This window comes from Basfia succiniciproducens (assembly GCF_011455875.1).
Taxonomy (GTDB): Bacteria; Pseudomonadota; Gammaproteobacteria; order Enterobacterales; family Pasteurellaceae; genus Basfia; species Basfia succiniciproducens.
On the sequence record NZ_CP015031.1, the window covers coordinates 2131092 to 2188762 of the forward strand.

Sequence of the window (57671 nt, forward strand, 5' to 3'; positions counted from 1 at the left end):
CTTTTCCGATGCGGCGGATAGTTTTGCCTATTTAGGTACCGGTTATTTATTTGGTATTCCAGTACCGATTTGGTTAATGGCAATTGTGTTTGCCGTGGCTTGGTATGTACTTAAGCACATGCGTATCGGGCGTTATATTTATGCCTTGGGCGGCAATGAGTCGGCGACTCAACTTTCAGGTATTAACGTTAATAAAATTAAAATCTTTGTTTTTGCGGTAAGCGGTTTTTTATCCGCACTTGCAGGCTTAATTGTGACTTCTCGCCTTTCTTCCGCACAACCTACCGCCGGTGTTTCTTATGAATTGGATGCAATTGCTGCGGTTGTTGTGGGCGGAACCAGCTTAATGGGCGGTAAAGGTCGCGTTATGGGAACTCTAATTGGTGCGTTAATTATCGGCTTCTTAAATAACGCATTAAATTTATTAGATATTTCATCTTACTATCAGATGATTGCTAAAGCGTTAGTTATCCTTGTTGCTGTTCTTGCAGATAACTATTTAGGTAGTAAAAAAGCGTAGTTAATTATTTTGGGTATAGTGATATACCTATCAAATCAATTTAAACAACTAGGAGAAACCCTATGAAAACATTTAAAAAATTAGCTTCAACTCTTGCACTGACAGCACTTTTCAGCAGTGCGGCAATAGCACAGGATACTATCGCGTTAACCGTATCTACCTTAGATAATCCGTTCTTTGTTTCTTTAAAAGACGGCGCCCAAAAGAAAGCGAATGAATTGGGTTACAAATTAGTGATATTAGACTCACAAAACGACCCGGCAAAAGAACTTTCTAATGTAGAAGATTTAACGGTTCGCGGTGCAAAAGTATTGCTGATCAATCCGACTGATAGTGAAGCGGTGAGCAATGCCGTTGCTATCGCCAACCGTAATAACATTCCGGTTATTACTTTAGACCGCGGCGCCGCCAAAGGTAAAGTTGTTAGCCATATCGCCTCTGATAACGTAGCCGGCGGTAAAATGGCGGGTGATTTCATCGCCCAAAAATTAGGCGAAGGTGCAAAAGTTATTCAATTGGAAGGATTAGCTGGTACTTCGGCGGCGCGCGAACGCGGCGAAGGTTTTAAACAAGCCATTGAAACCCATAAATTTGACGTATTGGCGAGTCAGCCGGCTGACTTTGATCGCACTAAAGGATTGAACGTAACTGAAAACTTATTGACAAGCAAAGGTGCGGTGCAAGCGATTTTTGCACAAAATGATGAAATGGCATTAGGTGCGTTACGTGCAATCAGCGCAGCAAATAAAAAAGTGTTAGTCGTCGGTTTTGACGGTACAGATGACGGCGTTAAAGCAGTGAAAAGCGGTAAACTTGCGGCAACGGTTGCACAACAACCTGAATTAATCGGTAGTCTTGGGGTGGAAACCGCCGATAAAATTTTAAAAGGTGAAAAAGTGGAAGCAAGTATTCCGGTTCCGCTAAAAGTGGTAACCGAATAAGCCATTCTTTTTTATAATAACGGACGCTGTTTATGCGTCCTTTATAAAGGTGTTTAAATTATGAAAAAGCTAACTGTTCTCGGTAGTATTAATGCAGATCATGTGATTTCCGTACCGCACTTTGTGAAACCCGGTGAAACCCTGACCGGTTCGAATTATCATATTGCTTATGGCGGGAAAGGGGCAAATCAAGCGGTTGCCGCCGCACGATTGGGGGCTGATGTGGATTTTATCGCCTGTATAGGTGATGACGATATCGGTAAAGCCATGAAAGCCGCTTTTGAACGGGACGGTATCCATACCCATACGATTTCCACTATTCCTCATCAAACTACCGGGATCGCAATGATTCAAGTAGCGGAAAGCGGGGAGAATAGCATTGTGATTTCGGCGGGAGCGAATGCGCATTTAACCGAAGAACTGTTAGCTCAACATCAAGAGAGTATTGCACATGCGGACTGCCTGCTTATGCAGTTGGAAACGCCTATAAGTGCGGTAGAAAAAGCGGCTGTTTTTGCTAAACAGAACGGGACAAAAGTTGTACTCAATCCCGCACCGGCGCAGCCTTTGTCTGATCATTTACTTGCCCATATCGATATGATTACGCCGAATGAAACCGAAGCGGAGATTCTCACCGGCGTGCAAGTAACGGATGAACAAAGTGCGGCGGAAGCAGCGCAGGTTTTTCATCACAAAGGTATTGAAACGGTGCTGATTACGCTGGGATCAAAAGGCGTATTTTTCAGCAGCCGGGGCGTTCAACGGATTATTCCGGGGTTTCGGGTAAAAGCCGTTGATACCACGGCGGCGGGCGATACCTTTAACGGTGCATTGATTACCGCATTGCTGGAGGATAAATCCATGGAGGAAGCTATCCGTTTTGCTCACGGTGCGGCGGCTATCAGCGTTACCCGCAAAGGGGCGCAACCTTCAATTCCAAGTAGAGAAGAAACATTAGCCTTTCTTAATGAACAACATTAAAAGGGCGTTTTTAAGCAAGTTCAAAAAAGGTGAGATTAGGAGTAATAGCTAATGGCTACCATGAAAGACATTGCCCGCCTTGCCAATGTTTCCACTTCAACGGTTTCTCATGTTATTAACAATGATCGTTTTGTAAGTGAAAAAATCCGCGAAAAAGTCATGGCTGTGGTAAAGGAGCTAAATTATCAGCCTTCCGGGCTTGCTCGAAGCTTCAAAACGAAAGAAACCAAAACCATCGGTATGCTGGTTACGGCAAGCGATAATCCGTTTTTTGCGGAAGTGGTTCATGCAGTAGAACGTTATTGCTGTCAACAGAACTATAATTTGATCTTGTCTAACACAGAGGGAAGTCCGCAACATTTGCAGCATAATTTGCAGATGTTGATAAACAAACAGGTGGACGGGTTATTGTTAATGTGTTCGGAAACCCATACCCAAGATAATATGCCGATCAATTTATCCATCCCCGCGGTGATTATGGACTGGTGGCCGAGCGAATTAACTGCGGATAAAATCTTTGAAAATTCGGAACTCGGCGCTTATCTTGCAACAAAGCACTTGATTCATCACCAGCATAAACGGATTGCCATTGTTAATGGCGATTTGCGTAAACCTATCGCTCAAAACCGCTTAATCGGCTACAAAAAGGCGTTAACGGAAGCCAATTTACCCATTGATGAGACATTGATTTTTGAAGGGAAATTTGATTTTCAAACGGGCTTTGACGCATTGGAACGGTTATTAAAAACCGATTGCCCGCCAAGCGCAATTTTCGCCTGTTGCGATGCCATTGCCTTAGGCATTTATCAGGCGGCATGGCGGCACAATCTGATTATTCCCCGACACCTTTCCGTGATTGGTTATGACGATACCATTCTTTCCCAATATATTGCGCCGCCTCTTTCAACCATTCATCAACCGAAAACCGAGCTGGGCAAATTAGCCGTACAGACGTTACTGGAGCGTATTAAAAATCCGCAAAAAACTTACCGCACTTTTGTGCTGGATCCCGTTTTAGTGGAGCGAGAGTCTGTTGCCACCCGAAAGGAAAGTTAATATTCCACCTATCTTGTTAAAAAAATTATGTAAAAAAACTAAAATTTGTCTAAAGATCATAGGTTTTACATTGCGCAGACTTTCCATTAACAGGTAAACTAAAGCGGTTATTATTTCGGGGGAAAGTGTGAAAATTTTTAGTGACAAGATAACTCACTTTGTATCAGTTTGGTTACTGAAAGCAGTAATGTTTTTAGCGCTGCTTATAAGTTCTCCGGCTATTGCCGAATCCGCTGTCGAACTTAAAGTGGAGGGCATAGCAAATGAGAAACTCAGAGAAAACGTACAGCTTTATTTGGCTACGCTGGATAAAGAAGATGCCGACGGTTCCGAACGTTATCAGAATAAAGTCAAAGAAAATATTGATAAAGCTCTCCGGGTTTACGGCTATTACGGTAGTACCGTCGCGTTTAATCAACAACCCCGCTCAAATGCTCCGGATCTTCTTATCGCCCGCGTGGATATCGGTAAGCCCACCTTAATTGAAGATACGGATATCGTCATTACCGGCGATGCACTTCATGACGAATATTTCAAACGGTTAGAGAAAAAGGTTCCCGCTAAAGGTACGGTGTTAGACCATGAAACCTATGAGGACTATAAAACCGAATTACAAAAACTCGCCGTCCAAAGAGGTTATTTTGATGCGGATTTTCCCGTACATCAACTTCAAGTAATGCCTTCAACCCGCCAAGCCTGGTGGCGTATGGATTTTAACAGCGGAAGCCGCTACCGCTACGGTGAAATCAGTTTTGAACATTCGCAAATCAGAGAAGATTATTTGCGCAATATGCTGGAAATTAAATCCGGTGACGAATATTTAATTAATGATGTGTCGAACATGACCAATAATTTTTCTTCCAGCGGTTGGTTCCAGTCGGTATTGGTTCGTCCTGAATTACACGAAGACAGTAAAACCATTGATCTTCACCTGTTAATGTATCCGAAAAAGAAAAATGCCATGGAAGTGGGGTTGGGTTATTCTTCCGACGTAGGAGCCCGTGCGCAAATCGGCTGGACTCGACCATGGATTAATAACCGAGGGCATAGTTTGCATTCGGATCTTTATGTTTCTTCACCGAAACAAACCTTTGAAATTACATATAAAATGCCGTTATTAAAGAACCCGATGCGTTATTATTATGAATTTTCTACCGGGATCGAAAACGAAGACGATACAAAAACCGATACCAAATCTCTGGCTGCGACCTTTGCCGCGTTACGCTATTGGAATAACGCAACCGGGTGGCAATATTCTTTGGGAACAAAGATTCGGTATGACGAATTTACCCAAGCGGATCAAGAACATAAAACTTTTTTATTATATCCTACTACATCAGTAAGTCGTTCGCGCATTTCCGGCGGCTTATTTCCTATTCGGGCGGATACCGTCAGTGCCACGGTGGATTTAGGCAGAAAACTTTGGCTGTCGGATGTGGATTTTTTCAGAGTACGTGCTAATGCGGGCTGGATTAAAACTTTTGCGCCTAATCATCGTTTTTTAACCCGGGGTGAAATCGGCTATTTGCATACCAATGAATTAGAACGAATTCCTCCCGCTTTACGGTTTTTCGCCGGCGGTGATCGCAGCGTACGCGGTTATGGTTATAAAAAAATATCGCCGAGAAACAGTAAAGGTAAATTAATCGGCGCTTCACGTTTGGCTACGGGTACGGTGGAATACCAATATCAATTCGTTCCGAATTGGTGGCTTGCCACCTTTGCCGATGCAGGGCTTGCGGCGAATTCTTACAGCACAAGCGAATTACGTTACGGTGCGGGGATGGGCATTCGTTGGGCATCGCCGGTCGGCGCTATTAAATTTGATATTGCGACCCCAATCCGCGATAAAGACGATAGTAAAAATATACAATTTTACATCGGATTAGGCACAGAATTATAAGCGGTAAATTTATACGGATTATTCCATGACAGATAAGATAGAAAAAGCAAAAAACAGCACTCGAGAGGCGACGCCTCAAAGTGCGGTTAAAAATAGCGAAAAAACACAAAAATGGTGTCGCAGAATTTTTTGTATTTTCTGCATAGTCGTTTTGGTTCCGCTTATCGGGTTGTTGGGTGCGCTTTCTTTTGAATCCGGTCAGCAGGGATTGCTGAAACTCACCGATAAAATGACGGATAGCCTTTCTTTTGAACAAATAAGCGGTAACTTACAAGACGGACTAGAGTTGCATAATATTCGTTATCAGTCGTCGGGTATTGATACTTTGGTGGAAAAAGCCAGATTTCAACTGGATTTTAGCTGTTTGTGGAGAAGAGAAATTTGCGTTGAAGATATCAGTCTGCAAAAAACCGATATTCACATTAACACGGCGCTTTTACCGCCCTCCGAACCGGAGCGGAAGACGGATTCCGGCGAGATGTCTCGTATTTATTTGCCTTTCGGTCTTACGGTGAAAAATGTGGCTGTAAGCGAGTTGGCGTTGTCAATTGATAATAATTACCTGAATCTGGGTGTTTTTAAAATGGCGGCGACTTTAAATAATAGAAGAGGGTTGACGCTTTTACCCACCATAATTAATGATTTTAGTTTCGTAAGCAAAACCTCCGCAGAACAGCAAGCGGAAGCGGAGAAAAAAGCGGAGGACGAAGCCAAGCAAGCTCAACCTGTGGATTGGGCGAAGATTGATGAAATCTTAACGCCTGCGTTGCTTGGTAATTTAAATCAAATTACTCTTCCTTTTGATATTCACGTAGAAGATATTCAAGGGCAAAACTGGCAATATGAAAGTTTTGTGGATGAACAATCTCAGCAACAGGTGATTGTGTCTCGTTTTCAATTGCAGGCGGACGCTACGAATTACGATGTCGAATTAAAAACTTTCGATATCGTCAGCAATTTAGCGGATTTACAGGCTCAAGGGCAGATTCGGTTAAATGAAGATTTTCCGTTAAATCTGGTTTTGCATGGTGATATTCATCAGGAAAAAACAAGCGTGTTGCCGATGAAGCGGCTTGATCTTGAGCTTTCCGGAAATTTGAAAAATCAGACCGCACTTTTGCTGACTACCCAAGGTGATGTTGATGCAACACTTAAAGGAACAGTGGAACTCGGTAAAGAGAAAATGCCGTTAGATTTACAGTTAACCAGCAAAAAAGCACAATACGATTTTGCGGTGGCAAACCTTAAACCGCTTAAATTACAGGATATTAATGCGAAAATTACGGGTAATTTGTTAGATTATCAAGCGGAAATCAGCGGGCAGGTGGAAGGTATGGGGGCGCCTAAAACCAAGGTGGATTTATTAGGTTCGGGCAAACTCTATCAGGCGGAAGTCAAACAACTCAAGCTGCACGGATTAGAAGGGCGGATCGATTTACAGGGTGACGTGGATTGGCAGGACGGCGCTAAATGGAATGCGGAGCTGGATCTTAATAAAATCAATATTGGCGCCTATGTGAAAGATTTCCCGGCGGTATTAACCGGTAAAGTATCTACCTCGGGGCTGGCAAACAGCAAAACCTGGCGAGTGTCCGTTCCTACTTTGGATTTAACCGGTTCGGTTAGCCAACGTCCGCTTGTGCTAAAAGGAGGAATTAATCTGGGGCAGGAAGCCTTACTGGATATTCCGAATCTGTTAATGACTTATGGCGAGAATAAACTTATCGCCAAAGGCCTGTTAAGCGATAAATCGGATTTTAATTTAGATATTAACGCACCTAATCTTAAAGGATTATTGCCTGATTTTTCCGCCTCATTAGTGGGTAAAGCCGTGTTAACCGGCGATATGGCAGAACCTAATTTAGATATTGATTTGAAAGGCGATCAGATTCAGTTTCAGGATTTTTATCTGGCAAAATTCAATGTGCAGGGGAAAATAAATTCCGTTCCTCAAATCGAGGGCAATTTAGCCCTTGATGTAAGCGGATTTAATTACGGTGATATTAACATTCATTCTGTAAAACTGACCGCTAAAGGCAATGAAAAAGCCCATGAATTACAATTGCGTTCGGAAGGTGATCCTATTGCGGCGCAGCTTAATTTATCGGGCGGTTTCGACCGCGCTTTGCAGCAATGGAAAGGCACGATTAGCCAAACGGACATTGAAACGCCGATCGGCGATGTAACAAATAATCAGTTTGCGGTGAATTATGAACATAAGTCGGCAAAGGCAACTATTTCCGCTCATTGTTGGCATAATCCGGATGTAGAACTTTGTTTCCCGCAGAGTTTTACTGTCGGTCAAAACGGTGAAATTCCTTTTGAAATGAAGAAGCTGGATCTTAATTTGGTCAATAAGCTGACCGAACAGGAAAATATGTTGGCGGGTATTTTAACCGGTAAAGGGAAATTTGCCTGGTTTGCGGATAAACCGGTAAAACTTGATGCATCAGTCACCAGCAACGCCATTTATTTTAGCCAAAAAGTCGACGGCAAAAACTTTAAACTTGATATGGCTAAACTAAATGTGAATGCTAATTTAGAGAATAATAATTTGGCGGTTACATCCGCAATTCATTTACAAAATCAAGGTAATGTTGCCGCGGATATTAAATTACTGGATATCGATCAGGTCGGAAAATTAAGCGGTTCCCTGAAGATGAGCGGAGTGAATCTGGATTTAATTAATCAGATTTTATCGAATAAAGAACGTATTTCCGGAGATGTCGGAGCCGCATTGACTTTTGCGGGGGATTTGAATAAACCGCTTATCAACGGTTCTTTGGATATTAAAAATATGAATGCGGTTGTACAAAATATGCCGTTTGATATTACCGACGGGAATCTGGCATTGCGTTTTTACGGAACCCGTTCTTCTTTGCAGGGGTATATCCAAACGCCGGATAGCCGTCTAAATATTGACGGCAATGCCGACTGGCAGGATGTCAATCATTGGCATACGGCGGTACGGGCAAAAGCCAATGAATTTAAGTTAGATATTCCGTCTATGGCGAAATTGAAAGTCAGCCCGAACGTAGAGATGAAAGCTTCGCCGACATTGCTTGAATTAACGGGGAATGTAGATATTCCGTGGGGGCGAATCGCCATTGAGAGCTTGCCTGATAGTGCGGTTTCCGTGAGTAGTGATGAAGTCATTCTGGACGAGCCGCCGCGTACCAGAATTGTGAAACTGGCGACGGAAACGGACGGTATGGCGATTCGTTCCGATTTAAAAATCAATATCGGTAATGATGTGAATTTAGAAGCCTATGGTTTGAAAACCAATTTAAACGGTCGTTTACTGGTCAAGCAGGAAAAAGGTCAGCTTGGGTTATACGGCATGATAAATTTAAGAAGAGGGCGTTACGCTTCGTTCGGGCAGGATTTATTGATTCGTAAAGGGCAAATTTCATTTAACGGGCTGCCTTCTCATCCAATGTTGAATATTGAGGCGATTCGAAACCCTGAAGCTATGGAAGATGCCAAAGTTATTGCCGGTGTCAAAGTAACGGGATTAGCCGACTCGCCGAGTGTGGACGTTTTCTCCGAGCCTGCTATGCCTCAAGATCAGGCGTTGTCTTATTTATTAACGGGGCGTTCGCTTGAAAACAGCGGTGAAGCGGGATCCGGCGGTTCTGTGGGAGCGGCTTTGCTTGGCATGGGCTTAGCCAAGAGCGGAAAAGCGGTGGGTTCCATCGGCGAAACTTTTGGTATTCAGGATTTGAACTTAGGAACCTCCGGTATCGGTGACAGTTCCAAGGTGGTTGTGAGCGGTAATTTAACGCCAAGATTACAAGTAAAATACGGCGTGGGTTTATTCAACGGCTTAGCCGAATTTACCTTACGTTACAGATTATTACCGCGTCTTTATCTGCAATCGGTCACGGGGGTAAACCAAGCCGTTGACTTGTTGTATCGTTTCGAATTTTAATTTCAGAGATTTTTATGAATAACGAAAATTTACGTGCAAAAGCAACCGCACTTAATAATGTGGCGAAACATGAAATGCGCGAAGTTCGGGAGATCGCGGCAATTGATCTTGGCTCTAACAGCTTTCACATGATAGTCGCTCGGATTGTGAACGGTTCTATCCAAGTGTTATCTCGTTTAAAACGTAAAGTCCGGCTTGCCGCCGGGCTTGATGAAAACGGCGTATTGGACCAGGCGGCGATTAGTCGCGGTGTTGATTGCCTTGCGTTATTTGCGGAGCGGTTGCAGGGTTTTAAAGCGGAAAACGTCAATGTAGTAGGTACCTATACTTTAAGAAGTGCGGTCAATAATCAGGAATTTTTACGTCAGGCTCAAGCGGTTTTTCCTTATCCGATTCGTATTATCAGCGGTGAAGCGGAAGCGGAAATGATCTATGCCGGCGTATCTCATACTCAGCCGGAACAAGCCCGTAAATTGGTTATCGATATCGGCGGCGGTTCTACGGAAATGATTATCGGCGAGGGGTTTACCCCTTTGCTGGTTAATAGCCGTAATATGGGGTGTGTCAGTTTTGCTAAACAGTTTTTTGTTAATGGTGAAATATCAGAACAGAATTTTAATCGGGCACGGCAAACGGCGTTAGAGAGAGTTCGGGATCTCAGCGAACAATACCGGCAACTTGGTTGGAAACACGTATTAGGCTCATCAGGTACTATTAAAACCGTTCATCAGGTGATTATGGCAAACATAGACAATGACGGCATTATTACCGCCGGCCGTTTAGATCATCTTATTGAACGGACTTTAAAGGCGACACATTTTGATAACTTAAAGTTATCGGGTTTAATAGAAGAACGTGCCGACGTATTTGTGCCGGGATTAGCGATTTTAAGCGCGGTATTTGATGCTTTTGATATTCAGCAAATGCGCTATTCCGACGGCGCGTTACGCGAAGGCGTGATGTATAGTTTGGAAACAAATTTTCAGGTAACCAACATACGTGAGCGTACCGCCGAAGGTTTGGCGGAGCAATTTAATATCGACAGAGAACAGGCTCATCGCGTTACCCAAACTGCGGTGCTGTTAGCTCAACAATTTACCGGCTGGCAATCGCCCGAACAGGCGGAAGAATTGCAGGAAATTTTGCTTTGGGCGGCACTGTTACACGAAGTGGGAATTGTGATTAACCATAAAAATCTTCAAAAACATTCCGCCTATATTTTGCAGAATATCGAATTGCCGGGCTTTGATAAAGAGCAGCAACGGCTACTTGCTACTTTGGTGCGCTACCATATCAATAATTTCCGCCTTGAAGATATCAGCGCCGGGCGCTATGAAATACAGGATGTATTATCGCTTATTCGTTTGTTACGCCTTGCTATCGCCTTGAATAAATCCCGTCAGGCAACGGAAAGTACGGAAGAGATTTCTTTAAAAACCGACCGCATTTCTTCATTATGGACATTAACTTTCGAGCCGAACTATCTGCGCGACAATCCGTTGGTAGAAAATGATTTAGCGGCGGAACAGTTACAGTTGAAAGATATTGGTATCAATTTTAAATTTGCCTAATAAAATTCTGCTAAAAAGCACCGCACTTTATCTCGCAAAGTGCGGTGCTTTTTTATGAATTTTTATTAGGAAATATTCAAGAAAAAACGCACATTTCTCAATGTGCGTTATAAACTTAAGTTATGCAACCCACAACAGGATTGCTAACAACTGAGGAGAAATTATTCGCAGGAACATCACCAGCGGATACACGGTGGCGTAAGATAAAGCGGCTGCACCGTTTTCTTCTTTAATCGCATTGGCAAAGGCTAATGCCGGCGGATCGGTCATGGAACCTGCGAGTAAACCGCAGATACTGAGATAATTCATCTTCGCATAGATCCGGGCGATAATGCCCACAGCCATTAACGGAACAAATGTAATCAGCACGCCGTATCCCATCCAGGTTACCCCATCACCTTGAGTTAAGGTATTGACGAAATTACCGCCGGATTTTAAGCCTACAACCGTAAGGAATAACACAATACCGATCTCACGTAACGCTAAGTTGGCGCTTGGCGGCATAAACCAATAAAGTTTGCCGATTGAACCGATACGGGAAAGAATTAATGCCACCACTAACGGACCGCCCGCAAGACCTAATTTGAGTGCAACGGGGAAACCGGGAATATGAATCGGTAATGAACCTAACAAAACCCCTAAACCAATCCCGATAAAAACCGGTAGCATTTGCACCTGTTGCAATTTCTGTTTGGCATTACCGATAATAGAAATGGCGGCATCCATGGTTTCGACGTTACCAACCATGTGAAGAACGTCCCCGAACTGTAAAATGCTGTCCGCAGTCGGCACAAGTTCAACCCCGGCACGGTTTAAGCGGGAAATCATAATGCCGTAACGCTGATGAATACCCAAAGTACGAATGCGTTTACCCAATACTTTTTCATTGGTTACCACAACCCGTTCGGAACGGATATTGCCAACCAGTTTGGACGGCTCAAGTTCGATTTTTTCACCGACAATTAAGCACATTCTTTGCAATGAATGCGAATCGCCTACAAGATGAAGAACATCGTTGAGGAATATTGTCGTATCGGCTTTCGGCACGCTGATGTTTTCTTCCCGTTTTAAGCGGGTACAAACCACGCCTCTTTCATCAAAGCCGGGAATATCGCGCAAACATAATCCGTCTAAATTCGGATTTGCCACCCGGATATTGATTTTCTGTAAAGATTCCGTTTGTTGACCGCTTTCCTGGGTAAATTTTTTCGCTTCGTCATCCACTTTGACTCTGAATATAAGACGGACTAACCACATACTTGCCAGAATACCGCAAATACCGAAAGGATAAGCAACCGCATAGGCCATACCCATGCTTTGGGTGATATTTTGCATACCTAGCTCGGTAAGAATTTGCTGACCTGCACCTAAAGACGGCGTATTGGTGACCCCGCCCGAATAGATACCTAAAATAATATCTAACGGCACATCAAAGGCTTTGTTGATAATTACAACAATTAATGAACCTAAAGCTACAATTAGCGTTGCTAACGCATTGAGTCTTAACCCGGATTTCCGCAATGAAGCGAAAAAACCCGGCCCTACTTGGATACCTATCGTATAAACGAATAAAATTAAACCGAATTCTTGCACAAAATGCAGCGTATGAGCATCAAGTTGAAGACCGTTTTGTTCGCTGAAATGCGAAACGATAATCCCCCCGAATAATACGCCCCCAATACCAAGACCCACTCCCTTAATTTTCCACTGGCCAATCCATAGGCCAAGAACAGCAGCAAGAGAAAGAATGCTGATCGTTATTGCTATGTCAGACATGACTACCTACCTTGAGTTAATATTTACTGGGGGCAATTATAGCAAATGAGAAATTTGTGGATTTGATAATGCTCAAACAAATTTAAAAAATGAAACATTCATCACATTTTTCCTTGCTAAATGTAACAATTTGCTCAAGAATATCCGCTTAAATTTTAACTTATCTATAGGAAGTGGAATGAATTATTCTCAGGAGCTGCTGACATCGTTACTTTGGATTTTTAAAGCAATCGGTATTACGGCCGTTCTTTTTTCATTGACTGTTTACGTTTTAGTCAAAACGACCCGTTGGGGCCGCCAGTTCTGGATGTTGGCAGCAGGCTATATTTCGCCTAAACGAAGTAAAAAACCTATCGGATATTTTGTAATTATCGTATTTTTTAATTTGCTTTCGGTACGTTTGGATATTTTATTTTCCGAATGGTATAAGGCAATGTATAACGCCTTACAGGAATCCAATGAAAAAATGTTCTGGATTCAAATGGTTGTTTTTTCCGTGTTAGCGACGATTCACATCGCAAATGTTTTGCTAACTTATTATTTGACTCAGCGTTTTACCATTCAATGGCGCACTTGGCTGAATAATGAAATGGTGAACAGATGGACGGAAAATCAAGCCTATTATAAAGCGCAGTACGTTTACAATAAACTGGATAACCCGGATCAACGTATTCAGCAAGATGTGCTTTCTTTTGTTTCCAATTCTATCGAATTTGCAACGGGCGTAATTTCTTCCGTGGTGTCAATTGTTGCCTTTACCGTTATTTTATGGGGATTGGCAGGTCCGATGACCGTCGCCGGTATTACTATTCCCCATGCTATGGTCTATCTGGTTTTTATTTATGTTTTAATTACCAGTATTTTTGCATTCCGAATCGGTCGACCGTTAATCAATTTGAATTTTACCAATGAGCGTTTAAACGCGAACTATCGTTATTCCTTAATCCGCTTAAAAGAATACGCGGAAAGCATCGCTTTTTTCCGTGGTGAGAAAATGGAAAAAAACGTGCTGTTTAAGCAGTTTAACCAGGTAATTGGTAACGTATGGAAAATGGTACATATGACCTTGAAATTATCCGGCTTTAACCTTGCGGTATCTCAAGTGTCTGTTATTTTTCCTTTTATTATTCAGGCGAGTCGTTATTTCAGCAAACAAATTCAGTTGGGCGATTTGATTCAAACGGCGCAATCTTTCGGGAGGGTGCAGACAGCGCTTTCCTTCTTCCGTAATTCCTATGACAGTTTTACCGGCTATCGTGCGGTGTTGGATCGTTTAACCGGTTTTTATTCTGCCGTTAATCAGGCGAACAGCGCTTCACACATTTCTATTGAAGACAGTGAAAGTGCGGTTGTTTTTGATAAATTAACGGTGAAAAAACCGACCGGTGAAGCCTTAATTAAAGATTTATCCCTGAATTTGCCGCAAGGCGCGTCGTTATTAATCAAAGGCCCTTCCGGTGCGGGAAAAACTACGCTATTGCGTACTATTGCGGGCCTATGGTCATATTCCGAAGGGATTGTACGTTGCCCGCAACATCATGCGTTATTTTTGTCGCAAAAACCTTATTTACCGCAGGGTCGCTTAATTGACGCTTTATTTTATCCGGAAGTTGCGCCGGAAAACCTGGATTTGGCTCAAGCGGCGGAAATAATGCGCAAAGTACAATTGGGGCATTTAACGGATCGTCTGGAGCAGGAAAACGATTGGACCCGCGTACTTTCATTAGGCGAACAGCAACGGCTTTCTTTTGCCCGCGTATTGATTTGTCGTCCTTTGGTGGCTTTTTTAGATGAAGCAACCGCAAGTATGGATGAAGGTTTAGAAGAATCAATGTATCGTTTATTAAAAACGGAATTGCCGGATACCACAATTATCAGTGTCGGTCACCGTTCTACCTTGCAGATTCATCATACTCAACATTTAGTGATTAATCCGCAGGATCAAAGCTGGGCCCTCAGCTAAATTTTCTTTATTAAAAATGTCTTTTAAGCCAAAATGACAAAAAGTGCGGTTTTTTTGACCGCACTTTTTGTTTTTTATTTTTTGGTAAATACCCGCAACTTTTAATTCTCATTAATAAAAGTCACCTTCTACCTGTTAAGAGGTAGCGTATTTCGATTGGATCAAGAAAATATCAAATAGTGAAAACTTACTCTTTTTGTCGGTTATTAAACATATTAGAATTTGCCTTAGTTAAAGTTGACTAAAATAGTCGGAAATTGATTTTCTTAATTTAGGAGTGATTTTATGTACTGCGTTCAATGCGAACAAACCATGGTGACGCCGAAAGGCAACGGCTGCAGCTTCTCTCAGGGAATGTGCGGTAAAACCGCCGAAACTTCGGACTTACAGGATTTACTTATCGCCACATTACACAGCTTATCCGCGTGGGCGTTAAAAGCCCGTGAGCACAATATCATTATTCATGAAGCGGACGCCTTTGCGCCGCGCGCATTCTTCGCCACCCTAACCAATGTAAACTTCGATTCCGCGCGTATCGCCGGCTATGCGCAACAAGCGTTAATTTATCGTAACCAATTAATTAAAGCGGTCAGTGAAGTCGAACCCAATCCGAATATCGATCACCCGTTGGCGAATATCGAATTAAACGGCATTTCCGTTGAGCAATTGGCGCAGCAGGCAAAACAATTCGCATTGGATACGGATCGTCAACAAATCGGCGAAGAAGCTCACGGCGTACGTTTGCTTTGTTTATATGGTTTAAAAGGCGCCGCGGCTTATATGGAACACGCCTATGTGCTGGATAAATTCGATAACGATATTTATGCGGAATATCACGGTTTCATGTCCTGGCTAGGTACGCAACCCGGCGATCTGAACGAATTACTGGAAAAAGCGCTGGCTATCGGCAGTATGAACTTTAAAGTGATGGCCATGCTGGATGCGGGGGAAACCGAACATTTCGGTAACCCGGTGCCTGCTATGGTTAACGTTCGACCGGTAAAAGGCAAATGTATCTTAATTTCCGGCCATGATTTGAAAGATTTAAAAGAATTATTGGAGCAAACGCAAGGCAAAGGCATCAATGTGTACACCCACGGTGAAATGCTGCCCGCTCACGGTTATCCGGAATTGAAGAAATATAAACACTTGGTGGGCAACTTCGGCTCGGGCTGGCAAAATCAGCAAAAAGAATTCGCCCGTTTCCCGGGTGCCATTGTGATGACGTCAAATTGTTTAATCGACCCGAATGTAGGCGATTACGCAGATCGCATTTTCACCCGTAATATTGTGGGCTGGCCGGGTGTAACCCATCTTGAAGATCATGATTTCTCACCGGTGATTGAAAAAGCATTGCAATGCGACGGTTTCCCGTATACGGAATTAGAACATTTAATCACCGTAGGTTTCGGCCGCAAAACCTTAATCGACGCCTCCGATGCGGTCATTGATTTGGTCAAAGCGGGCAAATTAAGTCATGTATTCGTTATCGGCGGTTGTGACGGCGATAAAGAAGAACGTCATTATTACACCGATTTAGCTTACGCATTACCGAAAGATACCGCCGTATTAACCCTGGGTTGCGGTAAATACCGTTTCAATAAGCTGGATTTCGGCACCATCGACGGCGGTCTGCCGCGGTTACTGGATGCGGGGCAATGTAACGATACTTATTCCGCCATCATGTTAGCGGTGACGCTTTCACAAAAATTAGGTATCGGCTTAAACGAATTGCCGTTATCCATCGTGCTTTCCTGGTTTGAACAAAAAGCCATTATCGTGTTATTAACGCTATTAGCCTTGGGTGTGAAAAATGTGTATTCCGGTCCGAGTAAACCGGCGTTCCTGAACGACAATGTGATGGCGTTATTACACGAGAAATTCGGTTTAAGCGGTTTAACCACCCCCGAACAGGATTTCGGCCACATTATCAATAAAAATCTATAACCATTTGTAGGGCGTATCGCATGCGTCCTGAATAATAGATGAATGTCATATCGGGCGTATGTGATACGCCCCAACCGGAAAGGAATAAAACAGATGGCTAAAACAAATAAAAATCCGTTATGCATTAATGAATTACAAGTTTACTCAATCGTACAGGAAGCGCCAAAGGTTAAAACCATTAACTTTATCGCACAGGATTTCTATCCTTATGAAGCGGGGCAATACGCCTTGGTCAGTATCCGAAACACGCCTCATATCACCCGCGCCTATTCACTCTCTTCCACGCCGGGCGAGAGCCGTTTCGTGTCGATCACCGTGCGTGAAATCGACGGCGGTGTGGGCTCCGGCTGGTTAAATAACGAAGTGAAAGTGGGCGACCAAGTATGGTTTTCAAACCCGATGGGAGATTTTTCCTGCCAAAAAGTGATTGCGGATAATTACCTATTAGTGGGTGCGGGCAGCGGCATAACGCCGATTATGTCCATGACCCGCTGGTTGTTGAAAAATCGTCCGCAAGCCAATGTCAGCGTCATTCACAGCGTTCATTCGCCGCAAGACGTAATTTTTAAATCCGAATGGGCGCAATTAAAAGCCGACAATCCGCGTTTAAATTTGGTTTTCAACGCCTCGGTGAATGCCACCGCAGGGTTTGAAAGCGGTCGGATCAGCAAAGAAATTCTGACCAAAGCGGTACCGAATCTCGCCGATTACACTGTCATGACCTGCGGTCCGCAAGCTTATATGGATGCGTTGAAAACCATGGTTTTAGAACTTGGCGGTTCGGAACAACGATTCTTCACCGAAGCGTTCTTCAACACCGCGCTTGCCGGCGATATCAGCTCGGACAAGAAAACCACGTTAAACGTCAGCGGTGCCAAACCGATGAAAACGGAAGTACCGGTGGGCATGACATTGCTTGCCGCGTTGGAAGCGCAGGAACAACCGGTGGTTTCGGGCTGCCGTACCGGTTTATGCGGATTGTGCAAAACCAAAGTTACCGGCGGCGAATATGAGGTCGTATCCAACGGCGACTTAACGCAAGAAGAAATCGCCCAGGGTTACGTACTGGCCTGCAGTTGTCGGGTGAAAGCGGATATGACGGTAGAAATCTGATTTTTGCTTTTTTAGCATAATAAACGGATCCTAAAAGTGCGGTAAAATTTTTCGGATTTTTGACCGCACTTTTTTATTTACTTATTTTTGAGTGTTTTTACATTTTTAATGTCTGATATAATCACTCAGGTATTTAGTCGATTAAAATACTAGGTTATTTTAATCGCTCCTAGATGCGAGGGACTTTTTAGTAATTCTGTTACAAGGAGCAATCCAATGGGAAAATATAAAAAACTATGGGCGGCATTAGTTGTCGTCCTTACGGTAACATTTACCATATTAGGTTACATCGGCGTGGAAGTTTACCGTCAAGCGCCGCCTGTGCCTCAAGCTTATGTGTCGCAAACCGGTGAAACGGTGATGACAAAAGACGATATTCTTGCCGGTCAAACCGCCTGGCAGACAACCGGCGGTATGGAAGTGGGGTCACTGCTGGGGCACGGTGCATATCAAGCGCCGGACTGGACGGCAGATTGGCTTCACCGTGAATTGACCGCATGGTTGGATATCAGAGCGCAAGCGACATTTAATAAAAGTTATACGGAATTGGACCCAGCTACCCAGGCGGCGTTACAAGCCGTATTGCGCGATGAATACCGCCATCAAAGCAGGGTGAATAAAGACGGTAATGTGGTGTTATCCGAAACCCGTTTACAGGCTATCCGTCAAACCGCCGATTACTACATTAAATTGTACGGCGACGACCCATCAATGATTTCCAGCCGCGAATCATTTGCCATGAAAAATAATACGTTGCCGGATCCTGAAGCCCGTCAAAAATTATCGGACTTTTTCTTCTGGACGGCATGGGTGGCGTCAACCAATCGTCCCGATGCGGAAGCCACTTATACCAATAACTGGCCGCACGAACCCTTAATTCAAAATGTGCCAACCACAGAAAACATTATGTGGTCGCTGATTTCCATCATATGTTTAATTGCGGGAATCGGTTTCTTAATTTGGGCCTATTCTTTCTTACGTGATCATAATGAAACGGCACCGCAGGCACCGGCTGCGGATCCCTTGTCAAAACTCAATTTAACACCGTCGCAAAAAGCATTGGGAAAATACGTTTTCCTTACCTTGGCGCTATTTGTCGTGCAAGTGGGATTGGGCGGCGTACTGGCGCATTATACGGTGGAAGGACAAAAATTCTACGGTGTGGATATTTCGCAGCTGTTTCCTTATTCCTTGATCCGGACCTGGCACATTCAGTCCGCATTATTCTGGATTGCCACCGGCTTTTTGACCGCAGGTTTGTTCCTGGCGCCGATTATTAACGGTGGAAAAGATCCTAAATATCAAAAATTCGGTGTAAATTTTCTGTTCTTAGCTTTATTGATCGTAGTGGTCGGATCCTACAGCGGTAATTTCTTTGCATTGAGCCATCAAATTCCTGCGGAATTTAATTTCTGGTTTGGCCATCAAGGTTATGAATATTTAGATTTGGGACGTTTCTGGCAATTATTGTTATTTGTGGGTTTCCTGCTTTGGCTATGGTTAATGTTACGCTGTACGAGCCATTCCTTTAAGCAAGGCGGCGATAAGAACCTGCTTGCCATCTTTATCGCCTCCATTATCGGAGTCGGCTTATTCTACGGACCCGGTTTGTTCTACGGCGAACATTCCAGTATCACCGTTATGGAATATTGGCGTTGGTGGGTGGTACATTTGTGGGTTGAAGGCTTCTTCGAAGTATTTGCAACCTGCGCATTGGCATTCATTTTCTATAACTTGGGATTAGTCAGCTATCACAGTGCGACGGTTGCCTCATTAATGGCAGGGAGCTTATTTCTGGTTGGCGGCATACCGGGAACCGCTCACCATTTCTATTTTTCAGGCACCACTACGCCGGCGCTAGCGGCCGGAGCCGTATTCTCGGCATTGGAAGTCGTGCCGTTGGTATTGTTAGGAAGCGAAGCTTACGAACATTGGTCATACCAGCACAGAACCTCATGGATGCAGAAATTACGCTGGCCGTTAATGTGTTTCGTGGCGGTAGCATTCTGGAATATGTTAGGCGCGGGCGTATTCGGATTCTTAATTAATCCGCCGATTTCGTTATTCTATTTGCAGGGACTGAATACCACTGCGGTTCACGCACACGCCGCATTATTCGGCGTATACGGATTCCTGACATTAGGTTTCGTATTGCTAGTGGCGCGTTATTTAAAACCCGATTTCCAATTTAATGAAAAACTGATGAAAACGGGATTTTGGTCAATGAATATCGGATTAGTGCTGATGATTGCCATCAGCTTACTGCCAATCGGGTTATACCAGGTTTCCGCCAGTATTAGCGAAGGCTTATGGTATGCCCGCAGCGAAGGTTTCCTGCAGCAGGATTTTTTACAAACTCTGCGTTGGTTGCGAACTGTCGGCGATTTAATTTTAATCTTTGGGGCGGTGTTATTTGCTTACGAAGTGACGCGATTAACATTTAGTCGCAGAACATGAGATAACAAGTTGAAGCGTTAAGAATATAAATTTAATCGGAATAAATGCCAACGCGATAAATGATAAAAGTGCGGTAAAAATTTTTGGATTTTTGACCGCACTTTTTGTTTATTTATTCATGCAACATTTCTTATATTTTGCCGCTTCTTTTAATTGCTAATTGCGTTTTCAACTTGCGTTATTCCGTAAGGCAAGCATTTTTTAGATAATCGTCTTATTTTACTTCCAGACTTTCGCCAATCAGATAAAACTGCCCGCCCGCTACATAATGTAAGGTGCGCAGTTCGTTTGGCGCTTGCTCAAAAATCCAATGGGCATCTTTGAACACGCGATCATCGGCATAAGCGGCAAGCACTTTACCGATAAAGAGATCGTGATTTTGTTGGTTGTTTTCATCACGGATTAATTGGCAAATAATCCAGCCGGCACAGCCTTTTACCAGGGGTACGTCAAAGCCATCCGGATAGAAAATTTCCACATCGTCGATTTTATGGGGATTATTATGACGTGAGGTCGTACCAAGCTTGATGACCAGTTCCGCTTGATTTGCCACCGGGATTTGAATGGCAAATAAGCCGCTTTTTTCCACTAATCCTCGAGTGAATGCTTGCTTATCTAAAACGGTGGTGACTTTTGAAAGCGGTCCGTAATCCAATGCGCAGGACCAAGCCACGGACATAACATTTTCAATGTCTTCGGCTTTAGCGGAAACCAGCGTTGTGGCACCGATATTTAATAATCGGTAAGATTTTTCTACGGGAACAGAAACAATGGCCATATTTTCTCCTTTATATATTCGGTTTATCAGGCTAATAAAATACCAAGCATAAGGGCTTGGCATTTTTCATGGTTATTATTTAAAGTGTCTTGTTAACGACAGGCAGGAAAACAGCATAATTAAATAGCCGAATAATTCCGTCGTTTCTTCGATAATATTCTTAACGACGTGGGGATAATCATTATATAGAATAAATCTCCATAATCCGCCGTAGCCGATTAGGCGGGATGCCAGTAGAACGGTCAACAAGCCGATAATAAAACTGTGAAATTCTTTTTGTTTGGCAAATTGGGCTAATCCGTCAATAGTGGATTGGCGGTGCGTGAAGGCGTAAATAATGCAAACCAAAGCGGTAGTGATGGCAAAATACGCCCAACTGCCATGGCGGATAAGATTATCGAAAATTGCATCGGATTCACGAATCAGCATACACAGAAAAAAGCCCGTAATCAGTACAAAACCACCGCGCCATTGCGGCGAACGATAAGCATGACGGGAGAACATCAACGTTAATATGGTTAGGCTAAGGCTTTGCGTATATTCAACCAGCGATTCTTCTTCGATCATATTTTGCAAATAGAAAATGTCGGTATAAAGAATACCAATGGCTAAACCGATAGCCAGAGTAAAATAAAGAAAAGTAAAAAACGCATTGCGTATAATCGTTTTTTGCTCTTTAACGATTAAGTGAGACATAATGATATAAATTCCTTAGAGTTTCGAGTAAAAATTGAATCGGCGTTATTGCCGAGATGAAAATAAACAAGATAAACAGACTTTAATAAAATTGGAATCTAGTAGGAACATTATATCGCTTTTTACACAATATTTCTGATGTTTTGGGAAAATAACCGAAAATAGGGATATCTTTTATTGGATATCCCTATTTGAATTTTATTTTTTTGTCGTTAATACAGTCAAAATAAACAAAATTTTTATTATTTTGACCGCACTTTTAACTTTTATAGTTTTTCAACTAATTGCACCGCCGCACCGATATAGGTTGCCGGAGTTAGTTGTTGCAAACGGGCTTTTTCTTCCGCCGGAATATCAAGTTTTTCGATAAAATCATGCATTGCCTGTTCATCGACACGTTTTCCGCGGGTAAGCTCTTTTAATTTTTCATAAGGTTTTTCAATACCGTAACGGCGCATAACGGTTTGGATTGGTTCCGCCAATACTTCCCAGTTTTGGTTGAGCTCGTCACGTAAGTGTTGCTCATTTACTTCCAGTTTACTGATACCTTTACGTGTGGCCGCATAGGCAATCAAACAATAACCCAAACCGACTCCAAGATTACGTAATACGGTCGAGTCCGTTAAGTCGCGTTGCCAGCGGGAAACGGGTAGTTTTTGCGCCAAATGGCTCATCACCGCATTAGCTAAACCTAAGTTGCCTTCCGAGTTTTCAAAGTCGATAGGGTTTACTTTGTGAGGCATGGTCGAAGAACCGATTTCACCGGCGATAGTACGTTGTTTGAAGTGATTTAAAGCGATGTAACCCCATAAGTCACGGTCAAAATCAATAATAACGGTATTAAAACGCGCCACACAATCAAAGAACTCGGCGATATAATCATGAGGTTCGATTTGTGTGGTGTACGGGTTCCAGTTTACCCCTAATGAAGTGACAAATTCTTCACTGAATTGATGCCAATTTATTTCCGGGTAAGCGCTTAAATGGGCATTGTAGTTACCTACCGCACCGTTGATTTTGCCTAATACTTCAATTTGTTCCAATTGTTTATACTGGCGGCGCAAGCGGTAGGCGACGTTCGCCATTTCTTTACCGACGGTTGAAGGAGATGCCGGTTGGCCGTGAGTGCGTGATAATAATGGGATTTCTTTATATTCGTTCGCTAAACGGGTAATTTCGTCGATTAATTTTTGCCATTCCGGCAGAATCACTTCTTCACGGGCAGTTTTCAGCATTAATGCGTGAGAAAGGTTATTAATATCTTCGGAAGTACAGGCAAAGTGAATAAATTCGCTTACGGCGGCTAATTCAGGCAATGCCGCGGATTTCTCTTTTAAAAAATATTCAACGGCTTTTACGTCATGATTGGTAGTGCGTTCGATTTCTTTAATGCGTTCAGCATCTTCAATGGAAAAATTCGTGACGATTTGATTAAGGTAATCGTTTGCTTCTTGAGATAAAGAAGAAACTTCATTAATTTGTGCGGTTGCCGCCAATTTTTGTAACCAACGAACCTCCACGGTTACTCGGAATTTTAATAAACCGAATTCGCTGAAAATACCACGCAGCGCAGTAGTTTTGTCTTGATAGCGACCGTCGATAGGGGAAAGTGCGGTTAATGCGGAAAGTTGCATAAAATTGCTCCGTTTGTCGATTAAAGGGAAGAATAAATTTGTTTTGCCATATTAAAAATTTTACGGCGCGAGAAAAGTAGTTGCCATTTCGAACCGCCCACTTGCCGCCATAATAAAGCGGATCGAATGCCAGCCAGCAAACAGGCGCGGATACGGTGATGCATCGAAGTTTGCTGTAACACCTCAATAGAACCTTTGACTTGAATTTTGTTGCCCAGCGGGCTGATGATATCCACATATATACTGGCAAGATTCGCCAGCATTTGTTCGTCCAAAAGGTCGTAATGTTCTAATTGTGTCGGTAAATATCGAATTCGGCGGGCTAATTCGCTTTTCGCCTGAGCGTTTTTTTCCAATTTGCCCGAAAGCGCCAATAGGCTCAGCCAATAGCGGGTGATATCTTCGGTGCTGCCGTTCAACTGCTCCAATAATGTTTCCAAACCCAGTTTTAAATTACGTTCATGACCGCCATATACGGATAAAATATCTTTCGGCGTCGTTTGTAATAAGGTGTAGAGCGAAGTATTGAACGCTTCTTCGTCGGCTTTTCCTTCTAATGCAAACTGCTGCACTAATTTTGCCGATTGGCAAACGCCGGCAAGAGCTAAGGTGATGTCGTAATAATTGGTCGCCATGTTCGAGTAAAATAAAGCTGAAATCGGGTTGCTAATATAGCATTTTTTACCCGTATTTTAAAGCCGTATTAAAACGCTAGTTCAGCGGATAACCGAGAATGTTGCTGTTTTTCATTTCTGAAAAGTGCGGTCGTTTTTTTGCGATTTTTGACAGAAATATTCACAATTCTAAATAAATTTTTTAGAGAAATAATTTAGTTTTTGTTGCAACGTCCAGCCGGCTTTTTGCCAGAATAGGGTTGCCTTTTCATTGCTTTTAAAGGCGAGCAGGCGGCCTTTGCTTATACCTTTGGTTTTGAGCGCGGATTCTAAATGCTCGGCCAACGCGAAGCCGATACCTTGTTTTTGATAATCGGGATCCACCGCCGCATGGTAGAGGGTCGCTCGTCGGCCGTCGAAACCGCACATGATCACGCCTACGACCTTACCGTTTATTTCCGCAATATAGTTCAAATCGGGATTGAAGGCGAGAAAGGCGCTGATTGCCTCAAAATTATCATCCGCATCAGACATATCCATGCCTTCTATGCTTGTCCAAAGCCGATAAACCTGCTGATAATGTTCGGGTAGCATAGGCTTGATTTTAAATTGCATAAAAGATTTCCGTTACTTTTAAAACTCAAAGTGCGGTCGAAATTTTAAAAATTTCGACCGCACTTTAGGTTTATTGATTATTTAATTTGCGTTTCGATTACGCCGCCGCCAAGGCAAACTTCACCTTGATAAAATACCGCCGATTGACCCGGTGTCACGGCGATTTGCGGTTCATCAAAAATAACGCGGATGGTTTCGTCGTCAATAGGTTGGATTTCACAAGGAATATCCGTTTGGCGATAACGGGTCTTCACCGTGCAGCGCAGGTTTTCGCGGATGGGTTGACGATCGACCCAATGCAATTGCCGGGCGATTAAACCGGAGGAGAGCAGAGCCGAATTATCATGGCCTTGCGCCACAATAAGCACATTATTGACCAAATCTTTTTCCGCTACATAAAACGGGTTTTCATCCATACCTTTTATGCCGCCGATGCCTAAGCCTTTACGTTGCCCCAAAGTATAATACATTAGGCCGTCATGGCGACCGATGACTTTGCCGTCCACCGTGCGGATTTCACCCGGTTGCGCCGGTAAAAATCGGGCTAAGAAATCTTTGAATTTACGTTCGCCGATAAAGCAAATGCCGGTAGAATCCTTTTTCTTCGCGGTGATTAAACCAAGATCTTCGGCAATGGCGCGTACAATCGGTTTTTCAACGTCGCCCACCGGGAACAGACTTTGTCCCACTTGTTTGTGGCTTAAGGTGTAAAGAAAATAACTTTGATCCTTATTGCTGTCTAAACCGCGTAATAATCGGGCGTTTTCATCATCGCCGCGACGGCGTACATAATGCCCCGTAGCGATATAATCCGCACCGAGATCTTCCGCCGCATATTCCAGAAAGGCTTTAAATTTAATTTCTTTATTACACAAAATATCCGGGTTCGGCGTGCGCCCCGCTTTGTATTCCGCCAAAAAATGCTCAAATACGTTGTCCCAGTATTCGGCGGCAAAATTGATTTTATGCAGTTTCATGCCCAGCTTGTCGGCAACAGCCTGCGCATCGGCTAAATCCGCCGCTGCCGTGCAGTAATCCGTGTCGTCATCCTCTTCCCAGTTTTTCATAAACAGGCCTTCAACCTGATAGCCTTGTTGTTGAAGAATAAACGCCGAAACGGAGGAATCCACCCCGCCGGACATACCGACGATGACTTTTTTCTTGGCGTTTTCGGCAAGTTGTTCAGCACTGAGTTTTGGAAAATGTTGATCGTAAGTTCGCGAACTTAAATTTGTCAGTTTTTGCATAGTTCTCCCGTAACTTCGGTTAAGGCGAAGCACATTTGGTTTGTATGTTGATAAATAATAGAGGGCGTATTGAATACGCCCGATTAGCTGTATAGAACGTGCAATACGCGCTATAAATAGGTTAAATTATTTTACTTCGTAGAATTGCGGTTCTTTATTGAAGCGGTCTAATTCCGAGGCATCCGCTTCGCCTTTTGCCACTTTGTCTTTTAAGTTATCGCAGGGTTCTTCGCAATCGCACATTTTTTTCATGCCGAGTGCAGTGATACCGCCGCAGCTGCCTTTGATGGTTTTCTTTTTGATAATATAACCGATAGACATACCGAAAATAATTAAGATAAAAATGCCAAAAGTGATTAAAAATAATTTCATTATTACTTTCCTTCTTTGCTTGAGTTAAGCAGGTTTTTAAATGCTGAAGACATTTTAACATCAAACCCGCTTTCTGTTTTGACAATCAGATAAACCGGAATATTTTCCCGTTCGGCAACTTCCAGCGCTTTTTCTTCACCAAGTACAAATAAGCCGGTGGATAATCCGTCCGCGGTCATTGTACTTGGCGATAACACGGTGATTGAAGCTAATTTGTGCTGAATAGGTTTACCCGTTTGAGGATTAATTTCATGGGAAAAGCGCATTCCGTTTTCTTCAAAATAATTGCGGTAGTCTCCGGAAGTCGCCATAGCGAGATCTTTTAAGCCAAGAATATCCTGCACGGAACGGGAACCGTCGAAGTTCGGTTTTTCAATGGCAATTTGCCAGTCTTTCCCTTCAATATTTTTACCTTTTGCCCGGATTTCACCGCCAATTTCACTCATGTAGTTTTTCGCACCTATGCTTTCTACATAATCCGCCACTTGGTCAACACCGAATCCTTTGGCAATCGAAGATAGGTCAATATAGAGCTCGGGTACCGCTTTTGAAAGGGTGAATTTACCCGCTTGTTCCGTTAATGCTAATTTTTCAATGCCAACCCATGCGCGGCGTTCTTCTAATTGTGTCGCAGAAGGCTGTTTATCAATGCGTTTTTCAGGACCGAATCCCCATAGATTAACAAGCGGTCCTACCGTCACGTCTAATGCGCCTTCAGTGATTTTGTTTAAACGCACGGCTTCTTTGATTACCTTTGCTAAATCTGCTGAAATTTCAACAGGTTGATTAATTTCTTTATATTGGTTAAAACGGCTTAATTCCGAATTTGGAATGTAAGTGGACATTTTATCGTTAACATCTTTCAGAATGCTTTCAATTTGTTCCTGTGCCTGTTCGGCATTTTGAGTCAAACCACCGTCATCAATATATTTAATATGATAGGTCGTTCCCATGGTTTTGCCGCTAAGAGTAATTATTTCGGGATCTTTTTTACAGGCTGCAAGGGATATTGCCATTATCACAGCGCTAAGCCAGGTAAACGTTTGTTTTAGTTTCATAAAGTGCGGTCAAAATTTTAAAAGTTTTGAAAAATAGCAAATTAATGCCGGTTTAAAATAGTGAAAGCGGTCAGGTTTCTGACCGCTTTTTTATGGTTTAAGCATTAACCGCCGAAGTCATCCAATAGAATATTTTCGTGCTCAACGCCTAAGCTTTCCAGCATATTGATTACTGCCGCATTCATCACCGGAGGCCCGCACATATAGTATTCACAATCTTCAGGGGCTTCATGATTTTTCAAATAGTTTTCATAAAGCACGTTGTGAATAAAGCCTGTGTAGCCGTCCCAGTTATCTTCCGGAAGCGGATCCGAAAGGGCAACATGCCATGTGAAGTTATCATTTTCAGCTTGTAACTGATCGAAATCTTCCACATAGAACATTTCACGTTTAGAACGCGCGCCATACCAGAATGAGATTTTACGTTTACTGTGTAAGCGTTTTAACTGATCGAAAATATGCGAACGCATCGGCGCCATACCGGCACCGCCGCCGATAAATACCATTTCCGCATCGGTATCTTTCGCGAAGAATTCACCGAACGGACCGGAAATGGTTACTTTATCACCCGGTTTTAATGACCAGATATAAGAGGACATTTGACCCGGCGGAACATCCGGATTACGCGGAGGCGGCGTAGCGATACGCACGTTCAGCATAATAATGCCTTTCTCTTCCGGATATGAGGCCATGGAGTAAGCGCGAATAATATGTTCATCCACTTTTGAGACGTAACGCCATAGGTTAAATTTATCCCAGTCTTCATGATATTCTTCCGGAATATCGAAGTCTTTATAGTTAACCACATGCGGTTCTGCTTCAATTTGGATATAACCGCCCGCACGGAACGGCACTTCTTCGCCTTCAGGAATCGCCAGTTTCAGTTCTTTGATGAAAGTGGCTTTGTTGTCGTTGGAAATAACGGTACATTCCCATTTTTTCACGCCGAATACTTCTTCAGGAAGTTCAACATCCATTGAAGATTTCACGTTCACTTGACAAGATAAACGCCAACCTTCTTTCGCTTCTTTTTTCGAAATGTGAGAAAGCTCTGTCGGCAGAATTTCACCGCCGCCGGATTTCACTTTCACTTTACATTGACCGCATGAACCGCCGCCGCCGCAAGCTGAAGAAACGAAGATACCTTTACTTGCTAAAGCGCCTAATAATTTGCCGCCGGCAGGTAAAGTAATGGCTTTTTCAGGATCATTATTGATTGAAATGGTAATATCGCCGGAGTCAACCAGTTTAGATTTTGCAATCAAAATAACAACAGCTAACACTAATACGATAGCTGTGAATGCGCCAATACCGAAAATAAAATTGCTATCCACGATACGCTCCTTATAATTGAATGCCGGAGAATGACATGAAACCTAATGCCATTAGACCGACGGTGATAAAGGTGATCCCTAAACCGCGTAGGCCTGCCGGAACATCCGCATATTTCATTTTTTCCGTCAAACCGGCTAATGCCACAATCGCTAACATCCAGCCCGTACCTGCGCCGATACCATATACTACGGATTCCGGGAAATTATATTCACGTTGAACCATAAATGATACGCCACCGAAAATTGCACAGTTTACTGTGATTAACGGTAAGAAAATACCTAACGCTTCATAAAGTGACGGTACGAATTTATCCAGGAACATTTCTAGGATTTGTACTAATGCCGCAATAACGCCGATGAAAGTGATGAAGTTTAAGAAACTTAAATCCACACCTTCAATTAGTGCACCGTCTTTTAATATATGGGTATAAACCAGTTGGTTTACCGGTACTGAAATACCTAATACGACGATAACGGCAATACCTAAGCCGAATGCTGTTGAAACTTTCTTCGACACCGCGAGGAATGTACACATACCAAGGAAGAAAGAAAGCGCCATGTTCTCAATGAACACAGACTTTACAAATAGACTAATGTAATGTTCCATTGATTATTTCTCCACTTGTTCCGGTTTCCAGGTTCTAAGTCCCCAGATTACAAATCCGATGATAAAGAACGCACTTGGCGCCAATAGGAATAGACCGTTTGCCTGATACCAACCGCCGTTTTGTACGGTTTCCAATACGGTTACGCCGAATAATTTACCCGAACCGATAAGCTCACGTAAAAACGCGACGATTAATAGGATTGCACCGTAGCCTAAACCGTTACCGATACCGTCAACAAAACTTTCAACAGGGCCTGATTTCATAGCGAACGCTTCCGCACGACCCATTACGATACAGTTTGTAATGATAAGACCTACGAATACCGAAAGTTGTTTAGATAAGTCGTAAGCATAAGCGCGCAGAATTTGGTCAACCAAGATTACCAATGACGCAATGATTGCCATTTGTACGATGATACGAATGCTGTTTGGTACATAGTTACGGATACAAGAAATAAAGAAACTTGAAAAACCTGTAACAAAACTTACCGCAATAGCCATTACCACCGCAGTTTGTAACTGAGTAGTTACCGCCAATGCGGAACAAATACCAAGAATTTGTAACGCAATTGGGTTGTTATCGGCAATTGGTGATAACAATAATTTTTTAAGATTGCTGCCTGCCATTAGTTAGCTCCCTCTGCTTTAAATTTCGCTAAATACGGACCGAAACCCTGAGGTCCGAACCAGTATTTGAATGAGCCGTCAACACCGTTTGATGTTAAAGTTGCGCCGGATAATGCATCAATACCATGCTCTTTATTTGAAGAGGCATTTTTACCTACAACTAAAGCCACTTTGTTTTGAGCGTCAAATAATTTTTTGCCCACGAAGTTTTTTTGCCAGTTAGGATTAGCGATTTCACCGCCAAGACCGGCTGTTTCGCCCTGTTCATAGTAAGTGATACCGTTAATTGTATTTGCATCGGGTTGGACCGCAACAAAACCGTACATAATCGACCATAAGCCGTTACCGTACATTGGTAATACAACCTGTGTGGTATTTCCCGCTTCATCTTTTACCAAATAAACTTCAGCAAATTTTGACCGCACTTTTATACCCGCTTTATCATCCGCCGGAGCGATTGCTACGCGGGTTGCAGGATCTTTTGCAGATGCTTTAGCATCAAAGTTGGTAATACCATCAACGTAGTCACCGGTTGCTAAATCAACGATTTTCGGCTCGATGAATTTTGCGTAAGTTTGTTGAACATTGGTACCCTGTTGCATTAAACCGGCAGCCATTAAAATGTTCTTTTGTTTATCGAGCTGTTTTTGAATCTCTTGTGTTGGTTTTAATAACACCGCAGCACCAGCTACGATAAGAGAACAGACTAAGCTCAACAACACAACGACGGTTAAAGTACCGCCAACGCTATCTTTATTAAATTTAGCCATTATGCAGTTCTCGCTTTTCTACGTTTGATGTTGCCTTGAACGACCAAGTAGTCGAAAATCGGCGCGAATAAGTTAGCGAATAAAATTGCTAACATCATACCTTCCGGATAAGCTGGGTTTACGACACGGATAAGTACCGCCATGACACCGATTAACGCGCCATACCACCATTTACCTTTATTGGTGAATGAAGCGGATACGGGATCCGTTGCCATGAAGAACATACCGATTGCGAAACCGCCTAATACTAAGTGCCAGTACCAAGGCATTGCAAATAACGGGTTGCTTTCCGAACCGATTAAATTAAACAGGCTGGATGTAATGATCATACCAACCATTACGCCTGCAATAATCCGCCATGACGCAATACGTGCAAATACGATAATTGCCGCACCGATGATTAATGCAAGCGTTGATACTTCACCCATAGAACCCGGGATATTACCTAAGAAGGCATCCATCCAGGTGATAGGTTGGCCGCTTGCAACATGTTGTAATGCCGCTTCGCCGCCTTGCGCCCACTGTGAAAGAGCGGTCGCACCGGAGAAACCGTCAGTCGCTGTCCATACTAAGTCACCGGAAATCTGACCCGGATAAGCAAAGAACAGGAATGCACGACCGGCAAGAGCGGGGTTCATGAAGTTTTTACCTACGCCGCCGAATATTTCTTTAGCGACCACTAAGCCGAAAGAAATGCCGAGAGCCGCTTGCCATAAAGGTAGTGTCGGCGGAACAATTAACGCAAACAGAATGGTTGTTACGAAGAAACCTTCATTCACTTCATGACCGCGCACGATAGCAAATAATAATTCCCAGAACATCCCTACCGCGAATGCAACGATATAAATAGGTAAGAAGAATGTTGCACCTAACAACATTTTACTACCCCAGCCCGCAGCCGCTGTGAAATCTACGCCTAAAGCCTGAGCCAGTGCATAGTGCCAATCATTTGCAGCCAATGTATCAACGGACGTACCTAAACTTAACACCGCATTAATAGATTGGTGACCGACGTTGTACATGCCATAGAACAATGCCGGGAATAATGCTAACCACACGATGATCATCATTCGTTTTGAGTCGATGGCATCACGTACGTGAGTGGTTGACTGCGTTGCCGTACCCGGGGTGTAAAGCAAAGTATAAACCGATTCAAATAACGGATATAATTTTGCATATTTCCCACCGGGTAAAAACGCGGGTTCCATTTTTTCAAAAAGATTTTTTAAACCCATTTTTAACCTTCCTTCTCAATCTTGTCTAATGCTTGACGCAAGAATGAACCGTAATCGGCTTTACCCGGACAAACAAAGGTACAAAGTGCCAAGTCTTCTTCGTCTAACTCCAATGCGCCTAACGCTTGTGCTGAATCGGTGTCACCTACTTCTAGATCACGAAGTAATAAGGTTGGAAGAATATCTAACGGCATTACGCGCTCATAAGAACCTATTGGCACCATGGCACGGTGACCGCCGTTTTCTGCGGTAGTAAAATTAAACAATTTTCGACCGAAGTGACCTAATACGGTACGGGTGATTGAATATTTGTTTGCTTGAGGGCTAATCCAACCGAAGAATTCTTTTTCGGTATCTTCCGCAATCACAGAAACTTGTAATGCGTAACGACCTAAATAATCATGTGCGCCTTCAGCTTTCGCACCATAAAGTACCGAACCTGAAATTACACGGTTATTGCCGTCCGCCAGTTCGTTTGCAGTCAACTGAGAAAGGTTGGCGCCGATGTTTGTACGTACTAAGCGAGGGTTTTTAACCTGTGGACCGGCAAGGGCTACCACGCGATCGGTAAATAATTCGCCGGTGGTGAATAATTTACCGATGGCAATAACGTCTTGGTAATTGATATGCCATACGGATTTATTGATACCAACAGGATCGATAAAATGAATATGCGTACCCACAAGACCGGCCGGGTGAACACCGGCAAATTCATGGCTATCGACGTTATCAACTGAAGCGATATTGCTACCTGCCGCTTTACATAAATTCACTTTGTTATGTAAGCGCGTTAATACGGTTAAACCATTTGTGAAGTCTGCTTGGTATTCGTTAATAATCACTGCAGGATCTGCGCATAGCGGGTTAGTATCCATTGCATTAACGAAAATAGATGAAGGAACCGCATCTACTGCCGGAATTTTGCTTAATGGGCGTGTACGAAGTGCGGTCCATAAACCGGAAGTTTGTAAATTTTGGCGCACTTGTTCGGAGCTTAATGAAACTAGTTCTGCCGGTGAATATTTAGCGAAGGTTTCTTGATCGTTACCTTCCACTCGAATTACCACAGATTGTAATACTCGCTTAGCACCGCGATTGATCGCGGTTACAGTACCACTTGCGGGAGCGGTGAAAACAACGCCCGGATTCTTTTTGTCTTCAAAAAGAATTTGACCTTTTTTCACTGTATCGCCTTCATGAATTTTCATTGAAGGACGCATTCCCACATACTCTTCACCAAGCAAAGCAACTTCAGTGACGGCATTTCCGTCACGGATTACTTGTTCTGGCTTCCCATTGATTGGAAGATCCAAGCCTTTTTTAATCGTAATCATTTGTTTGCACTACTTTTTGTTGGATTAACAATATAGTTACAGCAAATTTCCAACTGAAAATATCGCTGCAACCTCGTCTTGAGTAATGATTTTTGAATGTCATGCTAATTTGTCAGTGACGCAAATCGGCAATAACAGTTCTCCAACCAAATAAAATTAAAACTCAAATTCGGGTAATTTACTGTTTTAAAAGAATATTTTTAAATATTATTTAATTTAAAACAATAAATATTAATTTTAGATAAAATCAAACGCCCTATTTTAACTAAAATAGGGAATCTTCGCCACTTAATGTGGCGCATTTTTAGTGGTTTTTTAATATAAAATAAACGATTGCGTAACGAAATAGATCAAAATCGCCGGGATTATTATTCTGCGTCAAGGCAATTTGTTGATTTTGGAATGATTTTTCCCAAGCTTTGCCATTCTTTCGGCGTATAGGTATGTAGCGCCAGTGCGTGGATGCCGTTTTCCAGATCTTGCGCGAGAAATTGATAAATCATACGATGGCGGACAACTTTCGGTTTTCCTTCAAATTCATCCGTCACTATAACCACTTTAAAATGGGATTCACCGCCCCGATCGGAACTATGCATATGGCTTTCATTTTCAATTTGAAGAAATAGCGGAGAAAATTGCCGGGTTAGGCGTTCAGTCAGTTCTTGTTGTTTAGACATAATAAGTTTCCTAAAAAATTAATCACAAAGGGAGTTAAAGGCTATACATTCCGGTTTAAGTTTGCAACAATAAAAGCGTATATTAATGCGAAGGCGTTTAATATAGAAAAACGGATTGTTATATGACCCGTCTAATTATACCGAATGCCTTAGTTTATCGTTTATCTCATAAAAGTTAAGGATGATCATGAAACTTTCCAACAAATTTTCTTTAGCGGCGCTTACCGTCGCAAGCGTATTGTTAGCGGCTTGCCAAGCGCCGAGTAGCGTATTGACTTTTGCCCCTCACGCGCCGAATACCACTTTAAACGTGAGTAACCAAAATGCGGTGGTTGCGGTGGTAACCAAAGACGAACGTAGCCAAAAACAGGTTTCCAGTTATGTTCGTGACGGAGCGCTATTCCCGCTAACGGCTTCACCTGAAGTGGATACCATTTTTCAACAGGTTATGCAGCAAAATTTAAATAGTAAAGGCTTCCGTTTGGGATCGGCGAATGCGGCAAATACACATATGTTGGTTTCGGTAAAGGATTTTTACGCCAAAGTGGAAGAGGGCAATTTGCGCCATAAGATTAATTCTAAAATTCAGCTGCAAATTCATGTTCAAGGCGTTAAAGGCAACTTTACTAAGAGCATTGGTACGACTCGTACGGATGAGGGCGCATTTACAGTGAGCAATGAAGATATTCAAAAAGCGCTGGATGCGGCATTGAAAGATGTAGTGAACGGCATTTATGCCGATCAGGATATCGGTAACGCAATTCGCCAATATTCAAACTAACAAGTTAATTAACTAAAAGGCACAAATATGGAGATTCAGACAATCTTTATTTGTGCCTTTTTATTGCCTGTTATTTCGTTAAGGTAAAAACCTGAGTCGGGAAAGTTGTATTATTGGCCTTAACCGTTAACGTATATTTTCCCTCCGGATCGCTTTCTTCAAATGCCCAACAGTTGTAATAAGTTTGGGTGATTGGATAGGTAAAGTTAAATATATGCGTTGTAGTATTTTCACTTATGTGTTCACCAAGGCTAAAGTTTGTATTTTTAGGTGAAGTTAAGGTAATGGTGATGTTCACATTTCCCGAGTCGGAACGGAAATTAGTTAATGTCCAGCAGAATTGTTTTGAGAGATCTTTCTTTGAAAAATGACGACCGTCTTTTTGCCAAATGCCGACAGGATCATTTGCCGCTTTTGCGCCGAACATAAATTCCGTTTTTGCATTTTCTTGTTGCTGTGCCGCTTGATTATTGGCGGCAAGAGCCGATGAGACGACTAAAAGTGCGGTAAGAAAAAGCGAAATTTTTTTCATAATTGATACCCTAATTGTTCAAAAATACAAATAAGTAAAAGGCTGTTAATCTTTCGACTAACAGCCTTTTTGAATTTGGCTCCTCCTGCTGGACTTGAACCAGCGACATACGGATTAACAGTCCGCCGTTCTACCGACTGAACTAAGGAGGAATTGGTGCCTCGAGGCGGAATCGAACCACCGACACGGGGATTTTCAATCCCCTGCTCTACCGACTGAGCTATCGAGGCGTTTAACGCTCGTTGCGTTAACACGGGGCGTATTAAACCGTTTTTTCCTAACTAAGTCAACACCTATTTTGAAAAAAATGTAATTTTTTGTTTGTTTGTCGGTTAAATGTGCAAAAAGTATAGAAAAGCAACAAATTATCTGCATTTTCAGTAAGATAATCAATATTAACACAGGAAATAATAATTTGATTTATTAGCGATATTATCTATTTTAAGGGAAAGAAATAAGAAAAAGTGCGGTCTTTTTTGTGCGATTTTTTTGATGACATAAAAAAGCACATTGGTTTTATCCAATGTGCTTTTACATTTTATTTATCTTGCCCGACGGTAACTTCGCTGCGCCTTATCTACTTTCAGCAGATAGTTTCTGGCCTGTGAAGACGGATGAACGGTTGTCAAAATACGATATACCTGTTCCGGCTGCATTCTGTTAATGATGTTAATGGCATATTCCTGATCGCTGTCAAATACCCGTAATACGGCGCCGGCGCCGCTGTTATAGGCGGATATCATGGCATAACGCATGGAAGTCGGATTGGTAATACCGGCGAGATATTCATTTTTAAGAATCCATAAATAAGACACGCCCGCATCAATATTATTTGCAGGATCAAATAAATAGCTCTTACTTGGTTGCCCTGAACGGCCTTTAAGTTTAAATATATCGCGACCTGCGGTATGCGGAACAACCTGCATTAAACCCATTGCGTTGGCATAACTAATCGCATAAGGGTTGAAACTGGATTCCGTTTGCATAATACCGAGAATCAGGCTTTCGTCAATACCGTAACGGCGTGACGCCTGACGCACCAACGATAAATATTTTCTTGCACGCACATTAACGTGGTTTGCAATCATCTGAATAGAAACAAATTGCACCGTGCGACCATTACTTAAACGACGGCTTTGCAATCTGTTTTGTAATAAATAACTGGCGAAGCTGTTGGCGACATCAATATTATTAATCTGACGTCCGAAATTATCCACCACCTGACCGACCAAGAACGGGCGCGAGCTTATCGGTACGTCGCCGGAGGCGAATAAATCAATACCTTTGGCGTCGGACCCCATTAATAATGTATGTACAATCGCACTGTGCAGGCGGTTGGCATCAGCCAGGGTTTCAATGGTAATCTGACCTTCTTCAAAACTGATATGGCTACGTGTGTAATAACTATCCGTATATTTTACGTAATCTTTACGGCTTGCCACTAAAAGTTCATTAACGCCCCAAATTTGGTCAATATTTTGTGAGAATTGCCCCGTGAGCAAATCTAACCCGTTAGTATCTTTTGCAAAGGCGTCATCGTAATTACCGGAACGATCCGACGAACAGGCGTATAAAAAAGGAATTAAGAGTAAGACAAGAAATTTTTTTAGCTTCATTACTTTTATCAATTAGTTGCTTGAGGAATATATCCTTCAATATGAACATCTTTACCTTCAAATAAGAAATTAACCATTTCTTGTTCCAGTAATTTTCTATGATCCGCATTCATCATATTTAATTTTTTTTCGTTAACCAGCATGGTTTGTTTTTTCATCCATTCGCCCCATGCCTGCTTACTTATATTGTCGAAAATTCGTTTCCCAAGCTCTCCGGGATAAAGCTGGAAATCCAGCCCTTCGGCTTCTTGTTTTAAATATTCACAGAATACGGTTCTTGACATAATGCTGTCCTTTTTGAAATTCGGTTAATAAATTTTTTACAGGCGTCGCCAATCCGATTTGATCGGGATTCTCGGGATCATACCAATAATTAATTGTACTTGATATAGTAGATTTATAATCTGCGCCATTTTCTTCAATTTTTTTCCAATCGGAACGGTTTTCATCGCGTTCCGTTTGCCTGTATTGTGCATAAATAGGGAAAATATCAAGGTGAAAATGACTGAACGTATGGCGGAACGCGCTCCATTCCTGATATTCCCTAATACCTAATTGTTGCAAATATTGTAATAAGGTTGATTTATCTTTAAATTGCGGGAAACAATACAACCCGCCCCAAATTCCCGATTGTTCGCGTTGTTCCAGGGCAACTTTGCCGTTTTGCGCCAGAATTAAAAAATAGCTTTCGCGTTCGGGTAACTGTTTCTTCGGTTTTTTTGCCGGATATTTTTCCCAGGAATTCGTTAAAGTTGCACCGCACTTTTTGCTTAACGGACAAAGTCCGCACTTAGGTTTTGTGCGCGTACAAACCATGGCGCCCAAGTCCATCATTGCCTGATTAAAATCCGCCGCGCGCTCTGTCGGGGTTACCTCGGCACTGAGCCGCCATAAGCGGTTTTCTGTTTTTTTCTCGCCCGCCCAGCCTTCAACGGTGAAATAGCGGGACAATACGCGTTTTACATTGCCGTCTAAAATCGGGTAGGGCGCATTTAATACCGAAGACAAAATAGCGCCTGCGGTGCTTCTTCCTACGCCGGTTAAATCCCAGACTTGTTGAAAATCCGTCGGGAATTCTCCCCCATATTGATCCCGAACGGTTTGTGCCGCTTTATGTAGATTTCTTGCCCGCGCGTAATAACCTAATCCCGTCCATAAATGCAATACCTCGTCCAAGGGTGCATCGGCAAGTGCGTTAATAGTCGGGAAGGCGTCGATAAAGCGCTCGAAATAGGGAATTACTGTGCTAACCTGGGTCTGTTGCAGCATTACTTCAGACAACCAAACCTGATAAAAAGTTTTATTTTTTTGCCAAGGCAGATTTTTTCTGCCGTATTTATCGTACCAGCATAAAACCGAGCGGGCAAAAGGCGCTTGAATAGATGATTGAGCCAACATAAAAACAAAATAAAAAGTAAAAAAGCAAGGGGAAAGTGTATCATGCGAGGGTTTTTTATTAAATGCTAAAAATTAATTAAAAAATTACCGCACTTTAGCTTATAATCCACCCTCAAATAAATTTGAGGAACAATATGTCTGAACAAAAAATAACGTTTGCCGATCAGAAACGTAAAACCGTGGAGACGGCGGAATTTACCGAAGACGGTCGCTATAAACGTAAAGTTCGCAGCTTTGTTTTGCGTACCGGGCGATTAAGTGAATTTCAGCGCAATATGATGAATGATAATTGGGCTGATTTCGGGCTTGAGCATCAAAATAACTATTTCGATTTTGCTGAAATTTACGGCAATACCAATCCGGTTATTCTTGAGATTGGTTTCGGTATGGGTAAATCTTTAGTTGAAATGGCGGAACAAAATCCCGAGCGCAATTATTTGGGAATTGAAGTGCATACGCCCGGTGTTGGTGCCTGCATCGCTTATGCGGTGGAAAAACAGGTGAAAAATTTGCGGGTTATTTGCCATGATGCTACGGAAATTCTGCAGGATTGTATTGCGGATGATAGCTTGAGCGGTTTGCAGCTGTTTTTCCCGGATCCTTGGCATAAGTCCAAACATCATAAACGCCGTATTGTGCAACCGAATTTTGTGGATAATGTAATGCAAAAGCTACAACAAAGCGGTTTTATCCACATGGCGACAGACTGGGAAAATTATGCCGAGCAAATGCTGGATGTGTTAAGCCAATCGAAAGCCTTAACTAATACTTCAAAAACCAATGATTTTATCCCTCGTCCGGATTTCCGTCCATTGACCAAATTCGAACAGCGCGGTCATCGTTTAGGCCACGGCGTGTGGGATTTATATTTTGTTAAAAATTAAGAATTAATCAACGACCATAGGAGAAATAATATGGCTATCAAACGTAATCAAAGACAACGTAAAAAAATGCACCTTGCCGAATTCCAGGAATTAGGTTTCTTAGTAAATTGGCAATTTGCAGAAAATACGGCAATTGAACAAGTGGACGAGGTTGTTGATCGTTTTATTCACGATGTTATTCAGCCAAACGGTTTGGCTTATGAAGGCAGCGGTTATTTGCAATGGGAAGGTTTAGTTTGTTTGGAAAAATTAGGCAAATGTGACGAAAGCCACCGTGAGTTAGTAAAAAACTGGTTGGAATCCAACGGGTTACAACAAGTAGAAGTCAGCGCATTATTCGATATCTGGTGGGATTACCCTGTAAAAGAAGCGTAATTTCACGGCATTTGCAAGCCGCCTTAGTCTAAGGCGGCTTTTTTTCTTATAAGTCTGTCGACAAATCTTGACGAAAAGCCGTTTACGGCGTAGTATGCGCAGCGATTTAGTAATAAGAGGACACACACTTTGGACAGCCACAGTCGATGCCGATTGGAATCTTTCATCTAAATCTCGCCATTACTTATCGGCGAGATTTTCGTGGATAAGTATCAACTTACTTTATATGGTATCTTTTTTACCACATAACATCAAAATTTCGTTTATTAGTTGTAATCGCCGATGCGATTGTTCATCCCTTCGGGGGCGCTGGCTAAGCCAACGTTCGAAAAACTTTGTTTTTTGTGACCGCACTTTGATGTTATTGGTGTTCAATTTGTTCATTGCGTTGTTCATAACCATAGGCAGAACCTAGGGAGTATGACAAATGATAAATGCATTTGCACTTGAAAATGCGCGCTTAACCCGTCTTGATGAGGATAATCTCAGTACGTTAAATAAAGCTATTTGGATTGATTTGGTCGAGCCTACCAGCGAAGAACGTGAGATTTTACAAGACGGCTTAGAGCAAAGTCTGGCTTCATTTCTTGAATTGGAAGACATTGAGGCGTCCGCACGTTTTTTCGAAGATGAAGACGGTTTGCATTTGCACTCGTTTTTTTATTGCGAAGACGAAGAAGATTATGCGGATTTAGCCAGTGTCGCCTTTACTATTCGCGACGGTCGTTTATTTACCCTGCGTGATCGTGATTTGCCCGCGTTCCGTTTGTATCGCATGCGTTCCCGTTATCAACGTTTGGACGAATGTAACGCTTATGAAGTGCTACTGGATTTATTTGAAACGAAAATCGAGCAGTTAGCCGACGTGATTGAAACCGTTTATTCCGATTTGGAACGTTTGAGTCGCGTGATTTTAGACGGCAAGCAGGGCGAGGCTTTTGACGACGCGCTTGGGACCTTAACCGAGCAGGAAGATATGAGCTCGAAAGTGCGTTTATGTTTGATGGATACTCAACGCGCGTTGAGTTTCTTAGTGCGCAAAACCCGCCTGCCGGCAAATCAGCTGGAGCAGGCCCGTGAAATTTTGCGAGATATCGAATCTCTGCAACCTCATAATGAATCTTTGTTCCAAAAAGTAAACTTTTTGATGCAGGCGGCCATGGGTTATATCAATATTGAGCAGAACAGAGTGATGAAATTTTTCTCCGTAGTATCGGTGATGTTCCTGCCGGCAACCTTAGTGGCTTCCACTTACGGTATGAACTTTGAATTTATGCCGGAACTGGGCTTTAAATACGGTTATCCGATGGCAATCGGCTTAATGATCGCTGCGGGCGTAACGCCATATATGTATTTTAAACGTAAAGGCTGGTTGTAAATTTTGCTTTTAAGCTAAAAGTGCGGTAAATTTTACCGCACTTTTAGCATATGAAAACGATAAATCTTTGCCTGTCATTTAGGCTGGCAAGCGTTTATCTTAGGAAAAGAAAATCTATGAGTTCAATTTCATTTTTAATTAGTACGGCACTCGGCTTATATATATTCGTTTTGATGTTGCGTATGTGGTTGCAGTATTGCAAAGTTGATTTTTATCATCCTGTTTCTCAAGGAATCGTAAAACTGACCAACCCGGTTTTAACGCCGTTACGTAAAGCCATTCCGACGGTCAAAAACATCGATCTTGCCGCCTTATTTTTTGTGTTTGTATTAGGCATGGTGAAGGTACCGCTGTTATATATCGCAAACGGGCAATGGGCGGCGGAAATCATCCGTCAGGAATGGCTGCAATATGTGTTGATTGGCGCATTAACGGTGGTGGCTGCTTTCGGAAAAATGATCTTTTATGTGATCTTTTTCGGTGCGATTCTCAGTTGGTTTAATCGCGGTAATGATCAGTTCAGCTATTTGCTCTATCAATTAGGCGAACCCGTGTTATCGCCGATTCGTAAGATTTTACCGAGAACGGGAATGATTGATTTTTCACCGATGGTGCTGGCATTCGGTTTATTCTTTGCCGATAAAGTGCTGTATGACATTTTTGGTATTTTATGGCAGTTAGCCAGTTAAAAGTGCGGTAGAAAATGGCGGAATTTTAGTTATGTCGGCAATAGAACAAACGACGGAAGGCTTGCGTTTACGTATTTTTTTACAACCTAAAGCGAGTCGGGATAAAATTATCGGCATTCATGACGACGAATTAAAAATTGCGATTACCGCGCCGCCGGTAGATGGCGCGGCAAATGCACATTTACTGAAATATTTGAGCAAAGCGTTTAAAGTGCCGAAAAGCGCGATTATCCTGGAAAAAGGTGAGCTTAACCGCCATAAACAGTTATTTATTCCCGAACCGAAGTTAATTCCCGAAGAACTGCAGCCATTACTTTAAGTTCTAAGCCTCGTTTATGATAAACGGGGTTTTTTTATAGCTTTAATTCGAACAGGGCTTTCTTGGTATTTAATTTAAAGCCCTCTTTTTCCCAGATTCCTTGATGCTGCTGATCCTGTTCGACTACAAGACGGGTTGAATGGGTAAAACAAACGAATTCTTTCGCTTTTTCGATCAAACCGGCATAAATTTCATTCTGGTTCGCTACATCCTGCACAAAAATATCGGTCAGTTGCCAATAGCGTTGTAGTTGTAGAGACGACAGGCGGGGATAAAGCTGAATAAAGCCGATGGCTTGTTGTCGTTCGTTGGTGGCGATAAAAATAATACTTTCGCTGAAACGGATGCGGTTATTAAGGAATGTAAACGTGCGTTCCGGATTCTCTACCATACCGTGAGATAAACGATATTCCTCAAACAGCGGGAGCAAGACCTCAAGGTTCCATTGTTCTGCTTTAAATATTTTCATAACTAATCGGGACGGTTCCAGGCTAAAAAGGAAATTGATTATTTTTTGTAAGTCTCGGGCAATTGTAGCTTTTTAAAGCAAAATAATCATCTACTAGATCAAAATTTTATGAAAAAAAACTAAATTGATAATTAAAATTTGGTATAGTAGTCGGCGTTTTTATTAATTACAAAATGGAGAAAAAACTATGGCACGTCGTCCTTTAGTTATGGGTAACTGGAAATTAAACGGTAGCAAAGCGTTTACTAAAGAATTAATCGAAGGCTTAAAAGCCGAATTAGCGGGCGTTGAAGGTTGTGATGTGGCGATCGCTCCGCCGGTAATGTATCTTGCGGAAGCGGAAGCCGCACTTGCAGGCAGTAAAATCGTATTAGGTTCACAAAACGTTGATGTGAATGTCAAAGGCGCCTTCACCGGCGATATTTCAACCGAAATGTTAAAAGATTTCGGTGCGAAATATATTATTATCGGCCACTCCGAACGTCGCACATACCATAAAGAAAGCGATGAGTTTGTTGCACAAAAATTCGGTGCGTTAAAAGAAGCGGGTTTAACTCCTGTATTATGTATCGGTGAAAGCGAAGCGGAAAACGAAGCGGGTAAAACCGAAGAAGTTTGCGCACGTCAAATCGATGCGGTAATCAATGCCTTAGGCGTCGAAGCTTTCAACGGTGCGGTTATCGCTTATGAACCGATTTGGGCAATCGGTACCGGCAAATCTGCCACTCCTGCACAGGCACAAGCGGTTCACGCGTTTATCCGCGGCCATATCGCTGCAAAATCACAAGCGGTTGCGGATCAGGTCATTATCCAATACGGCGGTTCCGTAAATGATGCTAATGCTGCGGAATTATTCACTCAACCGGATATCGACGGTGCGTTAGTGGGCGGTGCTTCATTAAAAGCGCCTGCATTTGCGGTAATCGTTAAAGCGGCGGCAAAAGCAAAAGCTTAATTTACCGTTTAATTTGGGTTATAGAGCGTAATATAGATATTGCGCTTTTTTTAGAAAACTGCGGTCAAAATTTTGTGATTTTTGACCGCAGTTTTATTTGGCTAAGAAATTTACCGGTTTAATTCCGGATTAATTTTAAAATTAAGTCGAGTAATTTCCGGATATTCTTTTTGTACTAATTGCAGCAATTCCTGCCGGCGGAATAAAAACCCCTGACGCACAACCGCATTCGCCACTTCAATATGTAAACCGTTTTCCGTAAAATTTGCCAGCCGATACATTCCTTTAAACTGGCTTGGGAACCATCGCTGAAGCTGTTGATTCAGTCGGTTCAAAAACAGACCTTTTTGCATAATTTTAGATAAATCGGAACTTTCTACCAGATCTTTAATATTCACTATTTTTTGCTTGCGCATAGATTGAATTTCCTAAATTGATCCCAATAAATAAGGACATTGTAGCGAATTTCCGTTACAATAGGGTAAATTTTTGGGCTGTCTGAATAATGATGAAAATTTCAACAAAGGGTAAACATAATTTCTGGTCGCAACTGCTCGTAAGCATGATTGCGATATTTGCTTTACCCTGTGCTCAAGGATTGAACTATTCCGATGCCGTTACCAATGAAAATTATCAGGCGCAGCGCACATCAATTAAACAGCCGGCGGCTAAATTTTCCGCTCTTATCCAACAACAGGTTGCGGTACAGCAACGGCAAGCACAGCAATGTAATGTGGATTGCCCGAAATTTGCTAAAATCGAACCGCACTTTTGCCTCTCTCCAAGCTACTTTCATGCGCCGATTCGCGGTAGTCCTTTAGTATAAAAGATAAACAGACCCTAAATATTAACTGCCAATTATTAGCAGATTGATTCGACGTCCTTGACTGACGTTGAGATTTTTTATTGAAAAGAGAATGAATTTTTATGTTAAAAACTATTGCAACCAAAATTTTCGGTAGCCGTAATGACCGCGTATTGCGTAAATTAAATAAAGTCGTTAAAAAAATTAATGGTTTAGAACCCGCTTTTAGCGCCTTAACGGACGATGAATTAAAAGCGAAAACCGCGGAATTCCGCGCCAGACTGGAAAAAGGCGAAAGTCTGGAAAGTTTGATGCCGGAAGCTTTTGCTACCGTGCGTGAGGCAAGCCGTCGCGTGTTAGGCATGCGCCATTTTGACGTGCAACTTATTGGCGGTATGGTGCTGACTAACCGTAATATCGCGGAAATGCGTACCGGTGAAGGTAAAACCCTGACCGCCACCTTACCTTGTTATTTAAACGCGCTAACCGGTAAAGGCGTGCACGTGGTTACTGTGAACGATTATTTAGCGAACCGCGATGCGGAAACCAACCGCCCGTTATTTGAGTTCCTCGGCATGACGGTGGGCGTGAATATCCCGGGGTTACCACCGGAAGTAAAACGCGCCGCTTATCAGGCGGATATTACTTATGCGACCAACAGCGAATTAGGCTTTGACTATTTGCGTGACAATCTTGCCCATAGCAAAGAAGAACGTTTCCAACGTCAATTGCATTATGCGCTGGTGGATGAAGTGGATTCAATCTTAATTGACGAAGCCCGTACGCCGTTAATTATTTCAGGTCCGGCGGAAGACAGCTCCGAACTTTATATCGCCATTGATAAATTAATTCCGTTATTAGTTAAACAGGATAAAGAAGATACCGAAGAATATCAGGGCGACGGCGATTTTACTTTAGATTTGAAAACCAAACAGGCGCATTTAACCGAGCGCGGTCAGGAAAAATGCGAAAACTGGTTAATTGAAAACGGCTTTATGACTGAAAACGAATCGTTATATTCGCCGGCAAAAATCGGTTTAGTGCATCATATTTATGCTGCATTGCGTGCTCACACTTTGTTTGAACGCGATGTGGATTATATTGTAAAAGACGGTGAAATCGTTATTGTTGACGAGCATACCGGTCGTACTATGGCGGGGCGCCGTTGGTCTGACGGTTTGCACCAGGCCATTGAAGCAAAAGAACATGTAAAAATTCAGGGTGAAAACCAAACTGTCGCTTCGATTACTTATCAAAACTATTTCCGCTTATATGAAAAATTAGCGGGTATGACGGGTACGGCGGATACCGAGGCTTTTGAATTCCAACAAATTTACGGGTTGGAAACCATCGTTATTCCAACTAACCGACCTATGATTCGTGATGACCGTACCGATGTAATGTTTGAAAGCGAAGCTTATAAGTTCCAGGCGATTATTGAGGATATTAAAGAATGCGTAGCCCGTAGCCAGCCGGTGTTGGTGGGTACCGCCTCTATCGAAAAATCGGAATTGCTTTCTAACGAATTGGATAAAGCGGGCATTCCTCATAACGTACTGAATGCTAAATTCCACGCACAGGAAGCGGAAATTATTGCCAACGCCGGTTATCCGGGAGCGGTGACTATCGCAACTAATATGGCGGGTCGCGGTACGGATATCGTATTAGGCGGTAACTGGAGAGCGGAAGCGGCGAAGTTAGAAAATCCGACGGAAGAACAGCTTGAGGCCTTAAAAGCCGCATGGCAGGAGCGCCATGATGTGGTGATGAAAGCGGGTGGGCTACATATTATCGGTACGGAACGTCATGAGTCCCGCCGTATTGATAACCAGTTGCGCGGTCGTTCAGGTCGTCAGGGCGACCCGGGTTCTTCACGTTTCTATTTATCCTTAGATGATTCGTTAATGCGTATTTACCTCAACGAAGGTAAACTGAACATGATGCGTAAAGCTTTCAGTACGCCGGGCGAAGCAATGGAATCTAAATTGCTGGCTAAAGTGATTGCCTCCGCTCAAGCGAAGGTAGAAGCCCATAACTTTGACGGCCGTAAAAACCTGTTACAATTTGACGATGTGGCGAACGATCAACGTCATGCGATTTATGCGCAGCGTAACGATTTATTGGATCATGAGGATATTTCGGAAACCATTAAAGCTATCCGCGAAGATGTGTATAACGAAGTGATTGATCAATATATTCCGCCTCAATCCTTAGAGGAACAATGGAATATCGCCGAATTGGAAAAACGCTTAAAACAGGATTTTGCTTTAGATCTGCCGATTCAGCAATGGTTAGAAGAAGATAACCAGTTGCACGAGGATAACTTACGCGAACGTATTATTGCTTCGGCGGTGGAAGAATACCAACACAAAGAAGAAATTGTCGGCGCGGAGACCATGCGTAACTTTGAAAAAGGCGTGATGTTGCAAACGCTCGACGAATTATGGAAAGAGCATTTAGCCGCTATGGATCAGCTGCGCAAAGGTATTCATTTACGCGGTTATGCGCAAAAAGATCCGAAACAGGAATACAAGAAAGAATCTTTCCAAATGTTTACGGAAATGTTAGATGCTTTAAAACTAACGGTTATCCGCACTTTAAGCCGTGTACAGGTACGCACTCAGGAAGAAGCACAGGCAGAGGCGGCTCAACAGGCAGCGGCGGAAAGCAAGGATTACGCTGACGACAGCGCCTCCGGCGAGCGCAGCGTTGCGCAGACAACACAGCGTATCGGGCGTAACGATCCTTGCCCTTGCGGTTCCGGCAAAAAATATAAACATTGCCACGGTAACCGAGCTGCTCACGAGGCATAATTGATAAAAGTGCGGTTAAAATTTTTGATTTTTTGACCGCACTTTTTGATAGATTTTGACTAAATGAGGATTAGTTTGTGGATAAAAAAACAGTGCAGGTTGCGGCAGGTATTATCCGTAATGAATTCGGACAGATTTATCTTACTCAGCGTTTAGAAGGGCAGGATTTTGCGCAATCCCTTGAGTTTCCCGGCGGAAAAGTGGATGTAAACGAAACGCCGGAACAAGCGCTTAAACGGGAGTTGGAGGAAGAAGTCGGTATTGTTGCGCTAAATCCCGTTATGTTTGAGCAATTTGTGTTTGAATATCCGAATAAAATTATTCATTTCTATTTTTATCTGATCAGCGAATGGATTGGCGAGCCTTTCGGACGGGAGGGGCAGGAAGGATTTTGGATTGAACAGCTTGACCTGGACGAATCTCAATTTCCGCCGGCAAATTCCAAATTGATTCAGCGCCTGTTGGCAGAAATGAATTGTTAAAAAAACAGCGAGTCAAAATAGGCTCGCTGTTTTTTATTGCTGATAAAATCAGTTTTTCAACTTTTATTTATCGAAGAATTAATACCGGTTTATCGGTGTTTCGCGCCACTTTTACGGTGTTCGCGCTCAACCCTTTTGCGTTGGGTTGGCTACTTGCCAGCATGACGATGAGATCCACATTTTTTTCATCCGCCAGATGGTTTATTTCTTCATAAATCGTACCGTAAGAAACGATATGTTGCACTTTTGCCCCTTTCGGGAAGGCTTTTTCCGTGAATTTATGCAAAGCTTTGTTTGCTTCCTCCAATACGGATTTATCGAAGTTTTTGGGTAAAAAAGCGGAGATAAAACTATCGTCCATCGGCTCAATAATGGTGACTACGCGAAATATCGCCTGCGGGTTATCTTCCGTGAGTTTTAAGCAGGTATCCACTACATATTTGGCGCTGTCTAAATTGCTGAGATCGATGGCAATTAAAATATTTTTGTACATATAAAATCCTTATTACGTCAACATTGGCATATTGCTATGCCAATATGATTAGCTGTTTTTACGACGGCGTTGATTCCATGCAAGCGCAGAAACAAGCAGCAATGCAGGAATAAACATCAGTTCTTTTGGTAATGAATTTTTTGGCACTTCGACATCAATAATGGTTTGATCCCAATTTAAGCCCGCTTTGGCGGCAGGCGAATCAATTTCAACATTATCAATTAAAATCTTATCGGTTTCATTGCCGTTAATCTGGATCTTTTCTCCGGTATTCAACAATGTTAAACCCATGGCTTTTAATTTTTCTTCACCGTTTTCACCTGCCGGGATACTGAGTTTTGAATAAAACTCAATTTCTTTGCCATAAGGATTTAATCCGGCTACTTTAATTGTCAGATTTTGCCCTGCCGCCGCATTTTCGATTTCCTGCACTAATTGAGCAGGTTCAATATGGCGTTCCGTAGGTGAAACATATTCCATAAAGAAACCCGGTCTGAACAGCATAAATGCGGCAAGTATCAGGGCTAAGCCTTCCCATTTTTTATTTTTAGTAAAGAAATATCCCATGGTTGCGGCTGTAAACGCCATTACCCCGATGGTTGCGGTAATAAATACTAAAATACCTTTTGCCCAACCCACATCAAGTAATAACAGGTCAGTGTTAAAAATAAACAGGAAGGGTAAAATGGCCGTTCTTAAACTGTAATAGAACGCAGTTGCCCCTGTTTTTATCGGGCTTCCGCCGGAAATAGCCGCTGCGGCAAAGGAGGCTAAGCCTACAGGCGGCGTGACGTCCGCCATAATACCGAAATAGAATACAAATAAATGGACCGCAATCATTGGCACGATCAGCCCGTTTTGTTTACCCACTTCAACGATAACCAGCGCCATTAAGGATGAAACCACAATATAGTTTGCCGTAGTCGGTAGCCCCATACCGAGAATTAAACTGAAGATTGCCACTAAAATCAGCATGAGCAATACGTTGCCCATGGAGAGAATTTCAATAATACTGGACAATTGCACGCCAAAACCGGTTAATGACACCACACCTACGATAATGCCGGCGGTTGCGGTGGCAATGCCGATACCGATCATATTGCGGGCGCCGGTTTCCAAACCTTTAATCAGTTCTTGTACGCCTTCTTTAAGTTGGATAAATTTATCCGTGTTTTCTTTTCGGAACAGGCTTAATAGAGGCCGTTGGGTAATAATAATGGCGGATAAGGCGAGAATTCCCCAAAAAGCGGACAAACCCGGCGACATACGCTCAATCATTAAACACCACATTAAAACCACAACCGGCAATAAATAATGTAAGCCGGCATTTACCGTTGGTTTGGTTGCCGGCAGAACGACAATTTTTGCATTAGGATCATCAGGTTCGAGATCCGGAAAGCTTGCCACCCGATGAATGAGCAGAATGTAAACAATCAGCAATAACAGGCAGACGATTAAAAATGCTTCATTTGGCACCGCAGTTTTTAGCCAGCCCAGAGTTAATTCAAGCACAAAATAAATAATGCAAAGCGTTAAGAAAGTGCCTATTGCCCGGATTAACGTTACTAAAAACGGTTTTGCCGGATCAGTTCTTGGCAACCCTTTTAAACCCATTTTACAGGCTTCGAGATGAACAATATAAACCAATGCGATATAAGAAATTAATGCCGGCAGGAATGCGTGCAGGATCAATTCGTTGTAGGGCATATTGATATATTCGATCATCAGGAAAGCGGCGGCGCCCATAACCGGCGGCATTAATTGACCGTTTACGGAAGACGCCACTTCAACGGCTCCCGCTTTTTCCTGGGTGAAACCTACACGTTTCATCATGGGAATAGTGAATGTGCCGGTAGTTACCACATTGGCGATAGATGATCCTGAAACCAAGCCCGTTAAAGCCGAAGAAACCACCGCTGCTTTAGCAGGGCCGCCGCTTAAATGACCCAAATAAGCAAAAGCGGTTTTAATAAAATAATTACCTGCCCCCGCTTTATCCAATAAGGCACCGAATAAAACGAAGAGAAATACGTATTTTGTAGAAACGCCCAGGGCGACGCCGAATACGCCTTCCGTGGTGATCCATTGTTGGTTAATGATTTGCGATAATGAACCGGAACGGTGGCTGATAATCCAACTTGTAGGCAGGTATTGCCCGAAGAAGTTATACAACAAAAATATAACGGCAATAACCGCGAGAGGTAAACCAAGGCTTCGGCGTGTGGCTTCCAGCAATAGTACAATACCAATACAGCCTGCGATAATATCCTGCAGATTAGGCGCGCCGAATCGGGTTACTAGACTTTGATAAAAGAACAGATAATAAGCGCCTAAGAACGCCCCGGCAGTGGCACAAATCCAGTCAATAATTGGTATGCGGTGTTTAGGCGAAGTAGAGAGCGCCGGAAAAGAAAGGTAGGCAAGAAATAGCGCAAAAGCCAAATGAACGGATCTTGCTTTAGTGTCGTCCACAACTACATTGAGATCAATATTATGTTGGGTTAACACTTCTTGCAGCCAAAACGGAAACGGCGATGTGTAATACAATTGAAAAATAGACCACAAAATGGCGGTGCCTACGATGAGTTTTTTGGGAAATCCAGCAGGGTTACGCCCACCCTCATCATTAGATGCAACCAAGTCTCTCAGATCATCATAATCGACAGATTGAATTTTTTCTGACATAGGTTCCTCGAAAATAGATAAAAAACCCTACACCAATGGCATAGGGTTAATATTAAGTGATTGATACATTAATTTATGTATCAAAAAGCATGATAAAGCGCTTAATTATTTTAACCAGCCACGTTCTTTATAATAACGTTCCGCACCTTCGTGAAGCGGTGCCGAAAGCGCATTTTTAATCATGTCTTCTTCTTTTAAGTTAGCGAATGCCGGGTGTAAACGTTTGAAACGATCGAAATTATCAAATACCGCTTTTACTACCGCATACACTTTATCCGCATCCACATCAGTCGAGCTGACTAAAGTCGCGTAAGAACCGAATGTTTCCACCGGATTATCCGTACCTTTGTACAAGCCGCCCGGAATTACCGCTTTAGCATAATAAGAATGTTCGCTGACTAATTTATCAATTTCGGGACCTGTGACCGGCACTAAATGCGAATCGCAGGAAGCGGCGGCTTCTTTTAATGCGCCGTTCGGGTGACCGACGTTGTAAGTAATGGCGTCTAAGTTGTTATCGCACATTGCTGAAGCCATCTCCGCCGGTTTTAATTCTGCGGCAACTTTAAAGTTTTTATCCGTCCAGCCTTTTTCAGCCATAATTACGTTAATTGTCGCTCTTGTGCCGGAACCCGGGTCGCCCACATTTACACGTTTGCCTTTCAAGTCGTCAAAGGTTTTGATGCCGGAATCGTCACGCGCCATTAAGGTAAAAGGTTCCGCATGAAGTGAGAACACCGCACGTAATTTTTCATTTTTCTTACCTTCGAAAGCACTGGTGCCGTTATAGGCGTGATATTGCCAGTCCGATTGCGCAATCCCCATATCCATTTGTTTGTCTGCGATAGCGTTCAAATTAGCGATAGAGGCACCGGTTGAAGGCGCATTACATTTGATTTGTGTTTTTGCCGTATCACGATTTACTAATTGGCAGATAGACTGACCGACTACATAATAAACCCCGGTTTGTCCGCCGGTACCGATAGTGATAAAACGCTCTTCAGCCTGTACGGCAAGCGCTGTCATTGCGAGGCCGGCTACTAATGATAATTTTAATAATTTTTTCATAGAGAGTTCCCCAGTATAGAGAAAATAATTGATATGTTGTGAATGTTCCGAATTTAGCCCGAACAAGACAAACATATACACGGATTTACATTGATTTTCAATAGTTTTATAAGAAGAAAAATCTAGATTGAAAAATATTTAATAAAAATCTGATTTTTCATGAAAATATAAGAGATGTATTTAATAAAAAGGCTGGAAAATTAGTGATTATCGGCAAATTTTCGGAATGATATTAGCCAATTGATCCCAAATATCGGCACTGAATTCCTGTTTGGCCAATCGTTCCAATTCCGCCAATTGCTGAACGGCAAGATAAAGCTTACGGTAAGTAAGGCGCTGAAAAGCCTGAGTAAATAGAGGGCGCCGGTTTTGCCAGATTTTTAAACGGTCAAAACCTTCACGCAGCTGTGCAACCGGTAATGCGGAATCTACCGAGGCGGTTTTATGTTGCGGCTTTGCTAATTGTAATAAGGTGGTTAATTCCCGTTGTAACGAGCGTAAAAGAATAATAGGTTGCACATCTTCCGCCTGCAAACCGGTTAAGATTCGTCGGGCTCGCGCTTCTTTGCCCTCCAACAGCGCATCAATCCATTGGAATGGCGTAAAAACCGAAGACTGTTCCACAATATTTTTAACCCGCACAAAGGTTAGTTTATGATCCGCGTGTAGCAGGTCTAATAATTGCAAAGTTTGTTTTAAAGCAAGAAGATTATTCTCATAGCTGTAACATAATAATTGAACGGCATCCTGTTCGGCGATTAACCCCATTGCTTTACAACGGTTTGCCACCCAGCGCGGTAATTGTTCCGCCGTCGGTGTCTGGCAATTTACCAGAACGGCGTTTCTATCATATTGTTCGGATTGAATAAACCAATCCTGTTTTTCCATGAGTTTGGTTAATTTACCGAAGTGTAAAATTAACAACAAATCCGAATTTAACAGACTTATTAATTCCGCCAGATTTTTACTCAAAAGTGCGGTCGGATTTTCCGGAAAATGTAAGGTAATGACCTGTTTGGAAAAGAATAAGCCCATAGATTGGCAGCGCTCAAACAGATCATTCCAATTGGTGCCGTTATCAATTTGGATTTCCAGTTTTTCATCAAAACCCGATTTAGTCGCCGCCTGAATAATATTATCCTGGCTTTCACTGAGCAGCAGCGGATCTTGCCCGATTAAATAATACAGACCGGCAAGCTTATTATTTAACGATTGCGTTAACTGTTCAGTGAAAATGCGGTTCATAACTTTATTGTTTATCGTTTTTTATTTGATGCTGTAGTGCCACCATTTTGCTGATTAACTGGCGGGCCGCCTGTTCGCGCATATCGTTCCATATAATTTCTTTTTCGGATGATTTTGCTAAGGCTGCGCGGGAGTTATCAAAGAATGTACGGTTTACTTTTGCCGAAATCGGATAGGCCGCCCGGTTAGGCATTTTTACACTTGCCGATACTTCCAGCATCAACATTTTTTCCGCTTCACGACCTTGTTTGAAGACCGAAACCACTTCGTCGTCGGTGGAGGTTTTGTTTAATCGCAATACGGGCACATCGGGGCTCGCCTCGACTAAATTGATGTTGTTAAGCTGTAATTGTTTGCGCATTGCCATCGCCATATCGCTGTATTGATCCGAACTTTCGAGAGTCAGCGTTTGTAATTCCTGAGGAATTAACTGACCGTTTTGAAAGTGAAAACCGCAAGCGGTTAACGCCGCAATAGCTGTAACAAAAGTGAATTTTTTGAGTTGTTTTAACATAGAAAACCTTCAAATTTTTAACCGCACTTTTAGTTTGAAACGAAAAGTGCGGTCGATTTTTTTAAATTATTTTGCTACGAAGCTTAATAATTTACCCGGTACATAAATCACTTTAACGATATTTAAACCGTCCAGGAATTTTTGTACGTTTTCTTCCGCAAGTGCGACCCGTTTAATTTCTTCTTCCGCCATATCCGCCGGAACCGTAATTTTACCGCGCACCTTGCCGTTTACCTGCACGACAACAAGTTTTTCATCATCGATCATAGCCGCTTCGTCCGCTTGTACCCAAGGAGCGAAATCGATGATATCCTCGTTGCCTAGATCTTTCCATAATTGGAAGCAGATATGCGGGGTGATCGGATACAGCATACGCACTACCGCACTCAAGGCTTCGCCCATCACCGCGCGATCCTGTTCGTCCGTTAACGGCGCACGGGTTAATTTATTCATTAATTCCATGATTGCCGCAATCGCCGTGTTGAAAGTTTGGCGACGGCCGATGTCATCGGATACTTTGGCAATGGTTTTGTGCACATCACGACGTAACGCTTTTTGCGCACTTGAAAGTGCGGTCGGATTCGGCGCCGTTTTGACCGGATTTTTATTATATTCAAATACCAGATTCCATAAGCGCCCTAAGAAACGTTTAGCCCCTTCTACGCCGGATTCCTGCCATTCCAAAGTCATTTCTGCCGGGGAGGCGAACATCATGAATAAACGGACTGTGTCGGCGCCATATTTTTCCACCATTTCCTGCGGGTCGATACCGTTGTTTTTGGATTTTGACATTTTGGTCATACCGGCGTGAACCAATTCGTGACCTTCATCATCCGTCGCTTTCAGAATACGACCTTTTTCATCACGTTCCAGCATTACTTTGGTTGGCGATACCCAAATACGTTCGTTAGTCGGGCTGGTATAATAGAAAGCGTCCGCTAATACCATGCCTTGGCAAAGTAATTTTTTAGTAGGTTCATCGGTAGAAACCAAGCCTGCGTCACGTAACAATTTGTGGAAGAAACGGAAATAAAGCAAGTGCATAGTGGCGTGTTCGATACCGCCGATATATTGATCGACGGGCAGCCAGTAATTTGCCTCGTCCGAATCCAGCATACCTTCATGATACTGCGGGCTGGTGTAGCGCGCATAGTACCAGGAAGATTCCATAAAGGTATCGAAGGTATCGGTTTCTTTTAATGCGGGTTGACCGTTATAACTAGTTTTCGCCCAGTCCGGATCCGCTTTGATCGGGCTTTTTACCCCGTCCATTACGACGTCTTCGGGAAGAACGATCGGTAAATCCTGCAATGGCGCCGGCACCACATCGCCGTTTTCCAGAGTCAGCATCGGAATCGGTGCGCCCCAGTAACGTTGACGGGATACGCCCCAGTCTCGTAAGCGGTAATTCACCTGGCGTTTACCTACGCCCATTTTTTCCAGTTTATCCGCAATACCGTTAAATGCGGCCTCAAAATCCAAACCGTCGAATTCCGCCGAATTCACCAGTTTACCGTGCTCGGTAAACGCAGCTTTAGTTAAATCGATTTCTTCACCGTTCATCGGTGCAATAACCTGTTTAATAGGCAAACCGTATTTAGTTGCGAATTCAAAGTCACGCTGATCATGAGCAGGCACCGCCATCACCGCGCCCGTACCGTAATGCATTAGCACAAAGTTAGCTACCCATACCGGCACCGGTTTGCCGGTAATCGGGTGAATCGCATTAATGCCGGTAGCCATGCCTTTTTTTTCCATGGTGGCAAGTTCCGCTTCCGCTACTTTGGTATTTTTGCATTCCTGGATAAAGCGGGCTAATTCGGCGTTATTTTGCGCCGCTTTTTCCGCTAACGGATGACCGGCCGCCACCGCCATGTAAGATACGCCGTAGAAGGTATCCGGACGGGTAGTGTAAACCGCGACGGTTTCGTCGCTGTTTTCAATTTTGAAAGTAATCTCCACCCCTTCGGAACGGCCAATCCAGTTGCGTTGCATGGTTTTCACCATATCCGGCCATTCGGGAAGGGTATCTAAACCGCTTAATAACTGTTCCGCATAATCGGTAATTTTAATAAACCATTGCGGAATTTCTTTTTGTTCTACCGGCGTGTCACAACGCCAGCAGCAACCTTCATGGACCTGTTCGTTGGCAAGTACGGTTTCGTCATTCGGACACCAGTTCACCACAGAGGTTTTTTTGTACACCAGACCTTTTTTATAAAGCTCGGTGAAAAACCATTGTTCCCATTTATAATATTCCGGTTTGCAAGTGGCGATTTCACGATCCCAGTCATATGAGAAACCCAGCATTTTAAGCTGTTTTTTCATGTAATCGATATTTTCGTAAGTCCATTTTGCCGGTGCGGTTTTATTTTTTACCGCCGCACCTTCGGCAGGCAGACCGAAAGCGTCCCAACCTACCGGTTGCAATACGTTTTTGCCGTTCATTCGTTGATAACGGGAAACCACATCCGCAATCGTATAGTTACGTACGTGCCCCATATGTAAGCGGCCGGACGGATAAGGGAACATTGATAAACAATAATATTTTTCTTTACTGCTGTCTTTGACTGCTTTGAAGGTCTGATTATTCTGCCAGTATTTTTGCACTTCTTGTTCAAGCAAATCAGGACGATATTGTTCTTGCATAGTATTACCTTAAAACTTTGAAAAAATGAACCGCACTTTTGCGGCAAATTTATACTTGGAAAATGTGGTATAGGATAGCGTAAAACGGAGGAAATTAATAGGTACTTGAGAAAGATTAATCTGTGGTTATTTAGATCGTATTTTTGACTTATTTGCGATACGCTTTATCCATTGCCATAATTACTTCTCGTACGACTTTTTTCTGTTCGGAAGGTAAATTTAAAAAGAGCTTAATTACTGTCTGATCTTGATAGCTTGCGGCTTCTTCCCAAATGTGTTTGCTTAGTTCTTTCTCTTTTTCCACTCTGTCTAATTTGTAAGCTAATTCATCTGATACCAAATCTGAAACTGGCACATTCAGCCATTCAGCCAATGTTCTAAGTCTTGCTGGTCTTGGCATTGTTTCACCTCGTAACCAGCTGGCGAAAGCGTGCAAGCCAATCGGTTTACCGTAATGCCGTAAATTAAACTCACGTTCTAGTACCGAAGCCATAGGTTTATATCCCCTTTCAATTAAAAGGGCTTTTAGTTTTTCTGCAAAGAGTTCTTTTTCATTCATATTATCAAGTTAATTTTTAACTTAATTTTTAGCGAAAGATTGATAAAAACTTACGTAACAATTATGATACTTACGTTTTAAATTACGTTAATAATTAACTTAAAAATTACGTTTTAATATGACAACCCAAATTAAATCCAAACAACGAGTTTCCGATCATGGCGAAGTGTTTACAAGAAAAGAAGAAGTGAATGCGATGCTGGATTTAGTGAAAGACGAAACTTTGCGGATTGAATCCCGATTTTTAGAGCCAGCCTGTGGAGATGGTAATTTTCTGATTGAAATTTTACGCAGAAAGTTAGCGGTCGTAGAAAGGCAATATGCCAAATCGCAACGTGAGTATGAGTTTTATTTAGTGGTAGCGATTGGGACGATTTACGGGATTGAACTGCAATACGACAATGTGATTGCCTGTCGTGGGCGGCTTTGCAAATTTGCAGAAGAATCCTATCGCTTGTTGTTTCCCGATACCGCCAATGATGAAGTCATCAGCGTGCTTCGTTTCATTTTGAGTTTGAACATCGTGCAAGGCAATGCGTTGAAAATGTGCTATGTCGATGAAAAAAATCAAGATTTGCCAACAAAAATGTTGCATTTTTCACAATGGTCACCTGTGTCATTGGGGCGGAAATGGAGCTTAAAACGTCACGATTTTGAATATCAACATTTAGTCTTTGACAGTTCAGAACCGTATCAATCTGTTCAAGAGTATTTCGGCTGTTATTTTTTAGAGATCCAAAATGCAAAACCTATCCATTAACTATAATCCTGATGTGCTCTCTTGCCTGGCGAATTTATCCAATGATGAGGTGTTTACTTCACCTGAGCTTGCCAACCGTATGTTGGATTTATTGCCGCAGGGGCTTTTTTCATCAAAAAAAACCACATTTTTAGACCCGGCCACCAAATCGGGCGTATTTTTGCGTGAAATTGCTAAACGGCTGATTAAAGGTTTAGAAGCGGAAATCCCCGATTTACAGACACGAATCAACCATATTTTTACCAAGCAAATTTTCGGTTTAGGTATTACAGAACTGACAGCTTTATTGGCTCGCCGAAGTCTCTATTGTAGCCGTTCGGCAAACCATAAATATGCACTTTGTACCGAATTTAATGATGAACAAGGCAATATCCTTTATGCGCCGTTGAAACATAGTTGGGAAAACGGGCGGTGTAAACATTGTGGTGCTAGCCAACAGGTGTAC

52 protein-coding genes and 2 tRNA genes (2 of these 54 cut by a window edge) are annotated in these 57671 nt (G+C 42.7%); 23 read left to right on the forward strand and 31 right to left on the reverse strand.

Annotated features, from left to right (window positions below; genetic code table 11):
- The 7 genes from rbsC to ppx all read left to right on the forward strand — a co-directional run.
- Positions 1–520: the 3' portion of a ribose ABC transporter permease gene (rbsC, locus tag A4G13_RS09915; RefSeq protein ID WP_090654129.1), read on the forward strand. Its footprint begins 449 nt before the window's first position; 520 of the gene's 969 nt are visible here — the last part of the coding sequence; the start codon falls outside the window, past its left edge; it ends in the stop codon at positions 518–520.
- A gap of 62 nt (positions 521–582) precedes the next feature.
- The gene (rbsB, locus tag A4G13_RS09920; protein WP_090654127.1) at positions 583–1461 is read left to right on the forward strand and encodes a ribose ABC transporter substrate-binding protein RbsB; all 879 of its coding nucleotides are present in this window, start codon (positions 583–585) and stop codon (positions 1459–1461) included.
- A 60-nt stretch (positions 1462–1521) separates the two neighbouring features.
- The gene (gene rbsK, locus A4G13_RS09925; protein WP_090654125.1) at positions 1522–2442 is read left to right on the forward strand and encodes a ribokinase; all 921 of its coding nucleotides are present in this window, start codon (positions 1522–1524) and stop codon (positions 2440–2442) included.
- Positions 2443–2493: 51 nt separating this feature from the next.
- Positions 2494–3498, forward strand: coding sequence for a substrate-binding domain-containing protein (locus A4G13_RS09930; protein WP_090654123.1), 1005 nt, complete (start codon positions 2494–2496; stop codon positions 3496–3498).
- 187 nt (positions 3499–3685) lie between these two features.
- Positions 3686–5401: an autotransporter assembly complex protein TamA gene (gene tamA, locus A4G13_RS09935; RefSeq protein WP_090654121.1), complete on the forward strand. Its 1716-nt coding sequence runs from the start codon at positions 3686–3688 to the stop codon at positions 5399–5401.
- A 25-nt stretch (positions 5402–5426) separates the two neighbouring features.
- Positions 5427–9332, forward strand: coding sequence for an autotransporter assembly complex protein TamB (gene tamB, locus A4G13_RS09940; protein ID WP_090654119.1), 3906 nt, complete (start codon positions 5427–5429; stop codon positions 9330–9332).
- Positions 9333–9346: 14 nt separating this feature from the next.
- Positions 9347–10903, forward strand: a complete 1557-nt coding sequence (gene ppx / locus A4G13_RS09945; protein ID WP_011199469.1) for an exopolyphosphatase — start codon at positions 9347–9349, stop codon at positions 10901–10903.
- Positions 10904–11023: 120 nt separating this feature from the next.
- On the opposite strand, the gene A4G13_RS09950 is transcribed toward ppx, so the two are convergent.
- The gene (locus A4G13_RS09950; RefSeq protein ID WP_090654117.1) at positions 11024–12679 is read right to left on the reverse strand and encodes a putative transporter; all 1656 of its coding nucleotides are present in this window, start codon (positions 12677–12679) and stop codon (positions 11024–11026) included.
- Between the two features lie 178 nt (positions 12680–12857).
- Between A4G13_RS09950 and A4G13_RS09955 the strand changes: the two genes are divergently transcribed.
- From A4G13_RS09955 to A4G13_RS09970, 4 genes are all read left to right on the forward strand, one after another.
- Positions 12858–14642 carry an ABC transporter ATP-binding protein/permease gene (locus tag A4G13_RS09955; protein ID WP_090654115.1) on the forward strand — a complete coding sequence of 595 codons (1785 nt, stop codon included), beginning with the start codon at positions 12858–12860 and terminating at the stop codon, positions 14640–14642.
- Between the two features lie 285 nt (positions 14643–14927).
- The gene (gene hcp, locus A4G13_RS09960; RefSeq protein WP_090654113.1) at positions 14928–16589 is read left to right on the forward strand and encodes a hydroxylamine reductase; all 1662 of its coding nucleotides are present in this window, start codon (positions 14928–14930) and stop codon (positions 16587–16589) included.
- A gap of 93 nt (positions 16590–16682) precedes the next feature.
- A complete protein-coding gene (hcr, locus tag A4G13_RS09965; protein ID WP_090654111.1) occupies positions 16683–17702 on the forward strand; it encodes an NADH oxidoreductase in 1020 nt (339 codons plus the stop codon).
- Between the two features lie 216 nt (positions 17703–17918).
- The gene (locus tag A4G13_RS09970; protein WP_090654109.1) at positions 17919–20159 is read left to right on the forward strand and encodes a nitric-oxide reductase large subunit; all 2241 of its coding nucleotides are present in this window, start codon (positions 17919–17921) and stop codon (positions 20157–20159) included.
- A 214-nt stretch (positions 20160–20373) separates the two neighbouring features.
- Here the strand turns inward: A4G13_RS09970 and A4G13_RS09975 are convergent, their stop codons facing one another.
- From A4G13_RS09975 to A4G13_RS10045, 15 genes are all read right to left on the reverse strand, one after another.
- Positions 20374–20937: a flavin reductase family protein gene (locus A4G13_RS09975; protein ID WP_090654107.1), complete on the reverse strand. Its 564-nt coding sequence runs from the start codon at positions 20935–20937 to the stop codon at positions 20374–20376.
- 75 nt (positions 20938–21012) lie between these two features.
- Positions 21013–21633, reverse strand: a complete 621-nt coding sequence (locus A4G13_RS09980; RefSeq protein ID WP_090654105.1) for a hypothetical protein — start codon at positions 21631–21633, stop codon at positions 21013–21015.
- 266 nt (positions 21634–21899) lie between these two features.
- Positions 21900–23267 (reverse strand): adenylosuccinate lyase, encoded by a 1368-nt coding sequence (gene purB, locus A4G13_RS09985; protein WP_090654103.1) that lies wholly within the window; start codon positions 23265–23267, stop codon positions 21900–21902.
- Between the two features lie 20 nt (positions 23268–23287).
- Entirely contained in the window at positions 23288–23902 is a 615-nt protein-coding gene (gene hflD / locus A4G13_RS09990; RefSeq protein WP_090654101.1) for a high frequency lysogenization protein HflD, read from the reverse strand.
- Positions 23903–24070: 168 nt separating this feature from the next.
- Positions 24071–24496 carry a GNAT family N-acetyltransferase gene (locus A4G13_RS09995; RefSeq protein WP_090654100.1) on the reverse strand — a complete coding sequence of 142 codons (426 nt, stop codon included), beginning with the start codon at positions 24494–24496 and terminating at the stop codon, positions 24071–24073.
- A 77-nt stretch (positions 24497–24573) separates the two neighbouring features.
- Positions 24574–25743, reverse strand: a complete 1170-nt coding sequence (mnmA, locus tag A4G13_RS10000) for a tRNA 2-thiouridine(34) synthase MnmA (RefSeq protein ID WP_090654098.1) — start codon at positions 25741–25743, stop codon at positions 24574–24576.
- Between the two features lie 126 nt (positions 25744–25869).
- The gene (gene nqrM / locus A4G13_RS10005) at positions 25870–26115 is read right to left on the reverse strand and encodes a (Na+)-NQR maturation NqrM (protein ID WP_011199484.1); all 246 of its coding nucleotides are present in this window, start codon (positions 26113–26115) and stop codon (positions 25870–25872) included.
- 2 nt (positions 26116–26117) lie between these two features.
- Positions 26118–27173 carry an FAD:protein FMN transferase gene (locus A4G13_RS10010; RefSeq protein ID WP_090654096.1) on the reverse strand — a complete coding sequence of 352 codons (1056 nt, stop codon included), beginning with the start codon at positions 27171–27173 and terminating at the stop codon, positions 26118–26120.
- Between the two features lie 104 nt (positions 27174–27277).
- Positions 27278–28507, reverse strand: a complete 1230-nt coding sequence (nqrF, locus tag A4G13_RS10015; protein ID WP_090654094.1) for an NADH:ubiquinone reductase (Na(+)-transporting) subunit F — start codon at positions 28505–28507, stop codon at positions 27278–27280.
- 10 nt (positions 28508–28517) lie between these two features.
- On the reverse strand, positions 28518–29114 hold the full coding sequence (gene nqrE, locus A4G13_RS10020; RefSeq protein ID WP_011199487.1) for an NADH:ubiquinone reductase (Na(+)-transporting) subunit E: 597 nt from the start codon (positions 29112–29114) through the stop codon (positions 28518–28520).
- A gap of 3 nt (positions 29115–29117) precedes the next feature.
- Positions 29118–29741, reverse strand: coding sequence for an NADH:ubiquinone reductase (Na(+)-transporting) subunit D (locus A4G13_RS10025; RefSeq protein WP_011199488.1), 624 nt, complete (start codon positions 29739–29741; stop codon positions 29118–29120).
- A complete protein-coding gene (locus A4G13_RS10030) occupies positions 29741–30511 on the reverse strand; it encodes a Na(+)-translocating NADH-quinone reductase subunit C (RefSeq protein ID WP_011199489.1) in 771 nt (256 codons plus the stop codon). The genes A4G13_RS10025 and A4G13_RS10030 overlap by 1 nt, the downstream gene beginning before the upstream one ends.
- A complete protein-coding gene (locus A4G13_RS10035; RefSeq protein WP_090654092.1) occupies positions 30511–31746 on the reverse strand; it encodes an NADH:ubiquinone reductase (Na(+)-transporting) subunit B in 1236 nt (411 codons plus the stop codon). Before A4G13_RS10035 ends, A4G13_RS10030 begins: the two co-directional genes overlap by 1 nt.
- 2 nt (positions 31747–31748) lie before the next feature.
- A complete protein-coding gene (locus A4G13_RS10040) occupies positions 31749–33080 on the reverse strand; it encodes a Na(+)-translocating NADH-quinone reductase subunit A (protein WP_090654090.1) in 1332 nt (443 codons plus the stop codon).
- Between the two features lie 368 nt (positions 33081–33448).
- Positions 33449–33757, reverse strand: a complete 309-nt coding sequence (locus A4G13_RS10045) for a BolA family protein (RefSeq protein ID WP_090654088.1) — start codon at positions 33755–33757, stop codon at positions 33449–33451.
- 187 nt (positions 33758–33944) lie between these two features.
- Here A4G13_RS10045 and A4G13_RS10050 point away from each other — a divergent pair, with 187 nt between their 5' ends.
- Positions 33945–34538 carry a YajG family lipoprotein gene (locus A4G13_RS10050; RefSeq protein ID WP_041639490.1) on the forward strand — a complete coding sequence of 198 codons (594 nt, stop codon included), beginning with the start codon at positions 33945–33947 and terminating at the stop codon, positions 34536–34538.
- A gap of 70 nt (positions 34539–34608) precedes the next feature.
- Here A4G13_RS10050 and A4G13_RS10055 read toward each other — a convergent pair whose 3' ends face one another.
- The 6 genes from A4G13_RS10055 to mutY form a co-directional block, all read right to left on the reverse strand.
- Positions 34609–35070: a hypothetical protein gene (locus tag A4G13_RS10055; protein ID WP_090654086.1), complete on the reverse strand. Its 462-nt coding sequence runs from the start codon at positions 35068–35070 to the stop codon at positions 34609–34611.
- 76 nt (positions 35071–35146) lie between these two features.
- Positions 35147–35222, reverse strand: a tRNA-Asn gene (locus tag A4G13_RS10060).
- Positions 35223–35224: 2 nt separating this feature from the next.
- Positions 35225–35300, reverse strand: a tRNA-Phe gene (locus tag A4G13_RS10065).
- Positions 35301–35612: 312 nt separating this feature from the next.
- A complete protein-coding gene (gene mltC / locus A4G13_RS10070; RefSeq protein ID WP_041639491.1) occupies positions 35613–36686 on the reverse strand; it encodes a membrane-bound lytic murein transglycosylase MltC in 1074 nt (357 codons plus the stop codon).
- An 8-nt stretch (positions 36687–36694) separates the two neighbouring features.
- On the reverse strand, positions 36695–36970 hold the full coding sequence (locus A4G13_RS10075; protein ID WP_090654084.1) for an oxidative damage protection protein: 276 nt from the start codon (positions 36968–36970) through the stop codon (positions 36695–36697).
- The gene (gene mutY / locus A4G13_RS10080) at positions 36948–38084 is read right to left on the reverse strand and encodes an A/G-specific adenine glycosylase (protein ID WP_090654082.1); all 1137 of its coding nucleotides are present in this window, start codon (positions 38082–38084) and stop codon (positions 36948–36950) included. Before mutY ends, A4G13_RS10075 begins: the two co-directional genes overlap by 23 nt.
- A gap of 134 nt (positions 38085–38218) precedes the next feature.
- On the opposite strand from mutY, the gene trmB reads away from it, so the two are divergent.
- From trmB to yggU, 5 genes are all read left to right on the forward strand, one after another.
- The gene (gene trmB / locus A4G13_RS10085; protein ID WP_090654081.1) at positions 38219–38968 is read left to right on the forward strand and encodes a tRNA (guanosine(46)-N7)-methyltransferase TrmB; all 750 of its coding nucleotides are present in this window, start codon (positions 38219–38221) and stop codon (positions 38966–38968) included.
- 30 nt (positions 38969–38998) lie between these two features.
- Positions 38999–39343: a YggL family protein gene (locus tag A4G13_RS10090; protein WP_090654079.1), complete on the forward strand. Its 345-nt coding sequence runs from the start codon at positions 38999–39001 to the stop codon at positions 39341–39343.
- A gap of 427 nt (positions 39344–39770) precedes the next feature.
- Positions 39771–40721, forward strand: a complete 951-nt coding sequence (corA, locus tag A4G13_RS10095; RefSeq protein WP_011199502.1) for a magnesium/cobalt transporter CorA — start codon at positions 39771–39773, stop codon at positions 40719–40721.
- 116 nt (positions 40722–40837) lie between these two features.
- Positions 40838–41410, forward strand: coding sequence for a YggT family protein (locus tag A4G13_RS10100; protein WP_041639494.1), 573 nt, complete (start codon positions 40838–40840; stop codon positions 41408–41410).
- A gap of 31 nt (positions 41411–41441) precedes the next feature.
- Positions 41442–41729, forward strand: coding sequence for a DUF167 family protein YggU (gene yggU / locus A4G13_RS10105; RefSeq protein ID WP_090654077.1), 288 nt, complete (start codon positions 41442–41444; stop codon positions 41727–41729).
- Positions 41730–41763: 34 nt separating this feature from the next.
- On the opposite strand, the gene A4G13_RS10110 is transcribed toward yggU, so the two are convergent.
- Positions 41764–42198 (reverse strand): hypothetical protein, encoded by a 435-nt coding sequence (locus tag A4G13_RS10110; protein WP_011199505.1) that lies wholly within the window; start codon positions 42196–42198, stop codon positions 41764–41766.
- Between the two features lie 187 nt (positions 42199–42385).
- Between A4G13_RS10110 and tpiA the strand changes: the two genes are divergently transcribed.
- Positions 42386–43153: a triose-phosphate isomerase gene (gene tpiA, locus A4G13_RS10115; protein ID WP_011199506.1), complete on the forward strand. Its 768-nt coding sequence runs from the start codon at positions 42386–42388 to the stop codon at positions 43151–43153.
- A 110-nt stretch (positions 43154–43263) separates the two neighbouring features.
- On the opposite strand, the gene A4G13_RS10120 is transcribed toward tpiA, so the two are convergent.
- A complete protein-coding gene (locus tag A4G13_RS10120) occupies positions 43264–43569 on the reverse strand; it encodes a DciA family protein (RefSeq protein ID WP_090654075.1) in 306 nt (101 codons plus the stop codon).
- 89 nt (positions 43570–43658) lie between these two features.
- Between A4G13_RS10120 and secM the strand changes: the two genes are divergently transcribed.
- The 3 genes from secM to mutT all read left to right on the forward strand — a co-directional run bounded on the left by secM (position 43659) and on the right by mutT (position 47253).
- Positions 43659–43979 (forward strand): secA translation cis-regulator SecM, encoded by a 321-nt coding sequence (gene secM / locus A4G13_RS10125; protein WP_011199508.1) that lies wholly within the window; start codon positions 43659–43661, stop codon positions 43977–43979.
- A gap of 101 nt (positions 43980–44080) precedes the next feature.
- Positions 44081–46771 (forward strand): preprotein translocase subunit SecA, encoded by a 2691-nt coding sequence (secA, locus tag A4G13_RS10130; RefSeq protein WP_011199509.1) that lies wholly within the window; start codon positions 44081–44083, stop codon positions 46769–46771.
- A gap of 77 nt (positions 46772–46848) precedes the next feature.
- Positions 46849–47253 carry an 8-oxo-dGTP diphosphatase MutT gene (gene mutT / locus A4G13_RS10135; RefSeq protein WP_011199510.1) on the forward strand — a complete coding sequence of 135 codons (405 nt, stop codon included), beginning with the start codon at positions 46849–46851 and terminating at the stop codon, positions 47251–47253.
- A 67-nt stretch (positions 47254–47320) separates the two neighbouring features.
- Here the strand turns inward: mutT and A4G13_RS10140 are convergent, their stop codons facing one another.
- The 7 genes from A4G13_RS10140 to A4G13_RS10170 form a co-directional block, all read right to left on the reverse strand.
- Positions 47321–47746: a universal stress protein gene (locus A4G13_RS10140; RefSeq protein ID WP_090654073.1), complete on the reverse strand. Its 426-nt coding sequence runs from the start codon at positions 47744–47746 to the stop codon at positions 47321–47323.
- A 48-nt stretch (positions 47747–47794) separates the two neighbouring features.
- Complete coding sequence (locus A4G13_RS10145) at positions 47795–50431, reverse strand: TRAP transporter permease (protein WP_090654071.1); 2637 nt, start codon at positions 50429–50431, stop codon at positions 47795–47797.
- Positions 50432–50536: 105 nt separating this feature from the next.
- Complete coding sequence (locus tag A4G13_RS10150; protein WP_041639497.1) at positions 50537–51499, reverse strand: TAXI family TRAP transporter solute-binding subunit; 963 nt, start codon at positions 51497–51499, stop codon at positions 50537–50539.
- A 207-nt stretch (positions 51500–51706) separates the two neighbouring features.
- Complete coding sequence (gene holA / locus A4G13_RS10155) at positions 51707–52744, reverse strand: DNA polymerase III subunit delta (RefSeq protein WP_090654069.1); 1038 nt, start codon at positions 52742–52744, stop codon at positions 51707–51709.
- Positions 52745–52748: 4 nt separating this feature from the next.
- Positions 52749–53258, reverse strand: a complete 510-nt coding sequence (locus tag A4G13_RS10160; protein ID WP_011199519.1) for an LPS-assembly lipoprotein LptE — start codon at positions 53256–53258, stop codon at positions 52749–52751.
- A 66-nt stretch (positions 53259–53324) separates the two neighbouring features.
- On the reverse strand, positions 53325–55907 hold the full coding sequence (gene leuS / locus A4G13_RS10165; protein WP_090654068.1) for a leucine--tRNA ligase: 2583 nt from the start codon (positions 55905–55907) through the stop codon (positions 53325–53327).
- A gap of 148 nt (positions 55908–56055) precedes the next feature.
- Entirely contained in the window at positions 56056–56466 is a 411-nt protein-coding gene (locus tag A4G13_RS10170) for a hypothetical protein (protein WP_090654066.1), read from the reverse strand.
- A gap of 118 nt (positions 56467–56584) precedes the next feature.
- On the opposite strand from A4G13_RS10170, the gene A4G13_RS10175 reads away from it, so the two are divergent.
- On the forward strand, positions 56585–57226 hold the full coding sequence (locus tag A4G13_RS10175) for a DNA methyltransferase (protein ID WP_090654064.1): 642 nt from the start codon (positions 56585–56587) through the stop codon (positions 57224–57226).
- A protein-coding gene (locus A4G13_RS10180) for an Eco57I restriction-modification methylase domain-containing protein (RefSeq protein WP_090654062.1) crosses the window boundary here: on the forward strand, positions 57207–57671 show its start. Its footprint extends 1056 nt past the window's final position; 465 of the gene's 1521 nt are visible here — the first part of the coding sequence; its start codon is at positions 57207–57209; its stop codon lies beyond the right edge, outside the window. Before A4G13_RS10175 ends, A4G13_RS10180 begins: the two co-directional genes overlap by 20 nt.

Bases quoted from the DNA above. Each gene is read 5' to 3' on its own strand.
- hcp (WP_090654113.1), top strand. From the start codon at position 14,928: ATGTACTGCGTTCAATGCGAACAAACCATGGTGACGCCGAAAGGCAAC.
- secA (WP_011199509.1), top strand. From the start codon at position 44,081: ATGTTAAAAACTATTGCAACCAAAATTTTCGGTAGCCGTAATGACCGC.
- A4G13_RS10110 (WP_011199505.1), bottom strand. From the start codon at position 42,198: ATGAAAATATTTAAAGCAGAACAATGGAACCTTGAGGTCTTGCTCCCG.
- hflD (WP_090654101.1), bottom strand. From the start codon at position 23,902: ATGGCGACCAATTATTACGACATCACCTTAGCTCTTGCCGGCGTTTGC.
- A4G13_RS10170 (WP_090654066.1), bottom strand. From the start codon at position 56,466: ATGAATGAAAAAGAACTCTTTGCAGAAAAACTAAAAGCCCTTTTAATT.
- tpiA (WP_011199506.1), top strand. From the start codon at position 42,386: ATGGCACGTCGTCCTTTAGTTATGGGTAACTGGAAATTAAACGGTAGC.
- A4G13_RS10035 (WP_090654092.1), bottom strand. From the start codon at position 31,746: ATGGGTTTAAAAAATCTTTTTGAAAAAATGGAACCCGCGTTTTTACCC.
- A4G13_RS10145 (WP_090654071.1), bottom strand. From the start codon at position 50,431: ATGTCAGAAAAAATTCAATCTGTCGATTATGATGATCTGAGAGACTTG.
- leuS (WP_090654068.1), bottom strand. From the start codon at position 55,907: ATGCAAGAACAATATCGTCCTGATTTGCTTGAACAAGAAGTGCAAAAA.
- mutY (WP_090654082.1), bottom strand. From the start codon at position 38,084: ATGTTGGCTCAATCATCTATTCAAGCGCCTTTTGCCCGCTCGGTTTTA.
- A4G13_RS10100 (WP_041639494.1), top strand. From the start codon at position 40,838: ATGAGTTCAATTTCATTTTTAATTAGTACGGCACTCGGCTTATATATA.
- purB (WP_090654103.1), bottom strand. From the start codon at position 23,267: ATGCAACTTTCCGCATTAACCGCACTTTCCCCTATCGACGGTCGCTAT.
- tamB (WP_090654119.1), top strand. From the start codon at position 5,427: ATGACAGATAAGATAGAAAAAGCAAAAAACAGCACTCGAGAGGCGACG.
- A4G13_RS09970 (WP_090654109.1), top strand. From the start codon at position 17,919: ATGGGAAAATATAAAAAACTATGGGCGGCATTAGTTGTCGTCCTTACG.
- A4G13_RS09995 (WP_090654100.1), bottom strand. From the start codon at position 24,496: ATGCAATTTAAAATCAAGCCTATGCTACCCGAACATTATCAGCAGGTT.
- A4G13_RS10140 (WP_090654073.1), bottom strand. From the start codon at position 47,746: ATGTACAAAAATATTTTAATTGCCATCGATCTCAGCAATTTAGACAGC.
- A4G13_RS10050 (WP_041639490.1), top strand. From the start codon at position 33,945: ATGAAACTTTCCAACAAATTTTCTTTAGCGGCGCTTACCGTCGCAAGC.
- A4G13_RS10055 (WP_090654086.1), bottom strand. From the start codon at position 35,070: ATGAAAAAAATTTCGCTTTTTCTTACCGCACTTTTAGTCGTCTCATCG.
- trmB (WP_090654081.1), top strand. From the start codon at position 38,219: ATGTCTGAACAAAAAATAACGTTTGCCGATCAGAAACGTAAAACCGTG.
- rbsB (WP_090654127.1), top strand. From the start codon at position 583: ATGAAAACATTTAAAAAATTAGCTTCAACTCTTGCACTGACAGCACTT.
- A4G13_RS10025 (WP_011199488.1), bottom strand. From the start codon at position 29,741: ATGGCAGGCAGCAATCTTAAAAAATTATTGTTATCACCAATTGCCGAT.
- A4G13_RS10160 (WP_011199519.1), bottom strand. From the start codon at position 53,258: ATGTTAAAACAACTCAAAAAATTCACTTTTGTTACAGCTATTGCGGCG.
- corA (WP_011199502.1), top strand. From the start codon at position 39,771: ATGATAAATGCATTTGCACTTGAAAATGCGCGCTTAACCCGTCTTGAT.
- hcr (WP_090654111.1), top strand. From the start codon at position 16,683: ATGGCTAAAACAAATAAAAATCCGTTATGCATTAATGAATTACAAGTT.
- A4G13_RS10030 (WP_011199489.1), bottom strand. From the start codon at position 30,511: ATGGCTAAATTTAATAAAGATAGCGTTGGCGGTACTTTAACCGTCGTT.
- A4G13_RS10075 (WP_090654084.1), bottom strand. From the start codon at position 36,970: ATGTCAAGAACCGTATTCTGTGAATATTTAAAACAAGAAGCCGAAGGG.
- mnmA (WP_090654098.1), bottom strand. From the start codon at position 25,743: ATGCAAAAACTGACAAATTTAAGTTCGCGAACTTACGATCAACATTTT.
- ppx (WP_011199469.1), top strand. From the start codon at position 9,347: ATGAATAACGAAAATTTACGTGCAAAAGCAACCGCACTTAATAATGTG.
- A4G13_RS09975 (WP_090654107.1), bottom strand. From the start codon at position 20,937: ATGGCCATTGTTTCTGTTCCCGTAGAAAAATCTTACCGATTATTAAAT.
- A4G13_RS10150 (WP_041639497.1), bottom strand. From the start codon at position 51,499: ATGAAAAAATTATTAAAATTATCATTAGTAGCCGGCCTCGCAATGACA.
- A4G13_RS09930 (WP_090654123.1), top strand. From the start codon at position 2,494: ATGGCTACCATGAAAGACATTGCCCGCCTTGCCAATGTTTCCACTTCA.
- A4G13_RS09980 (WP_090654105.1), bottom strand. From the start codon at position 21,633: ATGTCTCACTTAATCGTTAAAGAGCAAAAAACGATTATACGCAATGCG.
- nqrM (WP_011199484.1), bottom strand. From the start codon at position 26,115: ATGAAATTATTTTTAATCACTTTTGGCATTTTTATCTTAATTATTTTC.
- A4G13_RS10090 (WP_090654079.1), top strand. From the start codon at position 38,999: ATGGCTATCAAACGTAATCAAAGACAACGTAAAAAAATGCACCTTGCC.
- A4G13_RS09950 (WP_090654117.1), bottom strand. From the start codon at position 12,679: ATGTCTGACATAGCAATAACGATCAGCATTCTTTCTCTTGCTGCTGTT.
- mltC (WP_041639491.1), bottom strand. From the start codon at position 36,686: ATGAAGCTAAAAAAATTTCTTGTCTTACTCTTAATTCCTTTTTTATAC.
- secM (WP_011199508.1), top strand. From the start codon at position 43,659: ATGATGAAAATTTCAACAAAGGGTAAACATAATTTCTGGTCGCAACTG.
- tamA (WP_090654121.1), top strand. From the start codon at position 3,686: ATGTTTTTAGCGCTGCTTATAAGTTCTCCGGCTATTGCCGAATCCGCT.
- A4G13_RS10045 (WP_090654088.1), bottom strand. From the start codon at position 33,757: ATGTCTAAACAACAAGAACTGACTGAACGCCTAACCCGGCAATTTTCT.
- nqrE (WP_011199487.1), bottom strand. From the start codon at position 29,114: ATGGAACATTACATTAGTCTATTTGTAAAGTCTGTGTTCATTGAGAAC.
- A4G13_RS10040 (WP_090654090.1), bottom strand. From the start codon at position 33,080: ATGATTACGATTAAAAAAGGCTTGGATCTTCCAATCAATGGGAAGCCA.
- A4G13_RS09955 (WP_090654115.1), top strand. From the start codon at position 12,858: ATGAATTATTCTCAGGAGCTGCTGACATCGTTACTTTGGATTTTTAAA.
- A4G13_RS10175 (WP_090654064.1), top strand. From the start codon at position 56,585: ATGACAACCCAAATTAAATCCAAACAACGAGTTTCCGATCATGGCGAA.
- A4G13_RS10010 (WP_090654096.1), bottom strand. From the start codon at position 27,173: ATGAAACTAAAACAAACGTTTACCTGGCTTAGCGCTGTGATAATGGCA.
- yggU (WP_090654077.1), top strand. From the start codon at position 41,442: ATGTCGGCAATAGAACAAACGACGGAAGGCTTGCGTTTACGTATTTTT.
- rbsK (WP_090654125.1), top strand. From the start codon at position 1,522: ATGAAAAAGCTAACTGTTCTCGGTAGTATTAATGCAGATCATGTGATT.
- holA (WP_090654069.1), bottom strand. From the start codon at position 52,744: ATGAACCGCATTTTCACTGAACAGTTAACGCAATCGTTAAATAATAAG.
- A4G13_RS10120 (WP_090654075.1), bottom strand. From the start codon at position 43,569: ATGCGCAAGCAAAAAATAGTGAATATTAAAGATCTGGTAGAAAGTTCC.